This is a genomic window from Guyparkeria hydrothermalis (assembly GCF_023555375.1).
GTDB classification, from domain to species: domain Bacteria; phylum Pseudomonadota; class Gammaproteobacteria; order Halothiobacillales; family Halothiobacillaceae; genus Guyparkeria; species Guyparkeria hydrothermalis.
In genome coordinates, this window is record NZ_JAJSEE010000008.1 from 1 (window position 1) to 55178 (window position 55178).

59 protein-coding genes and 1 other RNA gene (1 of these 60 running past the window's edge) are annotated in these 55178 nt (G+C 67.4%); 26 read left to right on the forward strand and 34 right to left on the reverse strand.

Translation table 11 applies throughout. The features are described 5' to 3' along the window. The first annotated feature begins 259 nt into the window (after positions 1-259). Positions 260-550, forward strand: a complete 291-nt coding sequence (locus LV475_RS10205; protein WP_136868050.1) for a co-chaperone GroES — start codon at positions 260-262, stop codon at positions 548-550. A gap of 62 nt (positions 551-612) precedes the next feature. After that, complete coding sequence (gene groL, locus LV475_RS10210; protein WP_156227978.1) at positions 613-2256, forward strand: chaperonin GroEL; 1644 nt, start codon at positions 613-615, stop codon at positions 2254-2256. Positions 2257-2408: 152 nt separating this feature from the next. Here groL and LV475_RS10215 read toward each other — a convergent pair whose 3' ends face one another. From LV475_RS10215 to LV475_RS10225, 3 genes are all read right to left on the reverse strand, one after another. Then, the gene (locus tag LV475_RS10215) at positions 2409-2744 is read right to left on the reverse strand and encodes a hypothetical protein (RefSeq protein ID WP_250106250.1); all 336 of its coding nucleotides are present in this window, start codon (positions 2742-2744) and stop codon (positions 2409-2411) included. A gap of 75 nt (positions 2745-2819) precedes the next feature. Next, positions 2820-3569 (reverse strand): molybdopterin-dependent oxidoreductase, encoded by a 750-nt coding sequence (locus tag LV475_RS10220; protein WP_250106251.1) that lies wholly within the window; start codon positions 3567-3569, stop codon positions 2820-2822. A 13-nt stretch (positions 3570-3582) separates the two neighbouring features. Further along, positions 3583-4224, reverse strand: coding sequence for a cytochrome b/b6 domain-containing protein (locus LV475_RS10225; protein ID WP_250106252.1), 642 nt, complete (start codon positions 4222-4224; stop codon positions 3583-3585). Between the two features lie 205 nt (positions 4225-4429). Here LV475_RS10225 and LV475_RS10230 point away from each other — a divergent pair, with 205 nt between their 5' ends. The 3 genes from LV475_RS10230 to LV475_RS10240 all read left to right on the forward strand — a co-directional run bounded on the left by LV475_RS10230 (position 4430) and on the right by LV475_RS10240 (position 6156). Then, entirely contained in the window at positions 4430-4972 is a 543-nt protein-coding gene (locus tag LV475_RS10230; protein WP_250106253.1) for a sigma-70 family RNA polymerase sigma factor, read from the forward strand. After that, positions 4969-5613 carry an NrsF family protein gene (locus LV475_RS10235; RefSeq protein ID WP_250106254.1) on the forward strand — a complete coding sequence of 215 codons (645 nt, stop codon included), beginning with the start codon at positions 4969-4971 and terminating at the stop codon, positions 5611-5613. The genes LV475_RS10230 and LV475_RS10235 overlap by 4 nt, the downstream gene beginning before the upstream one ends. Positions 5614-5712: 99 nt before the next feature. Further along, the gene (locus tag LV475_RS10240; protein WP_250106255.1) at positions 5713-6156 is read left to right on the forward strand and encodes a nucleoside deaminase; all 444 of its coding nucleotides are present in this window, start codon (positions 5713-5715) and stop codon (positions 6154-6156) included. A 13-nt stretch (positions 6157-6169) separates the two neighbouring features. On the opposite strand, the gene LV475_RS10245 is transcribed toward LV475_RS10240, so the two are convergent. Both LV475_RS10245 and LV475_RS10250 read right to left on the reverse strand, forming a co-directional pair. Further along, on the reverse strand, positions 6170-6712 hold the full coding sequence (locus tag LV475_RS10245; protein WP_250106256.1) for a TIGR00645 family protein: 543 nt from the start codon (positions 6710-6712) through the stop codon (positions 6170-6172). A 79-nt stretch (positions 6713-6791) separates the two neighbouring features. After that, the gene (locus tag LV475_RS10250; RefSeq protein ID WP_250106257.1) at positions 6792-7802 is read right to left on the reverse strand and encodes a complex I NDUFA9 subunit family protein; all 1011 of its coding nucleotides are present in this window, start codon (positions 7800-7802) and stop codon (positions 6792-6794) included. 105 nt (positions 7803-7907) lie between these two features. Here LV475_RS10250 and hemG point away from each other — a divergent pair, with 105 nt between their 5' ends. Continuing rightward, positions 7908-9329: a protoporphyrinogen oxidase gene (hemG, locus tag LV475_RS10255; RefSeq protein ID WP_250106258.1), complete on the forward strand. Its 1422-nt coding sequence runs from the start codon at positions 7908-7910 to the stop codon at positions 9327-9329. A 15-nt stretch (positions 9330-9344) separates the two neighbouring features. Here hemG and LV475_RS10260 read toward each other — a convergent pair whose 3' ends face one another. Beyond that, positions 9345-9845: an FxsA family protein gene (locus tag LV475_RS10260; RefSeq protein ID WP_250106259.1), complete on the reverse strand. Its 501-nt coding sequence runs from the start codon at positions 9843-9845 to the stop codon at positions 9345-9347. Positions 9846-10144: 299 nt separating this feature from the next. Here LV475_RS10260 and cutA point away from each other — a divergent pair, with 299 nt between their 5' ends. The 6 genes from cutA (at position 10145) to prmA (ending at position 16257) form a co-directional block, all read left to right on the forward strand. After that, positions 10145-10480, forward strand: a complete 336-nt coding sequence (gene cutA / locus LV475_RS10265; RefSeq protein ID WP_136867581.1) for a divalent-cation tolerance protein CutA — start codon at positions 10145-10147, stop codon at positions 10478-10480. Next, complete coding sequence (locus LV475_RS10270; protein ID WP_250106260.1) at positions 10459-12822, forward strand: protein-disulfide reductase DsbD; 2364 nt, start codon at positions 10459-10461, stop codon at positions 12820-12822. The genes cutA and LV475_RS10270 overlap by 22 nt, the downstream gene beginning before the upstream one ends. 202 nt (positions 12823-13024) lie before the next feature. Further along, a complete protein-coding gene (gene aroQ, locus LV475_RS10275; protein WP_250106261.1) occupies positions 13025-13474 on the forward strand; it encodes a type II 3-dehydroquinate dehydratase in 450 nt (149 codons plus the stop codon). Between the two features lie 29 nt (positions 13475-13503). Next, positions 13504-13953 carry an acetyl-CoA carboxylase biotin carboxyl carrier protein gene (gene accB / locus LV475_RS10280; protein WP_250106262.1) on the forward strand — a complete coding sequence of 150 codons (450 nt, stop codon included), beginning with the start codon at positions 13504-13506 and terminating at the stop codon, positions 13951-13953. Positions 13954-14011: 58 nt separating this feature from the next. After that, a complete protein-coding gene (gene accC, locus LV475_RS10285) occupies positions 14012-15358 on the forward strand; it encodes an acetyl-CoA carboxylase biotin carboxylase subunit (protein WP_250106263.1) in 1347 nt (448 codons plus the stop codon). Next, positions 15358-16257 (forward strand): 50S ribosomal protein L11 methyltransferase, encoded by a 900-nt coding sequence (prmA, locus tag LV475_RS10290; protein WP_250106264.1) that lies wholly within the window; start codon positions 15358-15360, stop codon positions 16255-16257. The genes accC and prmA overlap by 1 nt, the downstream gene beginning before the upstream one ends. A 42-nt stretch (positions 16258-16299) precedes the next feature. Here the strand turns inward: prmA and LV475_RS11160 are convergent, their stop codons facing one another. Genes LV475_RS11160 through LV475_RS10315 form a run of 5 tightly spaced genes read right to left on the reverse strand, consistent with a single transcriptional unit; the run spans position 16300 to position 21552 of the window. Next, complete coding sequence (locus LV475_RS11160; protein WP_250106265.1) at positions 16300-17157, reverse strand: potassium channel family protein; 858 nt, start codon at positions 17155-17157, stop codon at positions 16300-16302. Between the two features lie 4 nt (positions 17158-17161). Continuing rightward, a complete protein-coding gene (locus LV475_RS10300; protein WP_250106266.1) occupies positions 17162-18373 on the reverse strand; it encodes an FAD-dependent oxidoreductase in 1212 nt (403 codons plus the stop codon). Beyond that, positions 18373-19596 (reverse strand): FAD-dependent monooxygenase, encoded by a 1224-nt coding sequence (locus tag LV475_RS10305; protein ID WP_250106267.1) that lies wholly within the window; start codon positions 19594-19596, stop codon positions 18373-18375. The genes LV475_RS10300 and LV475_RS10305 overlap by 1 nt, the downstream gene beginning before the upstream one ends. 18 nt (positions 19597-19614) lie before the next feature. Next, positions 19615-20967 (reverse strand): aminopeptidase P N-terminal domain-containing protein, encoded by a 1353-nt coding sequence (locus tag LV475_RS10310; protein ID WP_250106268.1) that lies wholly within the window; start codon positions 20965-20967, stop codon positions 19615-19617. Between the two features lie 36 nt (positions 20968-21003). Further along, positions 21004-21552, reverse strand: coding sequence for a UPF0149 family protein (locus tag LV475_RS10315; RefSeq protein WP_197039198.1), 549 nt, complete (start codon positions 21550-21552; stop codon positions 21004-21006). Between the two features lie 190 nt (positions 21553-21742). On the opposite strand from LV475_RS10315, the gene LV475_RS10320 reads away from it, so the two are divergent. The 5 genes from LV475_RS10320 (at position 21743) to LV475_RS10340 (ending at position 23699) form a co-directional block, all read left to right on the forward strand. Further along, positions 21743-21961: a hypothetical protein gene (locus tag LV475_RS10320; protein WP_197039197.1), complete on the forward strand. Its 219-nt coding sequence runs from the start codon at positions 21743-21745 to the stop codon at positions 21959-21961. Positions 21962-21964: 3 nt separating this feature from the next. Further along, entirely contained in the window at positions 21965-22261 is a 297-nt protein-coding gene (locus LV475_RS10325; RefSeq protein ID WP_156227946.1) for a cell division protein ZapA, read from the forward strand. Positions 22262-22331: 70 nt separating this feature from the next. Further along, positions 22332-22519, forward strand: a non-coding RNA gene (gene ssrS / locus LV475_RS10330) — 6S RNA. A gap of 100 nt (positions 22520-22619) precedes the next feature. Then, positions 22620-23213 (forward strand): 5-formyltetrahydrofolate cyclo-ligase, encoded by a 594-nt coding sequence (locus LV475_RS10335; protein ID WP_156227944.1) that lies wholly within the window; start codon positions 22620-22622, stop codon positions 23211-23213. 24 nt (positions 23214-23237) lie between these two features. Next, positions 23238-23699, forward strand: coding sequence for an EVE domain-containing protein (locus tag LV475_RS10340; RefSeq protein WP_250106269.1), 462 nt, complete (start codon positions 23238-23240; stop codon positions 23697-23699). Between the two features lie 71 nt (positions 23700-23770). On the opposite strand, the gene ilvA is transcribed toward LV475_RS10340, so the two are convergent. Further along, positions 23771-25330 carry a threonine ammonia-lyase, biosynthetic gene (gene ilvA, locus LV475_RS10345; protein ID WP_430886875.1) on the reverse strand — a complete coding sequence of 520 codons (1560 nt, stop codon included), beginning with the start codon at positions 25328-25330 and terminating at the stop codon, positions 23771-23773. A gap of 164 nt (positions 25331-25494) precedes the next feature. Here ilvA and rpiA point away from each other — a divergent pair, with 164 nt between their 5' ends. The 5 genes from rpiA to aroE all read left to right on the forward strand — a co-directional run bounded on the left by rpiA (position 25495) and on the right by aroE (position 30202). After that, positions 25495-26160: a ribose-5-phosphate isomerase RpiA gene (gene rpiA, locus LV475_RS10350; RefSeq protein ID WP_250106270.1), complete on the forward strand. Its 666-nt coding sequence runs from the start codon at positions 25495-25497 to the stop codon at positions 26158-26160. 6 nt (positions 26161-26166) lie between these two features. Next, positions 26167-26682, forward strand: coding sequence for an ATP-dependent zinc protease family protein (locus LV475_RS10355; RefSeq protein ID WP_250106271.1), 516 nt, complete (start codon positions 26167-26169; stop codon positions 26680-26682). Between the two features lie 81 nt (positions 26683-26763). Then, a complete protein-coding gene (locus LV475_RS10360) occupies positions 26764-28338 on the forward strand; it encodes an inactive transglutaminase family protein (RefSeq protein WP_250106272.1) in 1575 nt (524 codons plus the stop codon). After that, positions 28338-29318, forward strand: a complete 981-nt coding sequence (locus LV475_RS10365) for an alpha-L-glutamate ligase-like protein (RefSeq protein ID WP_231505806.1) — start codon at positions 28338-28340, stop codon at positions 29316-29318. The genes LV475_RS10360 and LV475_RS10365 overlap by 1 nt, the downstream gene beginning before the upstream one ends. Before the next feature lie 11 nt (positions 29319-29329). Next, positions 29330-30202: a shikimate dehydrogenase gene (aroE, locus tag LV475_RS10370; protein WP_136867563.1), complete on the forward strand. Its 873-nt coding sequence runs from the start codon at positions 29330-29332 to the stop codon at positions 30200-30202. 128 nt (positions 30203-30330) lie between these two features. Here aroE and LV475_RS10375 read toward each other — a convergent pair whose 3' ends face one another. The 22 genes from LV475_RS10375 to rsmI form a co-directional block, all read right to left on the reverse strand. Continuing rightward, complete coding sequence (locus LV475_RS10375) at positions 30331-30765, reverse strand: DUF2802 domain-containing protein (RefSeq protein ID WP_136867562.1); 435 nt, start codon at positions 30763-30765, stop codon at positions 30331-30333. Continuing rightward, positions 30762-31265: a chemotaxis protein CheW gene (locus tag LV475_RS10380; protein WP_231505805.1), complete on the reverse strand. Its 504-nt coding sequence runs from the start codon at positions 31263-31265 to the stop codon at positions 30762-30764. The genes LV475_RS10375 and LV475_RS10380 overlap by 4 nt, the downstream gene beginning before the upstream one ends. 28 nt (positions 31266-31293) lie before the next feature. Then, positions 31294-32175, reverse strand: a complete 882-nt coding sequence (locus LV475_RS10385; protein WP_136867561.1) for a chemotaxis protein CheW — start codon at positions 32173-32175, stop codon at positions 31294-31296. Beyond that, positions 32175-33011 (reverse strand): ParA family protein, encoded by an 837-nt coding sequence (locus LV475_RS10390; RefSeq protein ID WP_136867560.1) that lies wholly within the window; start codon positions 33009-33011, stop codon positions 32175-32177. Before LV475_RS10390 ends, LV475_RS10385 begins: the two co-directional genes overlap by 1 nt. Next, positions 33008-34090 carry a protein-glutamate methylesterase/protein-glutamine glutaminase gene (locus tag LV475_RS10395; protein ID WP_136867559.1) on the reverse strand — a complete coding sequence of 361 codons (1083 nt, stop codon included), beginning with the start codon at positions 34088-34090 and terminating at the stop codon, positions 33008-33010. The genes LV475_RS10390 and LV475_RS10395 overlap by 4 nt, the downstream gene beginning before the upstream one ends. A 3-nt stretch (positions 34091-34093) precedes the next feature. Continuing rightward, positions 34094-36211 (reverse strand): chemotaxis protein CheA, encoded by a 2118-nt coding sequence (locus LV475_RS10400; RefSeq protein ID WP_136867558.1) that lies wholly within the window; start codon positions 36209-36211, stop codon positions 34094-34096. A gap of 91 nt (positions 36212-36302) precedes the next feature. Continuing rightward, positions 36303-37073 (reverse strand): protein phosphatase CheZ, encoded by a 771-nt coding sequence (locus tag LV475_RS10405; RefSeq protein ID WP_250106273.1) that lies wholly within the window; start codon positions 37071-37073, stop codon positions 36303-36305. Positions 37074-37082: 9 nt separating this feature from the next. Then, complete coding sequence (gene cheY, locus LV475_RS10410; protein ID WP_136867556.1) at positions 37083-37469, reverse strand: chemotaxis response regulator CheY; 387 nt, start codon at positions 37467-37469, stop codon at positions 37083-37085. A 124-nt stretch (positions 37470-37593) separates the two neighbouring features. Continuing rightward, positions 37594-38301 (reverse strand): RNA polymerase sigma factor FliA, encoded by a 708-nt coding sequence (locus LV475_RS10415; RefSeq protein ID WP_247709529.1) that lies wholly within the window; start codon positions 38299-38301, stop codon positions 37594-37596. A gap of 11 nt (positions 38302-38312) precedes the next feature. Then, on the reverse strand, positions 38313-39203 hold the full coding sequence (locus LV475_RS10420) for a MinD/ParA family protein (protein WP_136867554.1): 891 nt from the start codon (positions 39201-39203) through the stop codon (positions 38313-38315). Beyond that, positions 39200-40732, reverse strand: a complete 1533-nt coding sequence (flhF, locus tag LV475_RS10425; RefSeq protein ID WP_250106274.1) for a flagellar biosynthesis GTPase FlhF — start codon at positions 40730-40732, stop codon at positions 39200-39202. The genes LV475_RS10420 and flhF overlap by 4 nt, the downstream gene beginning before the upstream one ends. A gap of 43 nt (positions 40733-40775) precedes the next feature. Then, positions 40776-42806 carry a flagellar biosynthesis protein FlhA gene (gene flhA, locus LV475_RS10430; RefSeq protein ID WP_250106302.1) on the reverse strand — a complete coding sequence of 677 codons (2031 nt, stop codon included), beginning with the start codon at positions 42804-42806 and terminating at the stop codon, positions 40776-40778. A gap of 165 nt (positions 42807-42971) precedes the next feature. Further along, on the reverse strand, positions 42972-44111 hold the full coding sequence (flhB, locus tag LV475_RS10435; RefSeq protein WP_136868008.1) for a flagellar biosynthesis protein FlhB: 1140 nt from the start codon (positions 44109-44111) through the stop codon (positions 42972-42974). Positions 44112-44115: 4 nt separating this feature from the next. Continuing rightward, entirely contained in the window at positions 44116-44886 is a 771-nt protein-coding gene (gene fliR / locus LV475_RS10440) for a flagellar biosynthetic protein FliR (protein ID WP_136868007.1), read from the reverse strand. A 10-nt stretch (positions 44887-44896) separates the two neighbouring features. Beyond that, on the reverse strand, positions 44897-45166 hold the full coding sequence (fliQ, locus tag LV475_RS10445; RefSeq protein ID WP_125198803.1) for a flagellar biosynthesis protein FliQ: 270 nt from the start codon (positions 45164-45166) through the stop codon (positions 44897-44899). Between the two features lie 147 nt (positions 45167-45313). Further along, a complete protein-coding gene (gene fliP, locus LV475_RS10450) occupies positions 45314-46090 on the reverse strand; it encodes a flagellar type III secretion system pore protein FliP (RefSeq protein WP_430886876.1) in 777 nt (258 codons plus the stop codon). A 253-nt stretch (positions 46091-46343) separates the two neighbouring features. Next, the gene (fliO, locus tag LV475_RS10455; protein ID WP_169303611.1) at positions 46344-46787 is read right to left on the reverse strand and encodes a flagellar biosynthetic protein FliO; all 444 of its coding nucleotides are present in this window, start codon (positions 46785-46787) and stop codon (positions 46344-46346) included. Between the two features lie 11 nt (positions 46788-46798). Then, positions 46799-47215, reverse strand: coding sequence for a flagellar motor switch protein FliN (gene fliN / locus LV475_RS10460; protein WP_250106275.1), 417 nt, complete (start codon positions 47213-47215; stop codon positions 46799-46801). Continuing rightward, entirely contained in the window at positions 47208-48260 is a 1053-nt protein-coding gene (fliM, locus tag LV475_RS10465; protein ID WP_250106276.1) for a flagellar motor switch protein FliM, read from the reverse strand. The genes fliN and fliM overlap by 8 nt, the downstream gene beginning before the upstream one ends. A 57-nt stretch (positions 48261-48317) precedes the next feature. After that, positions 48318-48836: a flagellar basal body-associated FliL family protein gene (locus LV475_RS10470; RefSeq protein ID WP_136867059.1), complete on the reverse strand. Its 519-nt coding sequence runs from the start codon at positions 48834-48836 to the stop codon at positions 48318-48320. A 148-nt stretch (positions 48837-48984) separates the two neighbouring features. Then, positions 48985-49962 (reverse strand): GGDEF domain-containing protein, encoded by a 978-nt coding sequence (locus LV475_RS10475; protein WP_136867060.1) that lies wholly within the window; start codon positions 49960-49962, stop codon positions 48985-48987. 149 nt (positions 49963-50111) lie between these two features. Further along, the gene (rsmI, locus tag LV475_RS10480; protein ID WP_136867061.1) at positions 50112-51011 is read right to left on the reverse strand and encodes a 16S rRNA (cytidine(1402)-2'-O)-methyltransferase; all 900 of its coding nucleotides are present in this window, start codon (positions 51009-51011) and stop codon (positions 50112-50114) included. Positions 51012-51190: 179 nt separating this feature from the next. Here rsmI and LV475_RS10485 point away from each other — a divergent pair, with 179 nt between their 5' ends. From LV475_RS10485 to LV475_RS10500, 4 genes are all read left to right on the forward strand, one after another. Then, entirely contained in the window at positions 51191-53137 is a 1947-nt protein-coding gene (locus tag LV475_RS10485; RefSeq protein ID WP_136867062.1) for a penicillin-binding protein activator, read from the forward strand. Between the two features lie 25 nt (positions 53138-53162). Beyond that, positions 53163-53588: a YraN family protein gene (locus LV475_RS10490; protein ID WP_231505803.1), complete on the forward strand. Its 426-nt coding sequence runs from the start codon at positions 53163-53165 to the stop codon at positions 53586-53588. A gap of 68 nt (positions 53589-53656) precedes the next feature. Then, positions 53657-54220 carry a phosphoheptose isomerase family protein gene (locus tag LV475_RS10495; protein ID WP_136867063.1) on the forward strand — a complete coding sequence of 188 codons (564 nt, stop codon included), beginning with the start codon at positions 53657-53659 and terminating at the stop codon, positions 54218-54220. Positions 54221-54225: 5 nt separating this feature from the next. Further along, positions 54226-55178, forward strand: partial view of an FAD-binding oxidoreductase gene (locus LV475_RS10500; protein WP_136867064.1) — the 5' portion only. It continues 451 nt past the right edge of the window; only the first 953 of its 1404 coding nucleotides appear in the window; the start codon lies at positions 54226-54228; its stop codon lies beyond the right edge, outside the window.

Consider the following 55178-nt stretch of genomic DNA (forward strand, 5'->3'; position numbering starts at 1 on the left):
TCCTCGACGGGCAATGAGCCCGCCTTCGGTCCGGCGCCTCGATTGCGGGCAAACCCGCGAGCCAGCGATGCCATCGAATCGTGCAGACCTTCCTTGGGTACCGGCGTACGGGCGGTGAAATTTTTTTCGTCCCCACCTCTTGAAATCACCCGGGCCGTTCCTAATATTGGCACTCGAGTCGGGCGAGTGCTAACAGCGTCCCGGCGCGCTCAAACATTGTTCGAACCCCTTTTCCTGTGTCAACGCATGGAGTAACCACATGAAAATCCGTCCTTTGCATGATCGTGTGCTGGTAAAGCGCGAAGAAGAAGAACGCAAGACCGCCGCTGGCATCGTTCTGCCGGACTCGGCTTCCGAGAAGCCGAACCGTGGCGAGATCATCGCCGCCGGTCCGGGCAAGTCGAACGACAAGGGTGAAGTCCGCGCCATTGGCGTGAAGGTGGGCGACAAGGTCCTGTTCAGCCAGTACGCCGGCACCAAGGTGAAGGTCGAAGACGACGAACTGCTGATGATGGGCGAAGACGACATCCTCGCCGTCATCGAAGACTAACCCTCTCGCGGCAGGGTCAACGCCCTACCCTGGAACCGAATCAATAAAGGAGCATATCGAGTATGTCTGCCAAAGAAGTTCGCTTTTCCACCAGCGCTCGCGACCGCATGCTGCGCGGTGTCAACACCCTGGCCGACGCGGTCAAGGTCACCCTGGGCCCGAAGGGTCGTAACGTCGTCATCGAGAAGAGCTTTGGCGCCCCGGCCGTGACCAAGGACGGCGTGTCCGTCGCCCGCGAGATCGAGCTTGAAGACAAGTTCGAGAACATGGGCGCGCAGATGGTCAAGGAAGTCTCTTCCCAGACCGCCGACGTCGCCGGTGACGGCACCACCACCGCGACCGTACTGGCCGCCGCCATCGTGCGCGAAGGCGTCAAGGCCGTTGCCGCGGGCATGAACCCGATGGACCTCAAGCGCGGTATCGACCGTGCCGTCGAGGCAGCCGTGACCGAGCTCAAGAGCCTGTCCAAGCCCTGCACCGACAACAAGGCGATCGCCCAGGTTGCCACCATCTCCGCGAACTCCGACAAGAAGGTCGGCGAGATCATCGCCGAGGCCATGGAGCGCGTGGGCAAGGATGGCGTCATCACCGTCGAGGAAGGCTCGGGCTTCGAGGACGAGCTGGACGTGGTCGAGGGCATGCAGTTCGACCGTGGCTACCTCTCGCCGTACTTCGTCAACAACCAGAAGCAGATGCTGGTCGAGCTGGAAGACCCGTACATCCTGCTGCACGACAAGAAGATCTCGAACATCCGTGACCTCCTGCCGGCACTGGAAGGCGCGTCCAAGGCGAACAAGCCGCTGCTGATCGTCGCCGAGGACATCGAGGGCGAGGCACTGGCCACGCTGGTCATCAACGCCATGCGCGGCATCGTCAAGGTCGCGGCCGTCAAGGCACCGGGCTTCGGCGACCGCCGCAAGGCCATGCTGCAGGATCTGGCCATCGTCACCGGCGGCCAGGTGATCTCCGACGAGGTCGGCCTGACCCTCGAGAAGGTCACCCTGGATGACCTGGGTACCGCCAAGCGCGTCGTGGTCTCCAAGGAGAACACCACCATCATCGACGGCTCGGGCACCAAGGACGACATCGAGACCCGCGTCGAGCAGATCCGCGCCCAGATCGAGAACACCTCCTCCGACTACGACAAGGAGAAGCTCCAGGAGCGCATCGCGAAGCTGGCCGGCGGCGTGGCCGTCATCAAGGTCGGTGCCGCGACCGAAGTCGAGATGAAGGAGAAGAAGGACCGTGTCGACGACGCGCTGCACGCCACCCGTGCCGCCGTCGAGGAAGGCATCGTTCCGGGCGGCGGTGTCGCGCTGATCCGCGCGCTCACCAGCCTGGGCGAGCTCAAGGGCGACAACGTCGACCAGCAGACCGGCATCTCCATCGCCCTGCGCGCCATGGAAGATCCGCTGCGCTTCATCGTTGCCAACTCCGGTGGCGAGCCGTCCGTGGTCGTCCAGGGCGTGCGTGAAGGCTCGGGCAACTACGGCTACAACGCCGCCAACGGCGAGTACGGCGACATGGTCGAGATGGGCATCCTGGACCCGACCAAGGTCACCCGCACCGCGCTGCAGAACGCCGCGTCGGTTGCCGGCCTGATGATCACCACCGAGTGCATGATCGCCGAGCTGCCGAGCAAGGACGACGGCGGCACCCCGCCGGCCGACATGAGCGGCATGGGCGGTATGCCCGGCATGATGTAAGAACGGACGATCCGGTCGCAGAGGCCGGACACCGCTTCGACCAAACCCCGCTTCGGCGGGGTTTTTTTGTGCCCGCGCGACCGGCACGCCACGAAAAAGCCCGCCGGGTCGCCAGGACCGCGGCGGGCTCGAATGGGTCGAGAGTGGCGAGCTTACTCGCCCATGCCACCGCCCATTTCGTCATCCATCTCGTCATCCGTGTCCATGCCGTCCCGGTCCATATCGCCGTGACCCATTTCGTTCTTTTCCATCGCGTCCTGACCCATTTCGTCCTGGCCCATTTCATCGCCGGACATCTCGTCCCCCATTTCCTCGCGGGACATCTCGCCGCTGCCCATCTCGTCATGGCCCATGGCATCCTTCTCCCCGTCCTCGTGGGACATGGCCAGGGTGGCGTAAACATCCTGCTGCATGGGCTCGGCCGCAATAGCGGCGGTGCCCATGGTCATCAGGCCGGCACAGATCATCGATACCGTCATTGTCTTCATGGGAATACCCTCTTGTCGTTGTGCTCAATGGTGCATGGCGGCAGTGCCATGCCTCAGCGCAGCCGAGCCTGATGCTCAGCTGCCGCCGAACCAGTTGTACCCGCGGTCTTCCCAGTAGCCACCGGGGTACGTGTTGGTGACGAACAGCGCCTCGACGTGCTTGGGATTCTTGTAACCAAGCTTAGTCGGCATGCGCAGCTTCAGCGGAAAGCCGTAGCGAGCGGGCAAGACCTGCCCGTCGAATGTCAGTGTCAGCAGCGTCTGCGGGTGCAGCGCGGTCGGCATGTCGATGCTGGTGTAGTAGCCATCGGCACAGCGAAAGCCGACGTATGGGGCCTCCAGATCGGCACCGATGCGCTCCAGGAAGTCCGAGAAGCGCACCCCGCCCCACTTGCCGATCGCGCTCCAGCCCTCGACGCAGATCAGGCGTGTCACCTGGTCGGTCTGAGGCAGGGCGCGCAGTTCGGCCAGTGACCAGGGACGCGGGTCGGCGACCCGGCCGCCGACCTGCAGGCGAAAACGCTCGCCGTCGACCGGCGGCACCTTGTTCAGAGGGTAGTAGGCGTTGAACGGGAATGGCCGGGTAATCATCGACTCGGGGTACGTCGGTGCCAGCTGCTCGGGATCGAACAGCCAAGCCTGCACGCGATCGTTGAATCGAGAGACCTGCAGCAACGCCTTCTCGACGATCGGCTCGTCGCTGATCGAACAGCCGCCCAGCAGCGGCAACGCGCCCAGCGCCAGCGAACCACGCAAAAAACGTCGCCGATCCGGTTGTTCCGGCCCGATGTCCATCTGCCGCATTCGCTTGTGTCGATCGTTCATGCCAACTCCTTGGTCATCGACCACGAATCATGTGCAGCAGCGAACGCGGCACCAGCAGCGCCATCGCCACGTGGATCACCACAAAACCGACCAGGGCGGCCATCGTGACGAAATGGACGTAGCGCGCCGCCTCGTATCCGCCCATCAGCTCGCGCAGCAGCGGGAACTGCACCGACTTCCACAGCACCAGACCCGAGAGCACGAGCAGCACCAGGTCGAGGATCACGAGCAGGTAGGCCGCCCGCTGCACGGTGTTGTATCGGCGCGGATCGGCATGGGAGAGCCGGCCATGAAAGGCGGCTTTGAGGTCGGCGACGAATCCGCGCGGCGAGAGCGGGAAGAAGCGGTGCCACAACCGGCCGCTGGCCGTGTTGATACTCAGGTAGATCAACCCGTTGACGACCAGCAGCCACATGGCAGCGAAGTGCCACAGGATCGCGCTGGCCAGCCAGCCACCCAAGGTGATCTCGTCGGGAAAGCGAAAATCGAACAGCGGCGAGGCGTTGTAGATCCGCCAACCGCTCATCACCATCAGCACTACCGCCAGGGCGTTGAGCCAGTGGGTCAGCCGCAGCCACAACGGATGAACCGGCGGCACATCTCCGGCGGCCTTGCCGGTTCGAACCGAACCGGCCGTGATGGGCTCTGCGTTCATGGGCGGTCTCCTGAAACGCGCTGTTGTCGAGCCAGCGGCCCGACCGTCGCGACGATGGACGTACCCTTTCATTCGCCGCTGGCCGGCAGTTGGTTACAGCCAGGGATCGATCGATGGCAAGGCGCGGCAAAAACCGGGGCGCCTACAATCGCGGATGTAACCAAACCCATGGTGTGGGCGAATGGAGAGGCATGGTGGGGAGAAGATGAGCGAGGAGGAGCTGCGGAGACGGTTGCTGAGTGGGCTGTCCGGGGACAATCGCGCCTATCACGCCTTCCTGGAGGCCACCGGCGACTTGCTGCGGCGCTACTTCCATCGCCGACTGGTCAGCCTGCCCGACGAGGTGGAAGACCTGGTCCAGGATTCGCTGCTGGCAATCCACGACAAGCGCAAGACCTATGACCCGGCCCTGCCGGTCACCGCCTGGCTCTACGCGATCGCCCGCTACAAGCGCGCCGACCTGCTGCGACGACGACAACGATGGGAACAGCGGACCGACTCACTGGACAAGGAAACGGCGCTGGAACCAAGCGCCCCCGAACACGACGAGATGGCGGGCCGAGATCTGGACCGGCTGCTCGCCCGATTGCCGGAACGCCAGCGCATGGCGATCCGGCACATGAAGCTGGAGGGACTGTCGGTCGCCGAGACCGCGCAGCGCACCGGCATGTCCGAATCGGCCGTCAAGGTCGGCGTCCATCGCGGCCTCAAGGCACTGTCCAAACTGATCCAGGGGCAAAACGCATGAAGACAGACGAACTGGTCTCCCTACTCGCCGCCGGCGAGGTAGCCGTGCCCCGACGCACGCTCCCGAGCCGACTGGCACTGGCCACCGCGGCTGGCCTGCTCGCAAGCACCGCCCTGATGCTGGGACTGCTCGGGATCCGATCCGACCTGCCGCAGGCGGCCATGGACCCGATGTTCTGGGTCAAGATCGGCTTTGCCGGCCTGCTGATCGTCGCCGGACTGGTCGCCACCTGGCGACTGGGCCGACCGGGGGTCAAGCTGGGCAGGCTGCCGCCGTCGACCACCGCCATGCCGGTACTGCTGCTATGGATGCTTGCCCTCGCCTCGCTCGGCCAGGCGACGCCGTCACAGCGCGTCACCCTGCTGCTGGGCGAGACCTGGAGCAGTTGCGCCTTCCTGATCGCCCTGCTGGCCGCCCCGCTGTTGGCAAGCACGCTGTGGGCGATGCGCGGCATGGCGCCGACCCGGCTGCGACTGGCCGGCGCGGCCGCCGGGCTATTCTCGGGGTCGCTTGCCGCGCTGGTCTACTCGCTGCACTGCCCGGAAATGACCGCCCCCTTCATCGCCCTGTGGTACCTGCTCGGGGTCGCGATCCCGACAACCCTGGGCACCTGGCTCGGGCCGCGCCTGCTGCGCTGGTAACACGGCCAGCGGATTCGTCGCCCTGACGAAAAAGCCCCGCCGGATGGCGGGGTTTTTTTGTATCTTGAAGATGCCAATTTTCCAGCGGAGGCCCGAACCATGAGCCACCACCCCTTTCTCGATGCGGCACTCGAAGAGGCTCGCACCGGCCGCGACGAGGGAGGCATCCCCATCGGCGCGGTGCTGGTGCACAACGACGAGATCGTCGGGAACGGCCACAACCGCCGGGTCCAGGAAGGCAGCGTCATCCGGCACGGAGAGATGGATGCACTGGAAAAGGCCGGTCGCCGGTCGGCTGACTTCTACCGGGGAAGCACGCTCTACACCACGCTCTCGCCCTGCCCGATGTGCGCCGGCGCGATCCTGCTCTACGGAATACCGCGCGTGGTCATCGGCGAGAACCAGACCTTCCTCGGCGAGGAAGGCTGGTTACGCGAACGCGGCGTGGCAGTAAGGGTGGTAAACGATCAACGCTGCATCGAGCTGATGCAGCGGTTCATCGAGAAGCATCCGAGCCTGTGGAACGAGGACATCGGGGAGTGACGAGATACGTGGATCAGTGCCCCTTGCCCTGCAAGCGGTCCATCACGGCGTAGAGCACGCCGGAAACGACGAAGGTGAGGTGGATACCCACCATCCAGGCCATCTCTCGGTCGCTCAGATTCTCGACGTTCATGAAGGACTTGAGCAATTCGATCCCCGAGATGGCGACGATCGAACCAATGACCTTGATCTTGAGATCGGTGAAGCTGATATGCCCCATCCACTCGGGGCGGTCATGGTGGCTATGCAGGTCATCCATCTTCGAGACGAAGTTCTCGTAACCCGAGAAGATGATGATGATCAGCAGGTTCATGATCAACGCCACGTCCACCAGCGTCAGCACGCCGATAATGATCTCGGACTCGCTCAGGGAAAAGGCGTGGCTGAGCAGATGCCAGAGCTCGGAGCCAAACTTAACCAGCAGGATCAGCATCGCGCCGACCAGCCCCAGGTAGACGGGGGCCAGGATCCAGCGGGCGCCGAACAGGAAGTGTTCAAAGTAGTGCTCGGCGTTACTCGAGCGACGCGGGGCGGGGGTGGGGTTTTCCGATTCCACGGCTGGGCCTCGATCAGTAGTCAAAAACGATGAAACGCCCCGGATAACCGGGGCGGAATGGGACTATCCTACCACCGGCTCAGCCGCGACGGGGCGCGCTCTTGCCGGGGCCGCCATTTCCCGGGGCAAGGTACCCCGGGGCGACGTCCTCGAGGCGGGTAGGCTCACGCGGGCACTCCGGCGAGCAGGTATTGTCCCGCTGCAAGGAATCGAGATTGTCGCGACTGAACGGCTTGCCCGGCAGCCACTCCATCACGCGTGCCTGGATGCGCGACAACCACATCGGCAAGCCGACCACCCAACGCGGGTGGCCACTGGTTTTGGCCGCGTAGCGCACCAGTTCGCCGAGCGAATAGTCGTGTGGACCGCAGAGATCGTAGCGGGCGCCGTTCGCCTGCGGGTCGTCGATCGATTCAACGAAGCGACGGACCACGTCACCGACGTACACGGGCGAGAAGCGAGCCCCCGCGCAGGCCAGCGGAAAGACGCCCGGCATCAGCTTGGCCAGGTCGGCAAAGCGGTTGAGGAACGAGTCACCCGGCCCGAAGATCACCGACGGGCGGAAACTGGTAACCGCGATATCGTGCTTGCGGCCGAAGCGATGCACCCAGTTCTCCGCCTTGCCCTTGCTGCGCTGGTAGTGACTGACGCCGTCGTCCTCGTCCGCCCCCAGCGCACTCATGTGCAGGTAGCGTGGTACGCCGGCATCGGCCGCAGCGCGCAGCGCGGCCTTGGTCAGCTTGATGTGCACCCGCTCGAAGCCCTTGCCGTTGTGGCGACGCTCGTTGAGGATGCCAACCAGGTTGACCAGCAGGTCCGCGCCCTCGAGCAACTCCGCCAGTTCCGGGGCACCGCGATGCGTGGCCAGGTCCGAGCGCGCCGGGGAATTCATGTCGACCAGCACCACGCTCGGCCAGAGGCCCATGTCGCGGTGGCGAGCGGCAAAGCGGCTCGGCACCACCACCTCCCAGCCCCGCCGGGAGAGTTCCCTCACCAGGTACCGGCCCACGAAACCGGTCCCGCCCAGTACCACGGCCCGGGGCAAGCCCTCGGGCTCATTGCTGCCGCCAACGGCGTGCGATTCGTCCATAACGTCCCTGACAGTGCATCTGCCGAAATTGATCGAACCGGTAGAGTACACTCGAGCCCCCGGACAGACATAGCAGCAACGACGACGGCCATGCCACGGAACGCCATGACAGCAAGCGATCACGACAACCCCGCGTCCACGCAATCGACCGACACGCTGATCATCGGCGCGGGCGCCAGCGGGCTGGCCGCCGGCTGGGCACTGGCGCGCGCCGGCCATCGGGTCACCGTGCTCGAGGCGGGCGACACGCCGGGCGGCAACATCCAGAGCCGCCGCGACGAGGAGTGGCAGGTCGAGATCGGGCCCAACACCCTGATGGTCAAACCGCCGCTCTATCACCTGCTCGAGGCGCTTGGCCTGACCGAGGAGGCGATCTTCGCCGGCGAGGCGGGCAAGAAGCGCTACATCGCCAAGGGCAAGCGAATGTTCGCCCTGCCCACCCATCCGCTCAAGGCCCCGTTCAACCCGCTGCTCGGCCCACGCAGCATCGGCCGGATACTGCGCGAGCCCTGGGTACGGCGCGGGTCGGGCGAGGAGACGCTGGCCCAGTTCGTCGAGCGCCGGCTGGGGCGACACATCCTCGACTATCTGGTCGACCCGTTCGTCTCCGGGGTCTACGCCGGTGACCCGGCCCGGCTCTCCGTGCAGGCCGCCATGCCGAGACTTGCCGCCCTGGAACAGGAGCACGGCTCGCTGATCCGTGGCGGGTTCGCGGCGATGAGACGGGCAAAACGGGAGCGCCGCGCGGGCAAGGAGGCGATGCCGCGCGAGTGGCGGGGCAAGCTGATCAGTTTTCCCGGCGGCATCCAGACGCTGACCGACCGGCTCGCCGCCGGAATCGACGCGACCGATGGCGGCACGATCGCCTGCGGTCGCCGCGTGGAAAGCCTGCGGTCGGTCGAGGGCGGCTGGCGCGCAGTCGATCAGGACGGCACCACCTGGCAGGCTCGCCGGTTGGTGCTGGCGACCCCGGCGCACGTCAGCGCCATGCTCCTGCGCCCGCTGGACCCCATGCTCGCCGAACCGCTCGACGAGATCGTCTACCCGCCGGTCGCCTCGGTGGCCCTGGGCTTCCCCTCGGGCGTGCTCGCCCACCCGCTCGACGGCTTCGGCGTGCTGATCCCGCGCCGCGAAGGCCGACGCACGCTGGGCGCGCTGTTCTCATCGACGCTGTTTCCCAACCGCGCACCGCACGGCCACAAGCTGATCACCGCCTTCATCGGCGGGCGTCAGGACCCGGAGGCATTGGGGATGAGCGACACCGAACTGGTCCGCCAGGTCGGCAAGGATCTGGGCGACCTACTCGGCATCGAGGGACAACCGGTCTGGCAGCGTGTCAGCCGCTGGGAACGGGCGATCCCGCAGTACGAGCTGGGTCACCTGGCCCGGATCGAACGCCTCGACCAGGCACTCGAACAGCACCCCGGCCTGTCGCTGATCGGCAATTGGCGCGGGGGCATCGCGGTGGGTGATTGCCTGGAAAACGGCCAGGCGCTGGCCAAGCGGATCCTCGACGGCGAAGGCTGACCGGGCGAAGGGTCGTTACCGATCGCGGTCCCGGTCGAGGCGGTGCGGGTCGCGCGGTTCGCCGCGTTGGATGTCGTCGGGGTCGGCGTCGTAGACATTGCCGTCACCCCCACCGAACGGACCGTTCGGACCGCCGCCGAACCCGCCTCGCTCGACCACCACCTGCTGCAACCGTCCGGCCAGCCAGGCACCGAAGGCCAGGCGGCGCAGGAACGGGGTGACCAGCACCAGTCCCAACAGGTCGGTCAACGGCCCCGGCAGCAGCAGCATCAAGCCGCCGAGGAAATTGGCGGCCACGCCCAGTCCGTCGATCTGCCCGCGCCCGGTGGCGTCGACCTCACGCTGCGCCCGCGCCATGGCGCTGGGTCCGGCGGTACGCATCAGCCACGCCCCCCACACGCCGGTGGCGACGATCCACAGCAGCGTGACGAGAAACCCCATGGCCGCCCCCATCGCGATCAGGAGCACCAGCTCCACGAGGGGCAGAAAGAGGATGAATCCGGACAGTTTTCGCATGACGTCTCAGGGGTGGAGTGGATTTGTTTGCCGTCTATCGATTGTGGCGCTAGGCTTCGGTTTCGGCACGCGCGAGGCTCTGCCGTGACGAATACACGGTCGAGCCGGCGCGTCGGCGATGCCCACCAGATCCCGTTACCGCCGGGGTTTCGGGTGTCGGCAGGGCGTCGTCGGTCCGAGCCGCTCGCCCTCGGCCCGAGAGCCGGCGCGTTCGAGCGGAACTTGACGCCCTGGCACGGGACCAACGGCGGGCCGCTCGACAAGGACAAGCGACCAAACCAGCCAACGCACAGACAGTAATGACGATCGAGCAAAGCACAATAGCACTGGTCATCACGACTCTCGACGACCCCAAGGCGGCCGACGAATTCAGCGCCCGCCTGCTCGCCGACGGGCTGATCGCCTGTGTCAACGTCGTCGGTCCGGTCCGCTCGGCCTACCACTGGGAAGGCGAGCTGTGCCGGGACGAGGAATACCAGCTTCACATGAAGACCAGCCTCGAGCGGATCGACGCCCTCAAGGACGCGATCGAGCACTATCACCCTTACGACTGCCCCGAGGTGGTCATCCTGCCGGCCGAAAGCAGCCAGTCTTACTCCGAATGGGTTCAGCAATGCGTTCAAATCACTCCGTGACCGCGCCCTGGGTGCGAATCGCCACCTTCCTGCTTGCCGCCGGCGCGCTTGCCTGGCAGCCGGCCGCGACCGCCCAGCCCGAACTGCTGGGCCCCGAGGAGGCCTTCGGTGTCGAGGCCAGCCATGACGACGGCGAGCTCAAGCTCGACTTCCGCGTCGTGGAGGGCTACCACCTCTACCAGGAAAAGCTCTCGATCCATGGCGACGACTCGGTCGAACTCGGCGAGCCGCAACTGCCCGAGGCGGTGATCGACGACGATCCGGTCTTCGGCGAGACGCCGGTCTACAAGGAAGACTTCACCGCGCGGGTGCCGATCGACTCGGCGCCGGGCGGCGAGGCGACCATCACGGTCGAGTACCAGGGCTGCTCGGATATCCACGGCGTCTGCTACCCGCCGGAAACCCACGAGCTCTCGGTCGACCTGCCCCGAATCGGTGCCGACATGGCCGCGGAGCAGGCACCGGCCTCCGGCGCGGACTCCCGCGACGGCGGCATCAGCCTCGGCGGCTTCGGGGGATCGAGCAACGAGCCGATGGACCCCGAAGAGGCCTTCGTGCCCGAGGTGATCGTCGACGGCGAGAGCGTGTTCGTCCGCTTCGACGTCGCCCCCGAGTACTACCTGTACCGCGATCGCACCAAGGCTGCCGTGGCGGGCGATGCCTCCATCCGCGCCGCCCACATCGGCGAGGGCGAGCGCAAGGACGACCCCAACTTCGGCACCGTCTGGGTCTTCCACGACCAACTGGAAACCGAGCTGGCCATCGACGCCGACTCGCCCTACACCCTGGTCGTCGGCTACCAGGGCTGTGCCGACATGGGCCTGTGCTACCCGCCGATGGAGAAGGCCTGGCGGATCGATCCGGCCGCGGGCGAGGCCGAGCGCCTCGACGAGGTACCGGATGACGCGGGCGAGCTGACCCCGCTCGAGGACATGCCGGCACTGGGCGATGAGCGCGGCGAGGCACCGGCCGGCACCGAGACGTCCGGCGGCACGTCGGCCGACACCGCCACCGAGGCCGCCACGCCGGCGGGCTCGGAGACCGACATGATCACCCAGCGCCTGATCGAGGGCACGCCCTGGGCGATCGTGCTCGGCTTTTTGATCTTCGGTCTGTTGCTGGCCTTCACGCCCTGTGTCTTCCCGATGATCCCGATCCTGTCCGGCATCATCGCCGGCCAGGGCGAGCACATCACCACGCGCAAGGCCTTCGTGCTCTCGCTGGTCTACGTGCTGGCGATGGCCGTTACCTACACGGTGGCCGGCGTGCTGGCCGGGCTGTTCGGCGCCAACCTGCAGGCGGCCTTCCAGAACCCCTGGGTCCTCTCCGTGTTCGCCGCGATCTTCGTGGCGCTCGCCTTCTCGATGTTCGGCTTCTTCGAGCTGCAGCTGCCCTCCTCGATCCAGTCGCGCATCATGCAGGCGCAGAACCGCCAGCAGGGCGGCACGCTCACCGGCGTCGCCGTGATGGGCTTCCTCTCGGCGCTGATCGTCGGCCCCTGCATGGCCCCGCCACTGGCCGGCGCGCTGATCTACATCGGCCAGACCGGCGATGCGGTGATCGGCGGCATGGCGCTGTTCGCGCTGTCGATCGGCATGGGCCTGCCGCTGATCCTGGTCGGCACGCTGGGCGGCAAGTACCTGCCCAAGGCCGGCGGCTGGATGGATGCGGTCAAGGCCGTGTTCGGCGTGCTGCTGCTGGGCGTGGCGATCTGGATGCTCGAGCGCTTCCTGCCGGCGGCCATCACCCAGCTGATGTGGGCGGTGCTGCTGATCGCCTCGGCGGTCTACATGGGCGCGACCGAGTCGCTGCGTGAAGCCGCCTCGGGCTGGCTGCGCCTGTGGAAGTCGCTCGGCCTGGTGCTGCTGCTGTGGGGCGCGCTGATGCTGATCGGCATCGCCGCCGGCGCGAAGGGCACGCCGTTCGCCCCGCTGTCCGGCATCTCGCTGGGCGGCGGTGGCGGCGAGGTCGCCGAGCTCGAGTTCCGCCTGGTCGACAACGAGGCCGAGCTCGACGAGGCACTCGAACAGGCGAAGAACGCCGGCCAGCCGGTGATGCTCGACTTCTACGCCGACTGGTGCATCTCCTGCAAGGAAATGGAGCACAACACCTTCAGCGATCCGCGCGTGATCGAGGCCCTGAGCGGCTTTCTGGTGTTGCAGGCCGACGTGACCGCCAACAACGCCGATCACAAGGCCCTGCTCAAGCGCTTCGACCTCTACGGCCCGCCGGGCATCATCTTCTGGGATGCCGAGGGCGAGCGGGTGCGCCAGCACTGGGTGGTGGGCTACCAGCCGCCCGACGAGTTCCTCGGCCACGTCACGGCCGTCTCGAACCGCTGACCGCTCGAGAGCCCCGCCTTACGCGGGGCTCTTCACTTATCCGGTGTATAACTTCGTGAAAAATCCGCCAATGGGTGGCGATTGACAAAAAACCGCCACCGAACGCGTGACTTCGCCACCCCCAACCGGCACAATGCGGGGCAAGCATTCACCGACCCGGCGGGGACGCGGTCATTCCGCCCGTCGACGAGAGCGAGTCTCCATGAAACGGATCCTGGTACTCAACGGCCCCAACCTCAATCGGCTCGGCACCCGCGAGCCCGAGCGCTACGGGCGCCTGACGCTGGCCGACATCGGCCAGCGCCTCGACCGGGCCGCCGACGGACAGGGCGCGGCGCTGGAGCACTTCCAGAGCAACCACGAGGGCGAGGCCATCGACCGGCTGCACCGCGCGGCCGACGAGGGGCTGGACGGGGTGCTGATCAACCCCGGCGCCTGGACCCACACCAGCGTGGCACTGCGCGATGCCCTGCTCGCCATCGACCGACCGTTTGTCGAGATCCACCTCTCCAACATTCACGCCCGCGAGTCGTTCCGACAGCACTCCTATTTCTCGGATGTCGCCGTCGGCAGCATCGTCGGGCTGGGGGCGCTGGGCTACGAACTGGCCCTGACCGCCCTGATCGCTCATCTGGACGCACCGTCCGCCTGATTCGAACGCACAACGCAAGAGAACCCGCCATGGATATCCGCAAGGTCAAGAAGCTGATCGAACTGCTCGAGGAGTCGGGCGTCGCCGAGATCGAGATCAAGGAAGGCGAGGAGTCGGTACGCATTTCGCGCCACTCCCAGCAGCCGGCCGTGATGCACGCCGCCCCGGCACCCGCCCCCCAGGCACAGGCGCCCGCCCCGGCGCCGTCCGGCGAACCGGCCGCCAGCGAGGCCCAGGAGGCCAGCGGCAAGACCATCAACTCGCCGATGGTCGGCACCTTCTACCGCGCCTCCTCGCCGGATGCCAGCCCGTTCGTCGAGGTGGGCACCAGCGTGAAGAAGGGCGACACCATCTGCATCATCGAGGCGATGAAGATGTTCAACCAGATCGAGGCCGAGGTCGACGGCACCATCAAGTCGATCCTGGTGGAAAATGGCCAGCCGGTGGAATACGACCAGCCGCTGTTCGTGATCGAGTAAGGCCCCGCCTGCCCGACCCGTATCCAGCCGCTTTCGTCTTCCCAGGAGTTTTTCCCAGATGTTGAACAAGGTCCTGATCGCCAACCGCGGCGAGATCGCACTGCGCATCCTGCGCGCCTGCCGCGAGCTCGACATCGGCACGGTGGCCGTCCATTCCACCGCCGACCGTGATCTCAAGCACGTCCGCCTGGCCGACGAGTCGGTCTGCATCGGTGGCGCCCGCTCCAACGAGTCCTACCTGAACGTGCCGGCCCTGATCGCCGCCGCCGAACTCACCGACTCCTCCGCCATCCACCCCGGCTACGGATTTCTTTCCGAGAACGCCGACTTCGCCGAGCGGGTCGAGGAATCCGGCTTCATCTTCATCGGCCCGACCGCCGAGTCCATCCGCATGATGGGCGACAAGGTCACCGCCAAGGAGACCATGCGCGCCGCCGGCGTGCCCTGCGTGCCCGGCTCGGAAGGCGCGCTGACCGACGACCCGGACGAGAACCATCGGCTGGCACGCGAGATCGGCTACCCGGTCATCATCAAGGCCGCCGGTGGCGGTGGCGGTCGCGGCATGCGCGTCGTGCACACCGAGGCGCACCTGCATCACGCCATCGAGATGACCAAGAGCGAAGCCGGGGCCGCCTTCGGCAACCCCGAGGTCTACATGGAGAAGTTCCTCGAGCACCCGCGCCACATCGAGGTGCAGATGCTCTCCGACGGCCAGGGCAACGCCATCCATCTCGGCGAACGCGACTGCTCGATGCAGCGCCGTCACCAGAAGGTGATCGAGGAGGCCCCGGCCCCGGGGATCACCGCCGAGCAGCGCGCCCAGATCGGCGCGGTCTGCGTCGAGGCCTGCAAGCGCATGAACTACCGCGGCGCCGGCACCTTCGAGTTCCTCTACGAGGATGGCGAGTTCTACTTCATCGAGATGAACACCCGCCTGCAGGTCGAGCATCCGGTGACCGAGATGATCACGGGCATCGACCTGGTCAAGGAACAGCTGGCGATCGCCGCGGGCATGCCGCTGCAACTGACGCAGGACGACGTCGAATTCCGCGGGCACGCCGTCGAGTGCCGCATCAACGCCGAGGACCCGGCCACCTTCGCGCCCAGCCCCGGCAAGATCACCAACCTGCACTTCCCGGGCGGGCTGGGCGTGCGGGTCGACTCGCACATCTACAACGGCTACTCGGTGCCGCCGTTCTACGACTCGATGATCGGCAAGTTGATCACCCACGCCGGCGACCGCGAGGCGGCCATCCGTCGCATGCACGGCGCGCTCGAGGAAATGCTGGTCGACGGCATCAAGACCAACATCCCGCTGCACCGCGAGCTGATGCTGGACGCGAACTTCATCGCCGGCGGGATGGACATCCACTTCCTGCACAAGCGGCTCGGGATCACGTCCTAATGGCCGACGAGTGGCAGCACCTCTGGCTCGAGGTGCCGCGCGACGACGTCGAGGCGGTCGAGGATGCCCTGCTGGCCGCCGGTGCGCTGTCGGTCACCCTGGAAGAACTCGGTGACGAGCCGGTGCTCGAACCGCAGCCGGGCGAATCGCCGTTGTGGGCCGAGACCCGCGTGGTGGGGCTGTTCACGGGCGATGTCTCGCCAGCACTGATCGTCGGTACTTTGCACGGGCTGCTGCGCCCCGCCCTGCTCGACCGGCTGGGCCACTCGGTGTTCGACGAGGACGACTGGGTGCGCCGCACGCAGGCCGACTTCTCGGCCATGCCGATCGGCGACCGGCTGGTGATCGAGCCGGCCTGGGAAGAGAGCACGGGCGCGGGCAACCGCCTGCCGATTCGCCTCGACCCGGGCTTGGCCTTCGGCACGGGCAAGCACGAAACCACGCGCCTATGCCTGGAGTGGCTGGAATCGCAGGAGATTGCCGGGCAGCACTGGCTGGATGCCGGCTGCGGCTCGGGGATTCTGGCGATTGCCGCGCTGCGCCTCGGTGCCGGCCAGGTCGACGGCACCGACATCGACCCGCAGGCGCTCACCGCCAGCCGCGGCAACGCCGAGCTCAACGACATCGAGCCGGCGCGCTTCTCGCTCTATCTCGCCCAAGACTACCCCGCCGACCGGCAGGTGGATGGGCTGCTGGCGAACATCCTCGCCCCGACCCTGATCGAACTCGCCCCGATGCTGAGCCAGCACCTCAAGCCGGGCGCCCGCTTTGCGCTCTCCGGCATCCTCACGCACCAGGCCGATGCCGTGGCCGCGGCCTGGACGGCGGCCGGCAACGAGGTGACCACCTTCCGCGAGCTGGGCGACTGGGCGCTGGTGGCAGGGCATCGCCCGGCCTGAGTCCAGGCCACGCGGACCGGCTGCCCTCCGACCGGTCACGCGCTATTTCTCGTCGCCCCGTTGACCCTCGCTCGGCCGGTCGTGCCGCATGTCCTCGAGCAGGGACTCGATCCGTTCGAGCCGCTCGATCATGTGGCGATCGACCTGTTCGTCTTCCTCGGCGTTCGCCTCCATGCGCAGGCCGACTAGGAAGGCGGCGATCGAGGCGCTGATCAGGCTCATCCAGATCACCGCGATGGCGACGAACCCGAGCCCGATCATCCGACCGGTGTCGCTCACCGGCACGTAGTCGCCGTAGCCGACCGTCGCCAGCGTCACGAGCGTCCACCAGACCCCGTCGCTGAACTCGGGAAAGGTCTCCGGCTCGACCATCGGCATCAATGCCCCGCCCAGCACAATCAGGAAGGCGGTCATCAGGCTGATGGCGAAGAATACGTGCCGGCCAAGCTCGCGGAAGTAGCGTCGACCCAGGCGCAGAGCGGTGATCACGACCAGCAGCCCGCGCAACAGGCGCAGACCGAGCAAGAACGCGACTGCCTCGAACAGGATCAGCGGCAGGCCGAGCAGCACCACCGCCACCATCAGCCAATTGGTCTTGAGATAGAAAGCACGATCACGAACGGTGGAGAGCAGGACCACCTGCTCGACGAGAAAGAACCCCCAGATCAGCTGGTCGATCCAGAATCCGTCGGTCGGGTCCATGTCCCCGGTGTGCACCAGGTACCACTGGAACGGGATCCAGAAGGTGATCAGCAGCAGCGGCATCTCCAGCCGCGTCCCCCAGCGGCGTGCGGTCTGACGCTCGAAATCCGCCACGCCGGCAATCCCGAGCACCCTAGTGAGCGCCAGCCCCCAATGGATGAGGGCCCGGGCGCTGCGCTTTTCGAGGCTTTCCCTCACCGCCTCACGACCCCAGTCGGCTGCCGCCGGCCATCCGCGTCATCCAGCGACGCAGCGGCGGCACGCCGGCGACCAGCTGGGTCGCGGCCGTGCGCGCGGCGACCGTCAACGGATCGACACGGCGGTACCCCCAGTCGAAACCATCCATCAATGACTGGACCAGCTGGTTGTCCGCGCGCCGGCGACGCTCGTAGGCGCGCGCCAGGCGCGCATCGCCGAGACCGCGATCGCCCATCTCCCGCACGACGTCGGCCAAGGCCTCGACGTCGGCAAAACCGAGGTTCGCTCCCTGCCCGGCCAGCGGGTGGATCGAGTGGGCGGCATCACCGACCAGCAGCACCCGATCGGCCCAGTAGCGATGCGCGTGCATCCGCCGGATCGGGAACCAGGCCTGGCCGGCCACCCGGGTGATCTCGCCGAGCTCGTCGGGAAACGCGACCATCGCCGCCTCGCCCAGGGCCTCGGGCGACAGGGCATGTCGGGCTCGAATCCGTTCGGGGGCGTCGTACCAGACCAGCGAGCCGCGGTGGCCGGCCAACGGCAGGAAGGCCTGCGGGCCGTCGGGGGTGAATCGCTGCCAGGTGATGTCCTGCTGCGGGTAGGCGGTCTCGACCGAGAGGATCTGGGCGGCGACCGGGTAATCGCGACTGGCCGCACCGATGCCCGCGGTCTCGCGCACCCAGGAACGCTGCCCGTCGGCCCCGATGACCAGATCGGCACGCAACTCGCGGCCGTCGGCAAGCGTCAGGGTGACGTCGCGCTCACCCACCTCGAGACGCTGGGGCTGGCTGCCCGTGAAGCACTCGACGTTGTCGAACTCGCGCAACTGTTCCCACAGGGCCAGCTGAACCCGCCGGTTCTCGACGATGTAACCCAGATAGGGGCGCCCCACCTCGGCGGCATCGAAGGTCAGGTCACCCGGCCCGGCGGCGTCGAAGACGCGCATGCGTCGATAGAGCGCGGCCCGCTCGGCGCGAATGCTCGGCCAGGCGCCCAGCCGGTCGAGCAGCGCGATGCTCGCCGGGGCCAGGGCCGAGACCCGCAAATCGAACGGATCATCCCCACCCAGCGGGGCCGGCGGCTCGCGCTCGATCAGGGCGACCTCCAGGTCCTCCTGCGCCAGCGCCACGGCCGTGGCGGCACCCACCATGCCGCCGCCGACCACGATCACGTCCGCGTGGTATCGACCCTGGTGTCGCCCGGTGGTCGCGGCCATCAGGCGATCCCCCGCGTGGCGCGCACCAGGCGGTTTTTCAACGGCAGCAGGCCGTCGAAGAACGACAGGGTCCCGCCGCGCAGGTGACCGAGACCGGGCAGGTCCAGCGAGAAGCCGCGTACCAGCCCGTCAGTCAGGCCGATGGTGCGTCGATAGTCGGCCGCGCGCAGCGAGCGGTAGCGCTCGAGCCGCGCCGGATCGCCCGGGTCGACCGGGGCACCGCGGTCGGCACGCAACACCCGGGCGAGATCGCGGATGTCTCGCAGGCAGAGATTGAACCCCTGGCCGGCCACCGGGTGCAGGGCGTGAGCGGCGTTGCCCAGCACCACCAGCCGATCGGCGACCGGCTCGTTCGCGGTCACCAGGGTGAGCGGGTACTGACCGCGCGGGGAAAGCCCCGAGAAGCCGCCCAGGCGATGGCCGAAGGCCTCGTCCACCGCCTCGCCAAAGGCCGCGTCATCGAGTCCGGCCAGCCGTTCGGCCTCGGCGCGGCGGGCCACCCAGACCAGCGACACCCGGCCGCCGGCCGCGGGCAGCACCGCCAGCGGTCCGCCGGTGGTAAAGCACTCGTAGGCCACCCCGTCGTGGGCACGCGCGGGCATGGCCGTGGCCACCGTGGCGACCTGGTCGTATTCGCGACGCGTGACAGCCATGTCCGCCCGTTCGCGCACCGCCGACTCCGCGCCGTCGGCGGCCACCACCAGGCGCGCGCGCCGGGTGAGCGTTCCGTCATCGTCGTGGTGAATCTCGACGCTCACGCCGTCGGCATCGGTTGCGTGACGTCGATATCGCGCCGGGCGATGGTACCGAACGCTGCCCTCGCCCACCGGCGGCCCGTCAAGCAGGGATTCGAGCCGCTCGCCCAGCGCCCGGTTGGGCATGACGTAGCCCAGCGCCTCGACGCCGGCCGACCGGGCGGTGATCCGGGTCAGACCGAAGTGACCGCGGTCGAACACCCGCACCTCGCGGATGCGCTCGGCGGCCGCCGCCAGCGGCGCATCGACCAGTCCGAGCGTGTCGAGATACTGCCAGCCGGCATCGGCCACCGCGGTCAGGCGGCGGTCGAAGCTGGCCGACTCGTCGGGACGGCGCGGCTCGACCACCTCCACCGACCAACCGTCGGCGGCCAGGGCTCGGGCCAGCACACCGCCGACCATGCCGCCACCGACGATCATCACGTCGGCATCGAACTCCTGGGGGCGGTCGGCCACGTCGCGGGTCATGCTCGGATCACTCCCGTTCTACTCGATGGGCTCGCTGACCGGGTCGCGGCGCCCGGCGAACAGGGCCTCGATCGCGTCGATTTCCTTGGGCACCCCGCGGGTGAGCACCTCAAAGCCGTCCTCGGTCACCAGCACGTCGTCCTCGATGCGGATGCCGATGCCGCGGTATTCCTCGGGCGCCTCCGACTGCGGATCGACGTAGATGCCCGGCTCGACGGTCATCACCATGCCCGGCTCGAGCTCGCGCCAGTCGCCATCGACGCGATAGCCGCCCACGTCGTGGACGTCCGAGCCCAGCCAATGGCCGGTGCGGTGCATGAAGTAGGCGCGATAGCGACCGGCCTCGATCGCCTCGTCGACCGGCCCCTCGATCAGCCCGAGATCGATCAGTCCTTCCGTGATCACGCGCACGGCGGCCTGATGGGGGGCATCGAAGGACACGCCGGGACCGATCGCCTCGATCGCGGCGAGTTGCGCGTCGAGTACCAGTTGATAGAGGGCGCGCTGCGGCTTGCTGAAGGTGCCACTGACCGGCCAGGTGCGGGTGATGTCGCCGGCGTAGTAGTCGACCTCGGCGCCGGCATCGATCAGCACCAGTTCGCCGTCCTTGAGCTCGGCGGCGTTGGCCCGGTAATGGAGCACGCAAGCATTCGACCCACCGGCGACGATCGGCGCGAACGACGGTTCGCCGTGCGCGCTGGCGAACACCTTCTGCAGGATCGCGGCGATCTCGTATTCGAATAGCCCGGCATGCACGCCGCGCACGGCGGCCAGGTGCGCCTCGACCGACACGGCGCACGCCCGACGCAGCCGGTCGATCTCCTGCGCGGACTTGATCAGGCGCTGCTCGTGGATCGGACCGGCGACGTCCTTGAGGGTCTGCGGCGGCTGCACGCCCGCCCGCGCACCGCGGCGCAGCTCGTCGAACCAGCCCAGCGCGCGGACCACCCAGTCGTGCTCGTCGAACGGCAGGTAGAGCTTGGTGTAGCCCTTGAGCAGCTCGGGCAGCCGCTCGTCGATCGACTCGATGTCGAAGGCCTGGTCGATACCCAGCACCGCCGGCGCCCGCTCGGTACCCAGCTGCGGGCCTTCCCAGCGTTCGCGCTCGGGGTCGCGTGACTGGACGAAGGCGATCACCTCGCCCTCGGGACGCTTGGGGCAGATCAGCAACAGGGCATCGGGCTCGGCCAGGCCGGTGAGGTAGTAGAAATCACTCGACTGGCGAAACGGCCACGGGTTGTCGTGGTTGCGCTGCTGTTCCACCGCCGCCGGCACGATGGCGGCACTGCGCTTGCCGATCGCCTTGCTCAGGCGCTTGCGGCGGCGCTGGTATTCACGGCGCTCGGTCGGGGAAGGGCCGATCAATTGCATGGGGTCGCTCGTCGTCGGGAATGATGGATCGTCGGACTACTGCAGGCGCTGCGAGCCGGCGGTCTCGGGGACCGGCGGGTGCAGCTGCAGGTACATCACCAGCAACGCGGAGCTCAGGTACTCCTCGATCTGGTGGATATCGAAGGCATCGTTCTCGGTCTTGACCGACTCGGGATCGAGCTGGGCGATATCGCCGAGGTCGTCGAAGACCTCACGGGCCTCGTCGCCCAGCGCCCGGCGGGCCGGACCGTTCTCGATCGCGTAACCGTAAAGCACGCCCTGGGCGAAATCGATCAAGCCCTCGACCTGCGTCTTGAGGCTGGCCTCCTCGTCGGGCAGCACCAGGTCGAGGCCGAGGTTGTCGGCGGTGGTGACCTGCTCGACCAGGCGCTGGTAGAGCCCGGACAGGTCATCCGGCACGGTCTGCGGCGGCTGATCTTCCTCGACCAGTTCGGCCAGCCAGCGCGACTGCTCGGCTGGCCCACCGCCGATCCACATGCCGATCAGCACCCCGTGCGCCTCGGCCGGATTCGCCAGCGCGCCAATGGAGTCGAGTGCCTGCTGGAGTCGTTGATATTCGGTCATTACGCGTCCCGTTGCCTGTTCGCCGGTTCGTGTGAGGTCGTCGCGGCCGGAGCCCGTGAATCCGCACATTGTCACCGCTACGCTGTCCAAATGATAGACTTTCGCCGGACTTCGGGGCTCTCGCCCACTCGTCATCCCGCCCGGCATCCCGACGGATGCACAGGGGCGTTTCACGCGGAGATTCGACATCATGGCCGAAGGGCTTGCCGACAAGATCGAACGACTGCTCGCCGCCGCGGAGCGAGCCCATGCCGAGCGCGGCGAACTGCGCGCGCAGGCGGCATCACTGGCCGAGGAAAACCGCGAGCTGCGCCGGCTGATCGAGCACAGCCACGACCGGATCGAGGAACTGGCAGGCCAGTTGCGGCGTCTTGAGAACGAGGCCGCCGAGACCCAACGCGAGGATTGACCCATGAGCCAGCCGAACCGCCCCGTCACCGTCCGCGTGATGGAAAAGGACTACCGCATCGTCTGTCCGCCGGAAGAACAGGGCATGCTGCTGCGCACGGCCGAGTATCTCAACGACGAGATGGCCGAGATCCGCAAGACCAGCAAGGTGCTGAGCACCGAGCGAATCGCGGTACTCGCCGCACTGAACATCACCCGCCAGTTGCTCGAGGGACGCGAACTCGAGCTGCCGGCCGATCTCGACAACGGCGAACTGGCCGGCCGCATCGACCGCCTGCTCGAGGCCATGGAACAGCACTGAGCCGGCGAACGGATTGCCTGGCGACACAACAGTCCTTGAAAGCTTGGGGCTCCAGCCCTAGCATGAAGGCAGTCTTCTGGGACGTTCGCCAGGTGGCGCTCAATCCCTTGAGCCTTAAATTGCGACACAGGGGGCGACAAAACGGTTCTGTGCGCACGTCCGCGCCTCGCGCGGAAAGCCTAATGAGCCGCGCGGAGCCCCCGACTTGAACCTTCCGGTTCAAGGTCGTAGCGCCGCCAGCGGCGCCCTGGAAGACACCTCACACCGACAGGTCTGCACGAGTACGATTCCGCTGTTCACGCAAGGCTCGACGAGCCGGGATGGCATCGAGTTCGTGCGGGCCTTTTTTGCCTGAATCATGCTGAAACCCGAGAAAGCCGCCCTGAGAAAAGCCCTGCGCTCGCGCCGAAAGGCGCTGGGCGGTTTTCCCCGATTCCAGGCCACCCGCCGACTGGAAGACCGACTCGAACGTCTGACCCGCGGGCTTTCCATCACGTCGGTCGCCGCCTACTGCGCCTTCGATGGCGAGCCCGAACTCGATGGCTGGCTCAAGCGCCACCGGGGCCAGATCTGGCTGCCGCGGGTGTTGCCGGACCATCGACTCGCCTTCCATCACGCCGATCCCAAGTCCGCCTGCTCGCGCCGACGCCTGCCGCGCACCAACCGCTTCGGCATCATCGAGTCCGCGGATCCGCGCCAGCGGGGCCTCAACAGTCTCGACGCGCTGTTGATCCCGCTGGTCGGCTTCGATGCCCACGGCAATCGCCTCGGGATGGGCGCGGGTTTCTACGACCGGGCCCTGGCCCAACGTCACGGCCGTCGACCGCTGGCGATCGGCGTGGCCTTCGCCTGCCAGGAGGTCGACTCCTTGCCGGTCGACCCCTGGGACCAGCCGCTCGATTACGTGGTCACCGACACCGGCGTGATCGACGCCCGTCGATCGCCCGACTGACACCCGAATAGGAGACGTAATCCCATGGCCTACTGGCTGATGAAATCCGAGCCCGACGCCTTTTCCATCGACGATCTCAAGCGCGTCGGCACCGAACCCTGGGACGGCATCCGCAACTACCAGGTGCGCAACATGATCCGCGACGAGATGAAGCCGGGCGACCGGGCCTTCTTCTATCATTCGAACACCAAGATACCGGGCATCGTCGGCATCATGGACATCGTCAGCGAGGCGCGCCCGGACTCCACCGCCTTCGACCCCGACGAGAAGTACTACGACCCCAAGTCGGACCCGGACAAGCCGCGCTGGCTGCTGGTCGACGTCAAGTACGTTCGCCACACCCAGCGGGTGATCCCGCTGACCGAACTGAAGGCCGACCCGGCCCTGGAGGAGATGCCGCTGGTGCGCCGCGGCAACCGCCTGTCGATCATGCCGGTGACCGAGGACCAGTGGGAGCACATCCTGTCCCTCGAGCACCAGGGCTGACACGCCCCGCTCCACGGAAACGAAAAAACCGCGCCTCGGCGCGGTTTCTTTTTGCCCCTGTCGGCCCCGGCCTACGCCAGGAACAGCGGGTAGACCGGGTTGTCGCTCTCCGCCCAATAGGGATAGCGCAGTTGCTCGAGGTAGGTGGTCAACTCGTCGACCTCGGCCTCGGGCACCTGGATGCCCACCAGCACCCGGCCATAGTCGGCACCGTGGTTGCGGTAGTGGAACAGGCTGATGTTCCAGCGCGCCCCCAGGTGGGAGAGGAACTTCAAGAGGGCCCCCGGACGCTCGGGAAACTCGAAGCGGAACAGGCGCTCGTCGCGGATATCGCCCGCGTGCCCGCCGACCATGTGCCGCCCGTGCAGCTTGGCCATCTCGTTGTCGGTGAGATCGATCACGGGGTAGTCGGCCGCGCAAAGCTGCTCGTAGACACGCTGGCGGTCGGCCTGTTCGGCGAGCTTGATGCCGACGAAAATATGCGCCCGGTCGGCATCGGCGTAACGGTAGTTGAACTCCGTGATCTGGCGCCGCCCCAGCAGCTCGCAGAAGGCGAGGAACGCGCCCGGCCGCTCGGGGATCGTGACCGCGTACAGCGCCTCGCGGTGCTCGCCGATCTCGGCGCGTTCGGCGACGAAACGCAGCCGGTCGAAGTTCATGTTCGCCCCGGAGGCGATCGCGACCAGGGTCTCGCCGGTCAGGCCCCGCTCGCGGGCGTAGCGCTTGAGCCCGGCGGTGGCGAGCGCCCCGGCCGCCTCGTTGATGCTGCGGGTGTCGTCGAAGATGTCCTTGATCGCCGCGGCCATCTCGTCCGTATCCACGGTGATGACCTCGTCGACCGCCTCGCGCGCCACCTCGAAGGGGTACTCGCCGATCTGGCGCACGGCCACGCCATCGGCGAACAAGCCGACCTGCTCGAGGATCACCCGCTCGTCGGCCGCCATCGCCGCGGCGAGACAGGCGGCATCCTCGGGCTCGACGCCGATCACGCGGATCTCCGGGCGGAGGGCCTTCACGTAGGCCGCCACGCCGGCAATCAACCCGCCACCGCCGACCGGCACGAAGATCGCGTGGATCGGATCGGGGTGGTGGCGCAGGATTTCCGCGCCCACGGTGCCCTGCCCGGCGATGATGTCGGGGTCGTCGTAGGGCGGGATGTAGGTAAGCCCCTCGGACTCGATCAGCGTCTTGGCGTGGGCGAAGGCATCGTCGAAGGCATCGCCCACCAGCACCGCCTCGGCACCGCGGCGACGCACGGCATCGACCTTGATCGCCGGGGTGGTCTCGGGCATGACGATCACCGCGCGCAGCCCGAGGGTCTGGGCTGCCAGCGCCACGCCCTGGGCGTGGTTGCCGGCCGAGGCGGCAATCACACCGCCACCGAGGCGACCCTCGCGCCAGAGCTTGTGGATCTTGTGGTAGGCGCCACGCAGCTTGAAGGAGAACACCGGCTGCATGTCCTCGCGCTTCAAGAGCACCCGGTTGCCGATGCGTTCGGAAAGCTGGATGGCCGGTTCAAGCGGCGACTCGATCGCCACGTCGTAGACCCGGGCCTTGAGGATCGCCTCGAGATAGTCGCGCAACAGGGGCGTCAAGTCCGCACCTCGTGATGGGTGATTGGGCGCCGACATCGGGGCTGTTGCCCGCCAAACGGCGCGAGTGATATAGGATAAGAGGTTATCAGAAACCCGGAAAACCCTGGGGTAATCCCAGGGGCAATGCCCGGAACAAACCTTTGGGGACCCGCGGCGTCGAGCCGCCCCGTTGGCCCCATCCCGACTAGAGTGACTTTGGAATGAGCAACACCGAGCAAGGCAAGAAGCTGGCCGCCCAGGCCGCCATCGAGTACGTACCGGCAGGCAGCATCGTCGGCGTGGGCACCGGCTCGACGGTCAACTACTTCATCGACGAGCTGGCCAAGATCAAGAACCGCATCGAGGGCGCGGTCTCGAGCTCCGAGGCCAGCACCAAGCGTCTCAAGGAGCACGGCATCGAGGTGTTCGACCTCAACAGCGTCGACTCCGTGCCGGTCTACATCGACGGCGCCGACGAGTCGAACGAAAACCTGCAGCTGATCAAGGGCGGCGGCGGTGCGCTGACCCGCGAGAAGATCATCGCGCAGATGGCCAAGAAGTTCGTCTGCATCGCCGACGAGACCAAGCTCGTCGACGTACTGGGCGCCTTCCCGCTGCCGGTCGAGGTCATCCCGATGGCGCGCAGCATGATCGCCCGCGAACTGGTCAAGCGCGGCGGCCAGCCGGTCTACCGCGACGGCTTCGTCACCGATAACGGCAACCAGATCCTCGACGTGCACAACCTGCGCATCATGGAGCCGGCCAAGCTCGAGACGGAACTCAACGACCTGCCCGGCGTCGTAACCGTCGGCATTTTCGCGCTGCGCCCGGCCGACGTGCTGATCCTCGGCACGGCGGACGGCGACATTCGCAAGATCGACGGGTAATCGCTGATGAATCGCTATCGAATCACAGGTACCGGGACGATCGGCGCGGCCATGCTGGCCTGCCTGCTGGCCGTCCCGGTCCAGGCAGACGACGACACGCACAAGCAGATCTTCGGTTACATCGAGGACGTGCGCGTGATGGAACTCGAGCGCAACATGCGCGGCAAACTCGACACCGGCGCGACCACCTCGTCGATCGATGCGCGCGAGATCGAGAAGTTCGAGAAGGACGGCGAGGACTGGGTGCGCTTCACGGTGGTCAACCGTGACACCGAGGAAGATCAGCAGCTCGAGGAGCCCGTGACCCGCATCGTGCACATCAAGCGCCACGGCAAGGACTCGCAGGAGCGCTACGTGGTCGAGCTCGACCTCTGCATCGGCGATCGCCTGATCAGCGAGGAAGTCAGCCTGACCAACCGCGAAAAATGGAACTACCCACTGCTGGTCGGCCGCAACCACCTGGCCGGTCACGTGCTGGTGGACTCGGCGGTCAAGGACACCCGTGAGCCAAGCTGCGAGTGACCCGGACGGCGGCGGGCCCCGTCCGTCACCCGTCCACCGCTTGAACCAAGCTAACCCGCCGTCGGAGCCCTGCCCGCGATCATGAGACGCCTTCACCTACTGTTCGTCGTCCTTTTGCTGACCGCTGTCGGCCTCTCGGTCGCCTGGTACAAGTACGACACGCTGGGCTTTCCCCTGACGCCGGACCGCGAGACGGAGACCTGGACGGTCGAGGCACAGATCGCGGTGGACCCGGGCACGGCCCCGGCCTCGGTCCGCTTCGCCCTGCCCAGCGACCCGCCTCACTACACCCTGCTCGACGAGGGTTTCGTCTCGCGCGGCTGGGGTCTGACCACCCAGTCGAGCGACCGGCAACGCGAGGCGGTCTGGACCAAGCGCAACCCCGAGGGCAACCAGACCCTGTACTACCAGGCAACGGTCTACCGCGACCAGGAAGAGATCCAGCCCTCGCCCTACCCCGGACCGGCCGCGCCGCCCAAGCTCGAGGAGCCCCTCAAGTCGGCCGCGGAATCCTTTGTCGAGGACATCCGTGCCGGCTCGGCGGACATCCAGACCTTCGCCACCCTGCTGGTCAAGGAGGTCAACGCCAGTCGCCCGGACGAGAACATCGCCGCGTTCCTCAAGCCGGACGCCACCGAGACCGAACGCACCCGGCTCGCGATCCGCCTGCTCGCCATCGCGCGCATCCCGGCGCGCATGTCCCATGGGGTCATGCTGACCGACGAGGGCCGCAATCTCACGCCGACGACCTGGCTCGAAGTCCACAACTCGCGTCGCTGGGTACCGATCGACCCGCGCACCGGCACCGTCGGCTACCCACGCCAGTTCCTGGTCTGGTGGCACGGCGACCAGCCGGCGTTGACCACCTCGGGACTCGAGGACGTGGAGCTCACCTTCGCGACCACGCGCAACCTGCGTGACGCCGTGGAGACCGCCCAGCTGCAATCGACCATTGCCGAGTCCCGGCTGATGGATTTCTCGCTGCTCGACCTGCCGATCGACGCGCAGAACACCTACCGGATCCTGCTGCTGGTACCGCTCGGCGCCCTAATTATCGTGCTGTTGCGCAACGTGATCGGCATCCGCACCTTCGGCACGTTCATGCCGGTGCTGATCGCGCTGTCCTTCCGGGAGACGCAGCTGGTCGGCGGCGTGGTGCTGTTCACGCTGATCGTCGCCCTGGGCCTGGCGATCCGTTTCTACCTCGAGCGACTCAAGCTGCTGCTGGTGCCGCGACTGGCCGCGGTGGTGATCGTGGTGATCCTGCTGATGGCGCTGATCAGCATCGTCTCGCATCGCCTGGGCCTGGACATCGGCCTGTCGGTCGGGCTGTTCCCGATGGTGATCCTGGCGATGACCATCGAGCGGGTCTCGATCGTCTGGGAGGAACACGGCCCCGGTGACGCGTTGGCGCAGGCAACCGGTTCCCTGGTGGTCGCGGCACTGGCCTACCTGGTCATGGTCAACGCCTATGTCACCCATCTGTTCTTCGTCTTCCCCGAGCTGCTGCTGGTGGTGCTCGCCTTCACCCTGCTGATCGGTCGCTACACCGGCTACCGACTCACCGAGCTGTTCCGCTTCCGCGCCTTCAAGACGCTCGCGCAGGCACGCCGCCCCGAGCCGACCGGAAACGATCGGCCGGGGGAGCCACGCTGATGGCGATCGACTGGCCGATTTCCCCGCGCCGGCTCAGGGAGCTGGGGGTATTGGGCATGAACCAGCGCAACGGCGAGTTCATCGCCCAGATGAACGAGCGCCGCTACTACCCGCTGGTCGACGACAAGCTGTTGACCAAGGAGCTGGCCGAGGAATCCGGCCTCCGGGTCCCGGCCCTCTACGGGGTGATCCGCAGCACCCACGAGATCAAGCAGCTGGCCAAGTGGGTAGGCGAGCACGAGGAGTTCGTGATCAAGCCGGCCAACGGCGCCGGCGGTGACGGCATCCTGGTGATCGACGGCAAGCAGTCGGACAAGCCGCTGGTCTACCGCAAGAGCTCGGGGCGGGCGATCGGCATCGACGCGATCGGCCTGCACATCTCCAACATCCTGGCCGGGGCCTACAGCCTCGGCGGGCGGCCCGATGTCGCGATGATCGAGTACCGGGTCAAGTTCTCGCCGCTGTTCGAGAAGATCAGCTTCCAGGGCGTGCCGGACATCCGCACCATCGTCTACCGGGGCTACCCGCTGATGGCGATGGTGCGGCTGCCCACCACTCAGTCCGACGGCAAGGCCAACCTGCACCAGGGGGCGATCGGCGCCGGGGTGGACATGGCCGGTGGCCACACCCTCGACGGCGTTGCCCACAACCGGCGCGTCACCCACCACCCGGACACCCGCGAACCAATCAGCGGCGTGGCGATTCCCGAGTGGCAGTCACTGCTGGAAATGGCCGCCAAATGCAGTGACATGACGGGGCTTGGCTACCTGGGCGTGGACGTGGTCCTCGACCGCGAGCTGGGGCCGTTGATCCTCGAGCTAAACGCCCGTCCGGGGCTCTCCATCCAGGTTGCAAACGGCGAGGGATTGCGTCACCGTATCGAGCGCGTCGACCAGCACGTCGACCACCTCTCGCGCGATGAAACGGCGGCCGAACGGGCCGCCTGGTCGCGCGAGCACCTCGCCCCCATGAACCTGTGACCCGGACCCCAATGGCCACCAACACGCCAGCGCTGTACGCCGTGATCGGCAACCCGATCGAGCATTCGCGATCCCCGCTGATCCACCGCGCCTTCGCCCGTCAGGTTGGCATCGAGCTGACCTACGAGAAGATCTGGGCGCCGATCGACGGCTTCGAGGAGGCCGTGGCCGCCTTCATCGAGCGCGGCGGTCGCGGCATGAACGTGACCGTGCCGTTCAAGCTGGAGGCCTTCGACCTGGCAACGACACACAGCGAGCGCGCCCAGCGGGCCCTGGCGGCCAACACGCTGGTTTTCCCGGAGTCCGGCGACGAGCCGATCTACGCCGACAACACCGATGGCGTCGGCCTGGTCAACGATCTCGCCTTCCATGGGGTCGAGATCACCCGCCGTCGCCTGCTGATCCTGGGCGCCGGTGGGGCGACGCGCGGAGTGCTTGCCCCCCTCCTGCAACAAGCGCCCCAGGAGCTGGTGGTCGCCAACCGCAACCCCGAACGGGCCTACGGCCTGGTCGAGGAATTCAGCGACGCCGCCGGCGACTGCCTGCTCTCCGGCTGTCCGCTGGCGGGCATCGAGGAATCCCGCTTCGACCTGATCATCAATGCCACACCGGCCAGCCTGACGGCGCAGCTTCCCCCGCTGCCGGACGCCCTGGTCGGCTCGGGCACCGTGACCTACGACATGGCCTACGGCGCCAAGCCGACGGTGTTCATGGAATGGGGCGCATCGCGCGGGGGGCGTGCCCTGGACGGACTGGGCATGCTCGTCGAGCAGGCGGCCGAGAGTTTCACCCTCTGGCACGGCAAGCGCCCGGACACGGCCCCGGTGCGCGAGTTGCTGCGCGAGGCGATCCGCGCGGCCGCCGAGCGCGAGGCCGAGGACTGACGGACACACCATCCCAGGAAACCCCGCCGGGTTTCCCTGACCCCAACGAAAGAAGGCCCGCCAGATTGGCGGGCCTTCTTTCGTCTGTTGCCTGTCATCCGCCGACGAGCGGAGCGACGGAGCCCGCATCACGGCGAAAAGCGGCGATCCTCTTCCGGCCGATTGACCTGCATCAGCAGCCGCGCTTCGCTCTCCGACAGGCCGAAGTCCTCGATCAGCTCGTCGACGCTTACCCGTCCCTGCGAGGCCAGTCGCAGCGCATGACCGAAGCCCGGCTGATCGTCGTCGGCCGCCACCGCATCGATGCGCGCGTTGAGCTGGGTAATCCGTTCGCCGAGTGTCTCGACGCGCTCGTCGATCTGATCGATGTGCCGACCGAAACCGGCCAGTGCCGACTCGAGACCGCGATGTTCCCGTTCGAGGCGCTCCAGCTGGGTCTGGAACCACCGCTCTCGGGTCAGCTGCGCCCGCTTGACCCCGCGATGCAGGGACAGGGTGACCAACAGGACGATCAGGCCGAGGACCAGGGCGGCGGCTGCAAGCCAGAGGGGCGGCAGGGTCATGGGGTCGAGATTTCGGAGAGACTCTTCATGTCGACAAGGATAATCAATTTCTCGTCCTGCGGCACGATGCCCAGGATATGTCGCGCCCGGTCATCGGCGACCGCCATCATGGCCTGATCGACCACCGTCTGCGGCAGCGCGATTACCTCGGCGACACTGTCGACCACCAGGCCGACGATCTCGCCCGAGGCCACCTCGATGACCATGATCCGGCTGTTCTCGTCCCAGGCCTTTTCCTCGAGGCCGAAGAAGGTGCGGGCGTCCACCACGGTCACCACGTTGCCGCGCAGGTTGATGATGCCAATGATGGCGTCCGGGGCCCCGGGAATCGGGGTGATCTCCGCGTCGCGCAACACCTCCTGGACGTCCAGCACGTTCAGGGCGTAGGTCTCGTCATCGACGGTGAAGTTGACCCAGCGCGACAAGGGCCCCTGGTCCTGCGCCTCGAGTTCCTCGTCGTACTCTTCCGCGGTCCGGGTCTTTTCCATCGCTTGATTCATCTTGTGTTCACCTCTTGGGTCACCTGGATCACCGAGACGCTCGCAGCGCCGCGCGTAGGCCGGTTTCGTCGAGCACGGCCACACCCATCGCCGACGCCGTGCCCGAAAGCCACGGACGGCGACCCGCTTTCTGTGACTCGCTGCGCCACTCGACGGCCTCGTCGTCCAATGCGGGCGGCTGATCGACACGTTCACCGACCACGCCCCACAAGCCGCCCTTGCCGAGCAGGAAGACCTCGCGCGCGGCATTGTCTCGCTCGCGCAGACCGGTAAGCGTCGCCAACGACAGGATCAGGCGCGGACGCCCGTCGACGTTCAGCGCACCGGCCACGTGGGCCGGCGCGCCCGGGACCGGATCCAGCACGGGGTCCGCGTGCCGCGAGGCCACGGCACCGGCCGGGACGGCCATGGTCATGCCACCGACGCGCAGCCAGGCCCAGCGGTCGTCCTGCACCGGCTCGGCCGGGACAGCCGTGGCTTCCGGCTCATGATCGGCGGTCGCGGGCTCGCTCGTCGTCTCCGCGGCAGCCGATTCGACGGGCGCGGACGCCTCGTCCATCGTCTCCACGGACGACTCGGCCTCCATCGGACGAGATTCGGCACCGGCGGCCTCCAGGAGGTCGGATTCGGCAACGTCGTCGAACTCGGCAGTCACGTCGCTGGCCGCGCCGGTCTCCCCCTCGTCGGCCGGCTGCTCGACGGGGGCGGCGGGCGCCGGGGTGGCGTCGGCGGCGACCGGGGCTTCCTCCGGCACGTTGATCACCTTGAGCCCGGGCGCACGACGGGGTGCGCTGGCCTCGGGCTGGCCATCGGCCTCGGGGTCACGCAGCAGCCCGTCGAGGTAGGCCGTGATCGCGGCGTCCTGATCGACGATCGACTGCCGGCTGTCATGCTGCTTTTCGGCGGCCATCAGCGGGACTCCTGCAGACGGGCACCGCTGGCACCCAGCTCGGCGGCGGGCGCCATCGCCTGCCCCCCGACGTGGGTTTCCAGCCAGTGGAGAAACTGCTTGTACGCCTCGCTGCCGCGGGCGTCCGGTTGGATCATCGGCAAGGGCTTGCCCTGGCGACTCGCCTCGCGGAACTGGGTGTCGATCGGGATGACGTCGGTCCAGACGTCGTCGTGATAGCGATCGTGCAGGATGCGCAGCGTGTCGTGGGAGGCCCGCGTACGACGGTCGAACATGGTCGGCAGGATCACGTACTCGAGTCGCTGCCGGCGCGAGCGCTGCACCATCGCCAAGGTCCGCAGCATCCGCTCGAGGCCCTTGAGCGCGAGGAATTCGGTCTGCACCGGCACGATCAGGAACTCGGCCAGCGCCAGGGCATTGACCATGGTCACGCCCAGGATCGGCGGGCAGTCGATCAGGACGTAGTCATAGTCGTCGCGGATGCGGTCGATCGAGCGCTTGAGCACCAGCCCCATGCCGTCACGCATGCCGAGCTGACGGTCGAGCGTGGCGAGCGCCGTGGAGGCCGGCATCAGGCTGATGCCGTCGAACGCGGTGGGGTGCACCACGCGGGCCGGGTCGAGCGGCTGGCCCTCGGCGGCCGACTTGAACAGCGAGTAGACACTCGCGCCCGGGGCCTCGGGTTCCATGCCGAAGTAGACGGTCATGGAACCGTGCGGGTCGAGGTCGACCAGCAGCACCCGCTTGCCTTCGCGGGCGAGATGCCCGGCCAGGCTGACGCTGGTGGTGGTCTTGCCCACCCCGCCCTTCTGATTCGCTACGGCCCAGATCTTCATCGCAATGCCCCTCCGATCGCCGCGCCGATCTGCCCCAGGGGCAGGATCGACTCGGCCAGGTTTGCCTTGGCCACGGCCGCCGGCATCCCGTAGATGACGCTGGTCGCCTGATCCTGCGCCCAGACATGACCGCGCGCCGCAGTGACCTGACGCGCCCCTTCGGCGCCGTCGTCCCCCATGCCGGTCAGCACCACCGCCAGCAGGTCGTCCCCGGCCACGCGCGCGGCCGAGGAAAACGCCAGGCTGACGCTCGGCCGGTAGTGTTCATCGGCAACCGGGGCGCGCAGGTTGAGCTTGTAGGCACCGTGCCGTCCGGCGAGCTCGCCGTGCTTGCCACCCGGGATGACGTAGGCGGTGCCCGGGCGGAGCACCTCGCCGTCGGAGGCCTCGATCACGCGGATCGGCATGGAGTCGTTCAGCCGCTGGGCGAACGGGCCGGTGAAGGCGCCGGGCATGTGCTGGGCGATCACGATCGGCACCGGAAAGTCCGTGGGCAGCTTGCCGAGCACGGCCGGCACGGCGGCCGGGCCACCGGTCGATGCACCGATCACGACCAGGCCCTGGCGGCTGAGAAAGCCGCTGGGCGCACTTCGCCCGCCGCGTTGTCGCGGTTCGGAAGCCGCCGGAGGGGTCTCCGAACGTGCCCCGGCACCAGCCCCCCCGGAGCCGGACTCGCGCTGCGAGCGCAGCGCCAGCATACGTACCCGCGAGCACAGCCGCCGCCCGGAGCGGGCCAGCGTATCCTCCGGGTCGTCGCCGTTCTTGGGAAAAAAGTCGACCGCGCCGGCATCCAGCGCATCGAGCGTGGCCTCGGCCCCGGCCTTGGTCAGGGCCGAGAGCATCAGGATGGGGGTCGGGCAACGATCCGTGATCCGTCGCACCGCCGAGATGCCGTCCATGATCGGCATCTCGACGTCCATGGTGATGATGTCGGGCTTGAGTTCGCAGGCCTTGAGCACGGCCTGACGGCCGTTTGACGCCTCGCCCACCACTTCCAGGCGCGGGTCGCTGGAGAAGACCTCACGCAGCGCACGGCGAAAGAACAGCGAGTCGTCGACGATCAGAAGGCGGATCGGCATCGGTCAGGCCACCGAACGCAGGCGTTGACGACCACGGCCGGTGTTGCGGCGCACCATGCCCGGCAGGTCGAGGATCAGGGCGATGTGTCCGTCGCCGGTGATGGTCGCGCCGGCAAACCCGTCGACCACCCGCAGGAGCTCGCCCAAGGGCTTGATCACCACTTCTTCCTGGCCGATGACCGAGTCGACCACCAGGGCCATCAATTGCGCGCCATGCTGGACCATGACCACCTGGTCGGTCTCGCAGCGCGTGCCCGGCTTTTCGCCACGCAGGGCCAGCCAGTCGGTCATGCGGAACAGCGGCACGGCGCGGTCGCGCACCGTGATGGTCGACTGGCCGTCGACCACGTTCACTTCCTTGTCGGCCATCTCGAAGATCTCGTTGACCACCGACAGCGGGATGGCGTACTTGCGACCGGAGACGATCACCATCAGCGTCGGCAGGATCGCCAGCGTCAGCGGTACCTTGATGTTGATCTGGGTACCCTCGCCCTGCACCGAGTCGATGCTGATGGTGCCCGAGAGCTTGGTGATCGCGGTCTTGACCACGTCCATGCCCACGCCACGACCGGAAATGTCGGAAATCTGGTCTTTGGTGGAAAAGCCCGGGTGCAGGATCAGCTCGAAGCATTCCTGGTCGGTGAGGCGCTCGGCGGTGTCGGGATCGACCACCCCCTTCTCCACGCCCTTGCGACGCAACACCTCGGCGTCCATCCCGGAGCCGTCATCCTGGATGGACAGGCGAATGTGATCGCCCTCCTGCGCGGCCGAGAGCAGCACGGTACCCGCGCGATCCTTGCCGTTCGCCTCGCGGTCGTCCGGCATCTCGATGCCGTGGTCGACCGCGTTGCGTACCAGGTGGATCAGCGGGTCGGCCAGGGCCTCGACCAGGTTCTTGTCGAGGTCGGTGTCCTCGCCCTCGAGCTCGAGGTTGACCTCCTTGCCCAGCGTGCGCGCGGTATCGCGCACCACCCGCGGGAAGCGGCCGAACACCTTCTTGACCGGCTGCATGCGGGTCTTCATCACCGCGCCCTGCAGGTCGGAGGTGACCATGTCGAGCGTGGCGATGACCGAGGCGATCTCCTCGTTCTCGAAGGTCGACTTGAGCGTGTTCATGCGGTTGCGCACCAGCACCAGCTCGCCCACCAGGTTCATGATGCTGTCGAGCCGTTCGGTATCGACACGCACGGTGGTTTCCACCGGGGCCTTGTGGGCGTCGGCGCCCTTGGCCTTGGCCTCCGGCTTGGTGGACTCGGCAGGCTTTGCCGCCGGCTTGGGCGGTTCGCTCTTGGCGGCGGCCGGCTGCGGCGACGGCGCGGGGGCAGCCGCCTCGGCCGGCTCATCGGCCTTGGGGGCCGCGGCCGTCGGCCCCTTGCCCTTGCCGTAGAGCCCGTCGAGCACCGCCTCGAATTCCTCGTCGGTGATCTCGTCGGAATCCGCGGCGCTGCTCGCCTCCTCGGCGTTGTCGGCATCCGCCTCCGGCGTCGGCGCCTGGAACTTGCCCTTGCCGTGGAGTTCGTCGAGCAGGCTCTCGAACTCCTCGTCGCTGATCAGGTCGTCGGCGCCGCCGCTTGCCGACGGGGATTCCGACTCGGCAGCATCCAGGTCGGCGAGCATGCGATCGAAGGCGTCGTCCTCGTCGGCCATGGGCTCGGTGGCCGGGGTGGGTTCGGCGCGCGCGGAGGCCTCGCTCGGGGCGGGCTCGGCCGGGGCGGCGGGCGCGGGGGCGTCGTCCTGGTGGGCCAGCCCCTCGATTTCCTTGAGGAAGGCCTTGGAGACGTCTTCCGGGTACTGGCCGCCACGCAGGGCGTCGAACATGTCGTTGAGCACGTCGATCACCTGCAGCATCACGTCCATGATGCGGCTGTTCATGGTGATCTCGTGGTTGCGCAGCAGGTTGAAGATGTCCTCGGCGCGGTGGCAGACCTCCACCAGCGGGTGCACCTCGAGGAAGCCGGCCCCGCCCTTGATGGTATGGAAGGCGCGGAACACCGAATTGAGCCGGTCGGCGTCATCGGGCGACTGCTCCAGCTCGATCAGCTGCTGATCCAGCCCGTTGAGCAGCTCACCGGCCTCGATCAGGAAGTCCTGCAACAGCTCGTTGTCGGGTTCGAATGCCATGCTTGCCTCTCATTCGCTCGGTGGCGTTTCCCTGTGGGCGCCACGTTCCTGCCCGGCCGTGCCGGACGGGCAATTTTCTCGACCGGCCGGGTCAGAACCCCAGGCTGGCGAGTAGGTCGTCGACGTCGTCCTGGTTCTTGACCACGTTGTCCCCGGCGTTGGGCAACTGCGGCCCGACGCCGTCCTCGGCCCGCTCGACCGGGGCGGACCTGCCGTCCTCTCCCTTGGCGCCGCGTACCGGGGCGGTAATCTGCAACAGCCCGACCAGCTTTTCCTCGAGCTGCTCGAGCAGGTCGATCACCCGCATCAGGAGCTGGCCGGACAGGTCCTGGAATTCCTGGGCCATCATGATCTCGGTGAGCTGCCCCTTGAGGCGCTCGGCGCAATTCGTGGTCGAGTCGAGGTAACGCGTCATCGAGTCGACCACGCCGCCCAGGCGAGCGTTATCGGCCTCGCTCGCGGCGACTTTAGCCAGCTCGCCCTTGAGTCGCTGCGAGCGATCGACGATCTGCTCGGCAGTGGGCGTGGCTTCCTCGGTGATGGTCAGGGTGCGCGTGGCCGCCTGCTCGGTCAGGGTGATCACGTAGCGAAGGCGGTCGCGCGCGTCCGGCATCTCGTCCTCGGCCAACGCGCCCAGGCGCTCGTCCTCGGCGAAGCTCTTCAAGGTGTCGTGCACCTCGCGGGTCATCCGCCCGACCTCGTCGAAGATGTTGCCCGAGTAGGCAGCCGTGAGCTCGCCGATCAGTTGCGCCTCACCGGCCGAATCCTCGTTCTCGATCGCTTCCACCAGCGCGCGGGCATCGGCCAGACGCTTCTCGCGACCGACCACGGGCTGGAAATCCTGCTCTTCTGTTTGAGTCATCCCGCGCCCCTACGATTCGACGCGTTCGAAGATCTTGTCGATCTTCTCCTTGAGGGTGGCCCCGTTGAACGGCTTGACGATATAGCCGTTCACGCCCTCCTGGGCGGCGAGCACGATCTGCTCGCGCTTGGCCTCGGCGGTCACCATCAGCACCGGCAGACTGGCGAGGTTCGCATCGGCACGGACCGCCCGCAGCAGGTCGATGCCGGTCATGCCGGGCATGTTCCAGTCGGTGACGAGAAAATCGAAATTGCCCTGCTTAAGCAGCGGCAATGCCGTCTGGCCATCATCGGCCTCCTCAATGTTCGTGAAGCCAAGCTCCTTGAGGAGGTTCTTGATGATCCGGCGCATCGTGGAGAAATCGTCCACCACGAGGATCTTCATGTTTCGGTCCATTTTCGCCCCTGGGATCGTTTGTCAGTACCAGGCAGGTTGCCTTGTTCGGGTTGCTTGATAGGGTCTATCGGCGCCGACCGGAAATAATTGAGCCCGTCGCTGCAACGGGCGCGGTATCGGTCGGCTATTTCCAGGCGTTCATCGCGGTCTTCAACCGCATGATCGCCTTGTTGTGGATCTGGCAGACGCGCGACTCGCTGACGCCGAGCACCGCGCCGATCTCTTTCTGGTTGAGTTCCTCGACATAGTACAGGGACATCACCAGTCTTTCCCGTTCGGGGAGCTCGTCGATGCAGTCGGCGAGATCGCGCTGGAAGTGATCCTCGGCCAGCGCCTCGTCGGGTTGCCGGCTGTTGGGATCGGCGATGTCGAAGGTCTCGTTTTCCGATTCGCCGCCGTGATCGAGCGAGCCCACGTGCACCGAGGAGGAATCGGTGAGTGCGGCGTGGTACTCGTCGAGGGTGATGCCCATGCGCTCGCAGACCTCGGCATCACGCGCCTCGCGCCCGGTCTCGGACTCGATCTCCGCCACGGTCTGGGCGATCTCGCGCTGGCGCCGGTAGACCGAGCGCGGCGCCCAGTCGTTGCGACGCACCTCGTCGAGCATCGCGCCACGGATGCGCAGCCCGGCGTAGGTCTCGAACGACGCGCCCTTGTCGCCATCGAACAGGCGCGCGGCATCCAGGAGCCCGACCATGCCGGCCTGGATCAGGTCCTCGGCCTGGACGTGCGAAGGCAACCGGCCGAGCAGGTGGAAGGCGACCCGCTTGACGAGATCGGCGTGCTTGGCGACCAGTGCTTCGGTCGATCCGGCCTGAACGTTCTGATACATGGCGCGTGCATTCATAGCAGGTTCTCGGGGTCCAGCTCGGCGTTGTTCACCAGTCGCTCGACGAAAAACTGCAACTGCCCCTGCGGCCCGCGCGGCACTGGCCACTGGTTGACCTTGTCCGCCATCGCCGTGAACGCCCGCGTCGACTTCGCCCCGCCGTAAAGCTGCACGACGGTCTTCTGACGCTGCACCGCCCGACGCAGGTAATCGTCGAACGGCACCGATCCCATGTGGGTGAGCGTCACGTCGAGAAACCGCTTGGCCGCCACCGAGAGCTTCTCGAACAGCCGCCGCCCCTCGGCGGCATCGCGCACCATGTTCGCGACCACGTGGAAGCGGGTGACGTCGTGCTCGCGCGATAGCACCTTGATGACCGCGTAGGCATCGGTGATCGAGGCGGGTTCGTCACAGACCACCACGACCACCTCGCTGGCCGCCTCGGCGAAGCGCACCACCGAGTCGGCGATGCCCGCGGCCGAATCGACCACCAGGGTGTCGACCGGCCAACGCATGCCGGAGAAGGCCGAGATCAACCCGGCGTTCTCGGCGGGCGTCAGCCCGGCCATGCTGGCCACCCCGCTGGCCGCCGGCAGGATGCCGATGCCCTCGGGGCCTTCGAGCATGATCTCGTCGAGGGTCGCCTGCCCGGCGAGCACGTGGGACAGATTGCCCCGGGACTGTAGACCAAGCAGGACGTCGACGTTGCCGAGCCCCAGGTCGGCATCCATCAATACCACCCGGTCGCCGCTGCGCGCGAGTGCCACGGAAAGGTTGACCGAGACGTTGGTCTTGCCCACGCCGCCCTTGCCGCTGGTCACGGCGATCACCCGCACCGGGCGATTGGCGTTGGCGTGGCGCGCCCCGTCGGCCTGGTCGTGGCCGCTGACGGGTTGGGTTGTCATCCGGCTTGATTGAGCATCCACAGCGGATCATCCCGGTCGGTGTGTTCGAGTTGTGACTGCCCCATTTCCAGGGCCTGCTTGATCAGGTCGGCGGCCTTCGGGAACCAGAGGTCCTCCGGCACGCGCTGACCGACGCCGGCGCAGACCAGCGGCAGCCGGTGCGGCTCGCCGTCGGCCCCGGCCAGCGGGCGGACCAGGGCGGCGAGCCCGCCGCCGAGCAGGACGGTCTCGTCGAGCTTGGTCAGCACGGTGCCGTGCAGCGGCAGGCCGGCAAAGCGTTTCTTGACGTCCTCGAGCGCCGGGTACTGGGCGTTGGCGGACAGCACCAGCAGGAGCTTGACCGCCTCGCCCGCGCCCATCAGGGCCTCGAGCTTCTGCATCATGCGGAAGTCGCGCTGCGACATCCCGGAGGTGTCGATCAGCACCAGGTGCTTATCGGAAACGGCCTCGAGCAGCTGCGCCAGGTGCGTCTCGTCCCGGGCGATGTGCAACGGCACATTAAGGATACGGGCGTAGTTGCGCAACTGCTCCTGGGCGCCGATGCGGAAGCGGTCGGTGCTGATCAGCGCCACCGAGTCGCGGCCGCGATGCAGGACCGAGCGCGCGGCCAGCTTGGCAAGCGTGGTGGTCTTGCCCACGCCGGTCGGGCCGACGAAGGCATACACGCCGCCGGCCTCGACCGGGTCTTCGGCCCGGTGCTCGAGCTGCTCGCCGAGCATCTTGAGCGCCTCGACAAAGGCGCGCTCCGGCTGGGCCCGTGCCGCGGCGCGACCCAGTTCGCGTGCCAGGCCGGTCGGCAGGCCGATGTCCTGCAGGCGCTGGACGGTGGACACCTCGGCCGGATGCGCCTGGCTGAAACGGTGCCATTCCATCACGGAAAGCTGGCGCTCGAACAGGTCGCGCAGCTGGGCGACCTCCTCGGTCAGCGTCGACAGGCGGCCCTCGGCCTCGCCCTGCTCCTCGACCAGCCAGTCCCAGTGCGAGGGCGTGCGCTTGGTCGAGCGCGCGGCCGGCTCGTCGGCCGCGTCGGGCTCGGCCGACGAGGGGGCCAGCTGCTCGCTCCAGGCGGCCAGTGCCTCGGAGAAGGCGGCCCGATCGGCATCCGACTCGCCGCCGGCCGAGGCGTCTGCCCCCTCGTCGGCCGCGGCCGACTCGGTCGCCCGATCGGCAACCTGGTCGGCCTCCGCCTTGCGGCTGCGCTCGGCGAGCATCTCGGCGGTGGTCTTCGGGGCGGTGTCGGCGGCCTCCGCCGGCTCGGGCTCGGTCGGTCGGGCCGGGCGCGGCGCGTGCTCCGGCCGGGCACGTTCGGTCCGTGCCGCCGGGCGCTCCGAGGCGCCAGCAATCCGGCTGGCCGACTGCTGCGCGGCCGCCAGCTGGATCGCCTTCTCGTCGAAGTCCATCGCGGCAATCACCTCCACGCCGCCGGAGACCGGCTTGTTGGAGAGGATGACGGCCTCGTCACCGAACACGCGCCGTACCTGACGCATGGCCTCGCGCATGTCACTGGCGATGATTCGCTTGATTTTCATGTATCCACCAGACCCTTAGCGGTTGGGTTGTCCGGGCGAGTCGTCAGCCATCGTTCTGGTTGCCGACGCTCGCCACCACGCGTATTTCTTTGTTGTCCGGTATCTCGTGATAACTCAGCACGCTGAGCGTCGGGATCGAGTGCCGGACCATGCGCGAGAGCCAGCTGCGAATCTGCGGCGCCACCAGGAGAATGGCCGGCTTGCCACTCTGCTCCTGACGCTCGGCCGCGTCCTTGAGCGACTTGTGCAGCCGCTCGGCCAGGCCGGGCTCGATTCCGGGGGCCTGATTCCCGCGCTGGGTACTATTAAGCAAGAGCTGTTCCAACTGCGGATCCAGCGTGATGACCGGCACGGTCGGCGCCAAGCCGTTGATGTGCTGGACGATCATCCGGCCCAAGGCCATGCGCACGCTCTCCGTCAATTCCCCGACGTCCTGGGTGCGCTGCCCCTGGATCGTCAAGGTTTCGGCAATCGTGCGAATGTCGCGGATCGGAATCCGCTCGGCCAGCAGCTGCCCCAGCACCTCGACGATGGTGGTCATCGGCAGGGTCTTGGGCACCAGGTCCTCGACCAGCTTCGGACTGCTTTGCTTGAGCGTGTCGAGCAGCTGCTGCGCCTGCTCGTAGCCGAACAGGTCGGCGGCGTTGTCACCCAGGATCTGCGACAGGTGGGTGGCGACCACGGTGGCCGGGTCGACCACGGTGTAACCGAGCGCCTGGGCCTCTTCCTTCTGGCCGCGATCGATCCAGTAGGCCTTGAGACCGAAGGCCGGATCGGTGGTCTGGATGCCCTTGATGTCGCCGGAGACCTGGCCCGGATTGATGGCCATGTCGCGGTCGGGGAATATCTCGGCGGTGCCGATCGGCACGCCGTTCAAGCTGATGCGGTACTCGTTGGGCTTCAAGTCCAGGTTGTCGCGGATGTGGACCGTCGAGATCAGAAAGCCCAGGTCCTGCGAGAGCTTCTTGCGCACGCCCTTGATGCGCGGCATCAACTGGCCGCCCTGGTTGCGGTCGACCAGCGGGATCAGGCCGTAACCGACCTCCAGGCCGATCAGGTCGACCGGGGGCACGTCGTCCCAGGTCAACTCCTTGACCTCGGGCTTGGCCTGCGCCGGGGCGGCCTCCGCGGCCGCCTTCTCGGCCGCCTCGGTCGCCTTGCGACGCGACACCAGCCAGGCACCGCCACCGGCCAGCGCGGCCAGGAACAGGAAGGCGGCGTTGGGCATGCCCGGCACCAGGCCGAGGCCGGCCATCAGGCCCGCGGCCACGCCCAGCACGCGCGGGTCGGAGAACATCTGGTTCTGGACCTGCTTGCCCATGTCCTCCTTCGAGGCGGTCACCCGCGTGACGATGATGGCAGTCGCCGTCGAGATCAAAAGCGACGGGATGGTGGCGACCAGGCCGTCACCGATGGTCAGCAGGACGTAGGTCTCGGCCGCGCTGCCAAACGGCATGCCGTGCTGCGCGACACCGATCAGCAGGCCGCCGATCACGTTGATGAACACGATCAGGATGCCGGCGATCGCATCACCGCGGACGAACTTGGAGGCACCGTCCATCGAGCCGTAGAAGTCGGCCTCGGAGGCGATTTCCTCGCGCCGGGCGCGGGCCTGTTCCTGGTTGAGGATGCCGGCGTTGAGATCGGCGTCGATCGCCATCTGCTTGCCGGGCAGCGAGTCGAGGGTGAAGCGCGCGGAGACCTCGGAAACCCGCCCGGCGCCCTTCGTGATGACCACGAAGTTGATCACCATCAGGATGATGAACACCACCAGGCCGACGGCGTAGTTGCCGCCGATGACGAAGTTGCCGAAGGCCTCGATCACGTTGCCGGCCGCCCCGGGACCCTCGTGGCCGTTGAGCAGCACCACCCGCGTGGAGGCCACGTTGAGTGCCAGTCGCAGCAGGGTCGCGATCAGGATCACCGTCGGGAAGATTGCGAAATCCAGCGGCTTGCCCACGTAGAGCACCACCATCAGGATGATCAGCGACAGGGTGATATTGAAGGTGAACAGGGCGTCCAGGCCCAGCGGCGGCAACGGCACGATCACCATCGCCAGCAGCATGATGATCATCACCGGCGGCCCGATGCCCTGCCCCCGGTACTGGCGCAGGCTGTTGCCGAGGCGGGCGAAATTGAAGTTGGTCAGGCTGGGTTTCATCTAGGCGCGTTCTTCTTGGCTGCGGTGGCGTTATGACATCGGTCGTTGCGGGTCGGGCGTTTCACCTGGCTGCCGCCGTCACTCGGCGGCCGGCACGTCGAAACCCTCGGGCACCTCGGGATCCGGGCGCCCCGGCGTCTGGCCGGCGCCGCGGGCGGCCTCCTTGAGCTGGTAGACGTAGGCCAGCACCTGGGCCACCGCGGTGTAGAGCGCGGCGGGAATCACCTCGTCGATCTCGACATGCGTATACAAGGCCCGTGCCAACGGCGGGGCCTCGAAGATCTCGACCCCGTGCGAGGCGGCGATCTTGCGCAGGTTGAGCGCCATCTCGTCGACGCCCTTGGCCACCACCATCGGCGCGCCCACGCCCTCGGCGTCGTACTTGAGCGCGACGGCGTAGTGGGTCGGGTTGGTGACCACCACGTCGGCCTCGGGCACCGCCTCCATCATGCGCCGCTGCGACATCTGCATCTGCGTCTGGCGGATGCGCTGCTTGATCTCCGGCCGGCCCTCGGTGTCCTTGTGCTCGTCCTTGACCTCCTGGAGGGTCATGCGCTGCTGCTTGTGGTGCTGCCAGATCTGGAACGGCACGTCGACCAGCGCCACCAGCAGCAGGCCCAGGGATACGGCCAGGAATCCCCAGGCGATCAACCAGCCGGCGTGCACCAGGGCGGCGTCGAACGGCTGCAGCCCGAGACTGAGAAATTCGGGTTCGAAGGCAAAGAACACCGCCACGCCAATGGCGGTGATCAGCGTGAACTTGGCGAAGGTCTTGCCGAGTTCCATCAGGGCCTGGACGCCGAAGATGCGCTTGAACCCGGAGATCGGGTTCATCTTGGAGAGTTTCGGCGCCATCGCCTGGGTGGAGAAGTTCCAGCCGCCCACTGCCATGGTGGCCGCGATGGCCAGCACGATGGTGGCGAAGAACAGCGGGACGAAGGAAAGAAAGCCGTCGACAAAGGCATTCGCCAGCCGCGAGAACATGGCCGCCTGGTCGAAGACGTCCGCGCGCTCGATGATGAACGAGTTGCGCACGACCTCGGCCAGCCCGAGCATCATCTGGCCGCCGAACACCAGGAACACCGCGGCCGAACCGACGGTAAGCAGGAAGGAGTTCAGCTCCCGGGAACGCGCCACCTGGCCCTTTTCGCGGGCCTCGCGTAGTCGTTTCGCGGTGGGTTCTTCGGTTTTCTCCTGGCCGTTCTCGTTCTCCGCCACCAACTCACCTCAGGATTTCCGTGATCAGCACGAACGACTGATGCACGAACTGTTCCACGTTCGGGAACCAGAGGGGGGCGGCGAGGAAGAGCAGGAAGAAGCCGATCATCAAGGTGGCGGGGAAACCCACCGAGAAGATGTTCATCTGCGGCGCGGCGCGCGTGATCACGCCCATGGCGAGGTTCACCATCAACAGCGTGGTCACCACCGGCAGCGCGACCAGTACCGCGTTGATGTACATCTGCTGGCCGAACCAGGCGATCGCGCGGAAGTCCTCGGCGGTCAGCCCCACCGGCGAGACCGGGAGGATGATGAACGAGTCCGCCAGCATCTTGACGATCATCGCCGGCACGTTGAGCGCCACCATCAGCAGGGTGACCACGATGGTCAGAAACTGCGAGATCAGCGGCACGCTGACGCCGTTCTGCGGGTCGACCGTCTGGGCAAAACCCAGGCCCATGCTCATGGCGATCGACTCGCCAGCGACCACGAAGGCCGAGATCACCAGGTTGAGGATGAAGCCCATCGCCACGCCGATCAGGATCTGCTGGACGATCATGGTGACCCCGGCGATCGAGAGCGGATCGACCGGCGGTATCTCCGGCACCATCGGCGTGATCACCAGGGAAACCGCCAGGGCGATCAACAGACGAATGCGCACCGGCAGGGACTGCGAGCCGAAGATCGGGGCGACCATCAGCATCGCCCCGACCCGCACCAGCACCCACAGGTAACTGGCGGTCCAGCCGAGGATCTGCTCGATCGCCAGCTCCAAGGCGCGCGCCTCAGGCGATCAGCGAGGGGATGTTGTGAAACAGCCGCTCGGTGAAGTCGACGATCACCTGCAGCATCCACGGCGCGGCCAGCAGGATGGCGACCACCACCGCGATCATCTTGGGGATGAAGCTCAACGTCATCTCGTTGATCTGAGTGGCCGCCTGGAACATGCCGATCAACAAACCGACCGCGAGCGCGGTGAGCAGGATCGGCATCGACAGGTACAGGATGACCGTGAGCGCCTGGCGGGTAAGATCGATAACGGTATCCGGACTCATAGGTACCTCGCAAAACCTGCTACGCCGCCCGATTGCGGTGTCACGTGCTCGCTCACTCCTCGCCTATCGGTTCGATATGTCTCGTCGCTCACTACGCGGTTCCTTGCACTCGGGCGGCTCGCGACGGTTTTTCGAGGCACCTGCATGTCAGCCCCCCATGTAGAAACTGGACGCGAGCGTACCCATCAGGAGCGCCCAGCCGTCGACCAGCACGAACAGCATGATCTTGAACGGCAACGAGACGATCATCGGCGAGAGCATCATCATGCCCATCGACATCAGCACCGAGGCGACCACGAGATCGATGATCAAAAACGGGATGAAGATCAGGAAACCGATCTGGAACGCCGTCTTGAGCTCTGAGGTGACGAAGGCGGCCATCAACACGGTCAACGGCACGTCCTCGGGCGTCTCGAAGTCCGGGTAGTCGCCGATCTCCTGGTAGAGCGCGATGTCGCTTTCGCGCGTCTGGTTGAGCATGAAGGTGCGCAGCGGCTGCGAGGCCCGGTCGATCGCCTCCATCGCGCCGATCTCCTCGGCCATGTACGGCCCGATGCCCTCGTCGTAGGCGGCCTGGAACACCGGCGCCATGATGAACAAGGTCAGGAACAGCGCCAGGCCCAGCAGGATCTGGTTCGAGGGTGTCTGCACGGTGCCCAGCGCCTGGCGCAGCAAGGCCAGCACGATGATGATGCGCGTGAACGAGGTCATCATCAGCAGCAACGACGGCAGCAGGGTGAGCACCGTCATCAGGGCGAGGATCTGCAGCGTCAGGCTGTACTGCGTCTCGCCGTTCTCGCCCTCGGTCAGGGTGACCGCCGGCAGGCCCGGCTCGGCCAGCACCGGCGCACTCGCGCCGAACAGGCCGAGGGCCAGCAACACCAGCAGGAAAAGCCGACCGAGCACGCTAGGGAAACTCTGCACGAATGCCATACCGCTCTGCGCGTCTTGAGCCGGGCAGGTGCAAGGCGTCCGTCCGCCGCGGAAGGGTGACTCCCTTTCCAAGGACGGCAACGCAGCAGATGCCCGGCTCAAGGCGCGCCCTGCGGGGCCTGGCGAGCCGCCTGTGCTCCGCGTTGCGTCGTCTTGACGTGGCCACCGGCACGCCGGCGACGACGCGCCTTGATCACGAACGGCTCGACAGGCCAGAGTGGCATGGCATTCGTGCAGAGTTTCCCTAGCCATCGTTCGAGTTCCCCTTGCTACCTTGGCCACCCTTGCCGAAGCGGGCGGCCAGCTGCGCCTGGAAGGCGTCGCCGAAGCTCGGGTTCTCGCCGTCGCGGCGACGCGGCTCGAGCGGCGGGTCGAGCCAGCCCAGCGACTCGATCGCCCCCTGGCTCACGCCCACCAGCATCTGCCGATCGCCCACGGCCACCAGCAGGATGCGTTCGCGGGGGCCGATCGACATCTGCGTGAGCACCTGCATGGGGTAGTTGCCGGCGCGCGCGTCCAGCCGGCCGACGCGCTTGACCACCCAGACCAGGGCGAACATCAGTACCAGCACCAGGATCAGGCTGATCACCAGCTTGACGAGATAGCTCGGCGCGAGCGGATCGATGGCCTCGGCGGCCCTGGCGGGGCCGGCCAGCAGGAGCAGCATCAGGAACGGAATGACTCGCATGACCATCCCGATCAGCGCAGCTTGCGCAGGCGCTCGGCCGGGCTGATGACGTCGGTCAGGCGGATGCCGAATTTCTCGTTGATCACCACCACCTCGCCGCGGGCGATCAGCGTGCCGTTGACCAGCACGTCCAGCGGCTCGCCGGCCAGCCGGTCGAGCTCGACGATCGAGCCCTGGTTCAGCTGCAGCAGGTTGCGGATATTGATCGCGGTGCGGCCGATCTCCATCGAGATGTTGACCGGCACGTCCATGATCACGTCGAAGTTGACCGGGTTCTCGTCATCGTCGGGATGGGCGCCGTCGGCAAACTGCTCCATGCCGACCGGCTCGGCCTGATCGGCCTCACCCTGGCCGCCTTCCGAGTCGGCCTGTTCGGCCATGGCCGCCGCCCAGTCGTCCTCGGTGGACTTGTCGGATTCTTCAGCCATCGTCTTTGTCTCCTGATTGATTCAACCCGGGGATCTGCGCCCGCAGGATCTCGTTGGGGTGCGTGGCCCGCTCGAGCCGTTCGGGCACCGGCTCCTCGACGCGGATCGCCTTGTTGCCCTTGAACACGCCCATCTTGCCGCGGTAGAGCGGCAAGCCATCGCAGGCCAGCGTGGAGTATTCCGGCATCTCGAAGGGGATCACCTGGCCCACCTCCATGTGCGCCACGTCCTTCAGCGACATGCGCACGTCGGCCAGATGCGCGGTCATCTCGATCTCGGCAAAACCCAGTTCGCGCTTGAGTGCCTTGGTCCAGCGCTCATCGACCTCGAGGCGATCGCCCTGCATGCCGCCGTCGAGCAGGTCGCGGATCGGCTCGATCATCGAGTAGGGCACGACGAAGTCGAACTTGCCCGAACCGCCCTCGACCTCGATGCGGAAGCTCGAGACCACCACCACCTCGGTCGCCGAGACGATGTTCGCCAGCTGCGGGTTCATCTCGTGGCTGACGGTCTCGAACATGATCGGGTAGATGCCCGCCCAGGCGTTCTGCATCTCCTCGGTCGCCTGCTCGAGTACCCGTTTGATCACGCGCAGCTCGGTGGGCGTGAAGTCGCGTCCCTCGATCTTGGCGTGCATGCCGAAGCCGCCGAAGAAGTTGTCGACCAGCGAGAACACCAGTCGCGACTCCATCATGAACATCCCCAGCCCCTTGAGCGGACGCACGTGCATCAGCGTCATCGAGGTGGGCACGAACAGGGTGTGGATGTACTCGGAGAACTTGGTCATCTCCACGCCCTCGATCGAGATCTCGACCGAGCGGCGCAGCATGGAAACCAGGCGAATCCGCAGGCTGCGTGCGAAACGCTCGTTGAGCATCTCGAGCGTCGGCAGCCGACCCCGGACGATGCGCTCCTGGGTGGTGAGGTCGTAGGACTTGGCCTGGGTCGGGTCGCCGACCCCCTGCTCGGTCTCGACGTCGCCCTCGTCGACGCCGTTCAACAGCGCGTCGATCTCGTCCTGGGAGAGGATGTCGGCTTCAGACATAAGCGCCTCGCGCCTGTTGGCCCCGTGGCTCCAACCCCGGGGGCATCACCCAACGCATCACTGCATCAGGAGCTTGGTGAAATACACGTTCTCGACCGGCTGCTCGAGCTCGCTGCCGTCCTCGAGGATCCGGTTGATCTCCTCGGTCAGCGACGCCTGCAGCGCCTCCTTGCCCGCCCGCGTGCGCAGTTCGGCCGAATCGACGTCGCTCAGCACCAGCATCACGTCGTTGACGATCCGCGAGCGCTGGGTCTTGATCAACTCCTCGACCTTCGGGTCGCGGGTGACCAGATCGAGCTGCACCTGCAGCACGTTGGCGTCATTGGGCTTGCTCAGGTTGACCGTGATCGGATCGCCCAGCGAGACGGTGATCGGTGGCCCCTTGGGCTCCTCGGCCTCCTCGCTCTGCTCGGCGGTCTCCTCGCCCTCGCCTGCCGGCTTGTCGTCGCCGGTGAGCAACAGCGTCGTCACCACGGCACCGATCGCCAGGATCACGACAATCAACACCGCGAGCAGGATCACGATCAGCTTGTTGCTACCTTTCTTTTCCGCGGTTGCCTCGTCGCCTTCGGCCATCTCTCGTTCCTCGTCACGTGTTTCGGAGTCGGCCCCGTTGTCGGGGCCGGCAGTCACAATCGGTTTAACAAACGTCCGCGATTCTCACGTGTTTGGCCTTGATTTGCCACTCCCTCACCCGAACCCGCCGCCGGGGGTGGCAGGCGTCTTATGCCAGACGACCCAGGCGGCGACCCGCGCCGTTCGGCTCGGGGTTGCCGTACAGGGCCTGGTCGGCCCGACGGAACCAGCCGTCCGCGTCGTCGCCTTCGCGAAACTGGGCCATCCCGATCCGTGCCCTGAGCGGCACCCGCTCGCCGCCGGGCTCGCGCAGCGGGTGATCGCGGAACCAGTCGAGCAACCGCGCGCCCAGGCGACGCGCCCCCTGGTACGGGGTTTCGGGCAGGATCACCACGAACTCGTCCCCGCCGAGGCGGTAGGCGCTGTCGGTCTCGCGCAGGCAGCGATCCAGGCCCTCGGCCACGCGAGCCAGCGCCCGATCGCCAACGTCGTGGCCGTAGGTGTCGTTGATCGCCTTGAAGCGGGTCATGTCGAGGATCAGCAGGCTTGCCTGGCCACCGTAACGCGCCACGCGGGCATGCACGGCCTTGAGTTCGAGGTCGAAGGCGCGCCGGTTCTTGAGACCAGTCAACGCGTCGTGTTCGGCAGCGATCAGGGCGTGCTCGAGCATGCGCAGGTTGCGCAGCGGGTAGGCCACCACGGCGAGCATCTCGCGCAGTGCGGCCAGTTCGGCCTCGCCCACCGGACGGCGACTGTGCAGGCGCAACCGGCCAAAGGGGCGATCGTCCAGCGACAGGGCGACCGGGATGGTGTGCTCGGACGGCTCGCAGACCGTGCCGCAGTAGCGCTCGTCATCCACCTGCCAGGAAATTGACGTCACGGCCAGCAACCCCTCGACGTGCGACCGGATCGTGTCCAGCGCCGAGCCGACGTTGACGCAACGCAGCAGCGAGGCGAGCAGTGCCTCTGCGCGCGCAGCGGGCGTCTCGATCGCCGCGTGGCGCTCGAGCGGCGCGCGATAGGCGCCGGCGAGGCGAGACGGCGCCTGCCCGCAAAGTGATTCGTCGCTGGTGAGGTAGTAGGCCATGCGGTTAAACCCCTGATGTACGACCACTAAGGTGGTCATCGGTTTGGGTCGTCACGGCGGCGTCCAGGCGCGCACCGTGTCGATGCCCAGGGGCTTATGCAGCATGTATGCCAATCAGGATATGTGGTCGGTCTCAACGCACGACTCGCTGCCCTGCCAGGCGCTCCACTCGCGCCCCGCCGTCCGGCTCAGGACTCCTTGCGCCGCGCCAGTACCTCCGCGTAGACCGCGTTGCGCGACAGCGAGGTGGTCCGGGAGACCACGCGAGCGATGGTCTTGGGCGCCACGCCCTCCTCGATCAGCGCCGAGATCAGCGCCTCGGCCTCGGCCGCCGGCGCCTCCGCCCGGGCGTCGGCCGGCGCCACCATGAACACGAACTCGCCCCGGGCGGGAACGTCGCCGTCGGCCAGCTCCCCGACCAAGGCCTCGAGCGAGCCGTGGGCGAATTGCTCGAAACGCTTGGTCAGCTCGCGAGCGAGCACGGCACGTCGATCACCACCCAGGCGTTCGGCGGCCGCGGCCACGCATTTGACGATCCGGTGGGGCGCCTCGTAGAAGACCAGGGTGGCCTCGACGTCGGCCAGGCGGTCGAGCCGGTCGCGACGCGCCTTGTCCTGCGCCGGCAGAAATCCTTCGAACCAGAAGGGACGGGCCGGCAGGCCCGAGGCCGACAAGGCCGCGATCACGGCCGAGGCACCGGGCACCGGCACCACGGGCAGGCCGGCATCGACCAGCACCCGGACCAGCACCTCGCCCGGGTCGCTGATTGCCGGCGTGCCGGCATCGCTGATCAGCGCCGCCGACTGCCCGTCGGCCAACCGGCGGGCGATGGACTCGCTGGCGCCCCGCTCGTTGTGCTCGTGCAGGGCGACCAGTTCCCGGCGCACCCCGAGGTGATCCAGCAGGACGCGCGCGTGCCGTGTGTCCTCGCAGGCGATGAAGTCCACGCCCTTGAGCACCGAGACCGCGCGCTCGCTGATGTCGGCAAGGTTGCCGATCGGCGTGGCCACCACGTAGAGGTGGCCGGGCTCGACCCAGCGACCACCGGTTTCGCCCGCGGGGCGCGACCCCGCATTCGGACTGGACATTTGGTTATACTCACTCACGATTTTTCAGTGTTTCCGGATCCGTTCGAGCGAACGAGCCATCCTCCCGGTGGTCCACCTCGACCGGAGACCACAACCGAACAGCCGGCGATCAGCCGGACGCGACCCCGTCGTCTCCGGCCGCCAGCACGCAAACCGACACGTTACCGGAGACGGATCGCATGCCGACACGCCCTCGCCCGCTCGCCCACCCTGTCACCCGGCGGGCCCTGATGGCCAGCCTGCTGACCCTGGGCCTCGCTTTGGGCGGCTGTGCCCAGATGGCCACCTCGCCGCAGGATGACCAGCGCAAGGCGGCGCAGACGCAGGTCGACCAGGCCATCAGCGCCGAGGACCCGGCCGCCTTGGCCCGCGCCCGCATGGCGCTCTCTCAGACGCTTTCCGGCGCGGCCCGCGCCGAACAGCAGCTGGGCGCACTGGAAACCGCGATCGATGCCCACGAACTGGCGCTGGCCCGCGAACTCTACCAGCAGGCGGATACCGAGGGGCGCTGGCAGGCGATCAATGCCCGCCGCGCAGCCATTGCCCGCGGTGTGGGCGAATGGAGTGCCGGCAATCCGGATCAGGCCCGGCAAACCATCCATCGCATTCCCCTGCCGCTGGATGCCGACAGCGAGCGCCGACGCCTGATCCTGCTCGGCGCGCTCGAGGCCGAGCTGGGCAATCCCCTGGCCGCGGCACGCTACTACGCCGCGGTCGACGATCGGCTCGCCGACGATCAACGCCAGGAAAACCACGCCCGCCTGTGGAACCGGCTTACCGAGGTGCCGACCGACCGCCTGCGTCGTGCCGCCGAGGACACCACCGACCGCCAGTTTGCCGGCTGGGTGCAACTGGCCCTGACCTACCGCGAACAACCGGGTCAGATCGACCGCTGGATGGCCGATCACCGCAGCCACCCGGCGATCGACAGCGGGTTTATCGAGATGCTCGGCGCCGCCGCCCCGGTGGGCCAGCTGACCGCACCGGCCGCAACCGGCCCGGTCGCCGTCCTGCTGCCGGAAGGCGAGCGCTATGCCGGCATCACCCGCGAGATCCGCGCCGGCATCGAGTACGCCCGCGACAATGGTGCGCTGGGTAGCCGGGAGCTGCTGTTCTTCGACTCGGGCAGCGACCGGATCGGCGCCAACGCCGCGATCGAGCAGGCTCAACGGGCGGGCGCGGCCCTGATCATCGGCCCGTTGCTCAAGGATCAGCTGGGTGCGCTGGCCGCCCTACCGGCCGATGGGCCGCTGGCCATCGCGCTGAATACGCCCCCGTCGGGCGAAAGCCTGCCCGTTGGCGTGGTCAGCTTCTCGCTGTCGCCGGAACAGGACGCCGCGGCGGTCGCCCGGCGCATGTGGACCGACGGCCACCGCCGGGCCGCGATCTTCTCGGCCGACCACCGACTGGGCGAACGCACCCGCGAGGCCTTCGCCAACGAGTTCGAACTGCTGGGTGGCGAGGTCGTCGACCGCGCCCGTTTCGCCTCCGGCCAGACGGATTTCTCCAGCGAACTGCGCGACCTGCTGCGGGTACGCACCAAGTCCGACGACGGCCCATTCCAACCCATCATCCGCGACGACCTCGATGCGATCTTTCTGGCCGCCAGCGGCGACGAGCTGACGCTGGTGGTTCCGCAACTCGACTATTTCGGTGCCGAGGACCTGCCGCGCTACGGCCTGGGACTGGCCTACAACGGCAACCGCGATCCGCGCGGCGATGCCGACAAGGACGGCGTGATCATCCCGATCGCCCCCCTGCTGCTCGCCGGCACGGCCGGCCCGGAACACCCGCTGCGCATCACCTACGAGCAGGCCCAGCTGGCCGGCTCGCTGCCCCGCCTGTTCGCCTTCGGCGCCGATGCCGCGGCACTGGCCGGGCGCATGGACACCCTGTTGCAAGGCGGGACCCTGGACGGGCTGACCGGCGAGCTGTCGGTCACCGCCACCGGCGTGGTCGAGCGCCAGCCGCGCTGGGGGCAGTTCCGGGACGGCCTGATCCGGCCGGTCGACCCGACCCCGGGCGCCGCCCTGCCGGATTCGATCACCAGCCCGACCCGGCTACCGGGCACCACCTCGCCCGACGCGACCATGGGCGGCGCCGACCAACCGACCTTGACGCCCTGACCGGCCGCAAGGCAGTCGATCGAGCATGACACGCCGCGGCATGGACGCCCTACGGCACTGGTGGCGCCGCCACGAGGCTGCTGACGATGGACCGCAGGCCCATCGACGCCGCTTCGGCCAGGAGGCCGAGGCGTTGGCCCTGGCCCACCTCGAGCGGGCCGGCCTCACGCCGTTGCGGCGCAACGCCCGCGCCGGACGCGGCGAGATCGACCTGATCCTGCGCGACGGCGACACCCTGGTGTTCGTCGAGGTGCGCGCCCGCGGTGGCGGGGCCCTGGTGAGTGCCGCGGAAAGCCTGTCGCCGCGCAAGTGCGCCAAGGTGCGCGAAACCGCCGAGCGCCTGATCGCGGCCCAGCCGGCCTGGCAAGGACTCTACTGCCGTTTCGACGTGGTGGCGGTCACGGCGCGCGGCGACCACAATCACATCGACTGGCTGGCCGACGCCTTTTAGGGAAGGTCGGCACGACTCACCATGACGGCACGCAACCACTTCGCCACGACTGCACGGACCCGACACGCATGAGCGACATTCTCGACGGCCTGAAACAACGCTTCGACAAGGATCTCGCCGAGATCGGCCAGTTGCTGGACGCCGGTGCGCCACAGGCGCTCGAGGCCGCGGGCGTCATCCTGACCGCCGTACTGAACGGCCAGCGCGTCTACGCCTGCGGCTCGCGCGAGCGCAGCGACATGGCGCACTACTTCGCCCGACTGATGACCGGGCAACTGGAGCACCCGCGGCCGGGCCTGCCCGTCATGGCCCTGTCCGAATACCCGGGCGGCAAGGAGCCGTTCGTCCGTTCCATTCGCGCACTGGGCGCCCAGAGCGACGTGCTGTTCGCCATCAGCTGCAACGCGGTCGACGGCATCCTGCCAGCGCTGCGCGCGGCCCACGAGCGCGACATGCAGGTGGTCCTGCTCTCGGCGGGTTCCGAAGAGGTGATCGCCCCGCACCTGCACAGCCAGGATCGACTGATCTGCATCCCGACCGAGCGCCCCGGCATCGCCTACGAGACGCAGATCAAGTGCATCCACGCCCTGGTCGACCTGGTCGACCGTCAACTGCTCGGCCTGACCGACTGACTCCCATGAGCGCACTCGACGCCTTCCTCGACCAGCTTGCCCACGTCCTGCCGGCCGAACGCATCCTCCGGGATGCCGGCTCGACCTGGGCCTACGGCATGGACAACAGCCGGGTTCATCACGCCCCGGCGGTGGTGGTCTTCCCGGAAGATCACGACGAGGTGGCCGAGATCATGCGCCTGGCCTACGCCCACCGCGTGCCGGTGACCACGCGCGGACGCGGCACGGGCACGGCCGGCGGCTCGGTGCCGGTACGCGGCGGGGTGGTGCTGGTCACCGATCGCATGACCCGGGTGCTCGACTTTCGCCCCGAGGACCGCCTGATCGTGGTCCAGACCGGGATGATCAACGCCGACCTGCAACGGATCGTCGGCGAACGGGGCTTTTTCTGGCCACCCGACCCGACCAGCAATGCCCTGTGCACCATCGGCGGCAACCTCGGCTGCAACGCCGCCGGTCCGCACGCGGTCAAATACGGCACCACGCGGGAGAACGTGTTGGGCCTCAAGGCCGTCGACGGCCGGGGCCGGACCATCAAGGCCGGCTCGCAGACCACCAAGGGCGTGGTCGGGCATGACCTGACCCGGCTGCTGATCGGCTGCGAGGGCACGCTGGGCGTGATCACCGAAGCAACGCTCAAGCTCACGCCGCTGCCCGAGACCCGGCGCCTGCTGCGCGCCTTCTACCCGGACATGCATGCCGCCTCGGCGGCGGTCTCGCGCGTGATGGCCCAGCCGGCCACCCCGGCGGCGATCGAGTTCATCGACGGCAATGCCCTCGACCTGCTGCGCAAGAACTCGGCGGTCGAGATCCCATCATCCGCGGGGGCCATGCTGATGATCGAGGTCGACGGCGACGAGAGCGGTATCGACGCGACGGTCGAACGGGTGGTCGCGGCGGCGCGCTCGCCGGAGGCCGACATCGCCGTCGCGCAGACCGCCGAGGAACAGGCGCGGCT

Bases quoted from the DNA above. Each gene is read 5' to 3' on its own strand.
- LV475_RS10205 (WP_136868050.1), top strand. From the start codon at position 260: ATGAAAATCCGTCCTTTGCATGATCGTGTGCTGGTAAAGCGCGAAGAA.
- groL (WP_156227978.1), top strand. From the start codon at position 613: ATGTCTGCCAAAGAAGTTCGCTTTTCCACCAGCGCTCGCGACCGCATG.
- LV475_RS10215 (WP_250106250.1), bottom strand. From the start codon at position 2,744: ATGAAGACAATGACGGTATCGATGATCTGTGCCGGCCTGATGACCATG.
- LV475_RS10220 (WP_250106251.1), bottom strand. From the start codon at position 3,569: ATGAACGATCGACACAAGCGAATGCGGCAGATGGACATCGGGCCGGAA.
- LV475_RS10225 (WP_250106252.1), bottom strand. From the start codon at position 4,224: ATGAACGCAGAGCCCATCACGGCCGGTTCGGTTCGAACCGGCAAGGCC.
- LV475_RS10230 (WP_250106253.1), top strand. From the start codon at position 4,430: ATGAGCGAGGAGGAGCTGCGGAGACGGTTGCTGAGTGGGCTGTCCGGG.
- LV475_RS10235 (WP_250106254.1), top strand. From the start codon at position 4,969: ATGAAGACAGACGAACTGGTCTCCCTACTCGCCGCCGGCGAGGTAGCC.
- LV475_RS10240 (WP_250106255.1), top strand. From the start codon at position 5,713: ATGAGCCACCACCCCTTTCTCGATGCGGCACTCGAAGAGGCTCGCACC.
- LV475_RS10250 (WP_250106257.1), bottom strand. From the start codon at position 7,802: ATGGACGAATCGCACGCCGTTGGCGGCAGCAATGAGCCCGAGGGCTTG.
- hemG (WP_250106258.1), top strand. From the start codon at position 7,908: ATGACAGCAAGCGATCACGACAACCCCGCGTCCACGCAATCGACCGAC.
- LV475_RS10260 (WP_250106259.1), bottom strand. From the start codon at position 9,845: ATGCGAAAACTGTCCGGATTCATCCTCTTTCTGCCCCTCGTGGAGCTG.
- cutA (WP_136867581.1), top strand. From the start codon at position 10,145: ATGACGATCGAGCAAAGCACAATAGCACTGGTCATCACGACTCTCGAC.
- LV475_RS10270 (WP_250106260.1), top strand. From the start codon at position 10,459: ATGCGTTCAAATCACTCCGTGACCGCGCCCTGGGTGCGAATCGCCACC.
- aroQ (WP_250106261.1), top strand. From the start codon at position 13,025: ATGAAACGGATCCTGGTACTCAACGGCCCCAACCTCAATCGGCTCGGC.
- accB (WP_250106262.1), top strand. From the start codon at position 13,504: ATGGATATCCGCAAGGTCAAGAAGCTGATCGAACTGCTCGAGGAGTCG.
- accC (WP_250106263.1), top strand. From the start codon at position 14,012: ATGTTGAACAAGGTCCTGATCGCCAACCGCGGCGAGATCGCACTGCGC.
- prmA (WP_250106264.1), top strand. From the start codon at position 15,358: ATGGCCGACGAGTGGCAGCACCTCTGGCTCGAGGTGCCGCGCGACGAC.
- LV475_RS10300 (WP_250106266.1), bottom strand. From the start codon at position 18,373: ATGGCCGCGACCACCGGGCGACACCAGGGTCGATACCACGCGGACGTG.
- LV475_RS10305 (WP_250106267.1), bottom strand. From the start codon at position 19,596: ATGACCCGCGACGTGGCCGACCGCCCCCAGGAGTTCGATGCCGACGTG.
- LV475_RS10310 (WP_250106268.1), bottom strand. From the start codon at position 20,967: ATGCAATTGATCGGCCCTTCCCCGACCGAGCGCCGTGAATACCAGCGC.
- LV475_RS10315 (WP_197039198.1), bottom strand. From the start codon at position 21,552: ATGACCGAATATCAACGACTCCAGCAGGCACTCGACTCCATTGGCGCG.
- LV475_RS10320 (WP_197039197.1), top strand. From the start codon at position 21,743: ATGGCCGAAGGGCTTGCCGACAAGATCGAACGACTGCTCGCCGCCGCG.
- LV475_RS10325 (WP_156227946.1), top strand. From the start codon at position 21,965: ATGAGCCAGCCGAACCGCCCCGTCACCGTCCGCGTGATGGAAAAGGAC.
- LV475_RS10335 (WP_156227944.1), top strand. From the start codon at position 22,620: ATGCTGAAACCCGAGAAAGCCGCCCTGAGAAAAGCCCTGCGCTCGCGC.
- LV475_RS10340 (WP_250106269.1), top strand. From the start codon at position 23,238: ATGGCCTACTGGCTGATGAAATCCGAGCCCGACGCCTTTTCCATCGAC.
- ilvA (WP_430886875.1), bottom strand. From the start codon at position 25,330: ATGTCGGCGCCCAATCACCCATCACGAGGTGCGGACTTGACGCCCCTG.
- rpiA (WP_250106270.1), top strand. From the start codon at position 25,495: ATGAGCAACACCGAGCAAGGCAAGAAGCTGGCCGCCCAGGCCGCCATC.
- LV475_RS10355 (WP_250106271.1), top strand. From the start codon at position 26,167: ATGAATCGCTATCGAATCACAGGTACCGGGACGATCGGCGCGGCCATG.
- LV475_RS10360 (WP_250106272.1), top strand. From the start codon at position 26,764: ATGAGACGCCTTCACCTACTGTTCGTCGTCCTTTTGCTGACCGCTGTC.
- LV475_RS10365 (WP_231505806.1), top strand. From the start codon at position 28,338: ATGGCGATCGACTGGCCGATTTCCCCGCGCCGGCTCAGGGAGCTGGGG.
- aroE (WP_136867563.1), top strand. From the start codon at position 29,330: ATGGCCACCAACACGCCAGCGCTGTACGCCGTGATCGGCAACCCGATC.
- LV475_RS10375 (WP_136867562.1), bottom strand. From the start codon at position 30,765: ATGACCCTGCCGCCCCTCTGGCTTGCAGCCGCCGCCCTGGTCCTCGGC.
- LV475_RS10380 (WP_231505805.1), bottom strand. From the start codon at position 31,265: ATGAATCAAGCGATGGAAAAGACCCGGACCGCGGAAGAGTACGACGAG.
- LV475_RS10385 (WP_136867561.1), bottom strand. From the start codon at position 32,175: ATGGCCGCCGAAAAGCAGCATGACAGCCGGCAGTCGATCGTCGATCAG.
- LV475_RS10390 (WP_136867560.1), bottom strand. From the start codon at position 33,011: ATGAAGATCTGGGCCGTAGCGAATCAGAAGGGCGGGGTGGGCAAGACC.
- LV475_RS10395 (WP_136867559.1), bottom strand. From the start codon at position 34,090: ATGCCGATCCGCCTTCTGATCGTCGACGACTCGCTGTTCTTTCGCCGT.
- LV475_RS10400 (WP_136867558.1), bottom strand. From the start codon at position 36,211: ATGGCATTCGAACCCGACAACGAGCTGTTGCAGGACTTCCTGATCGAG.
- LV475_RS10405 (WP_250106273.1), bottom strand. From the start codon at position 37,073: ATGACTCAAACAGAAGAGCAGGATTTCCAGCCCGTGGTCGGTCGCGAG.
- cheY (WP_136867556.1), bottom strand. From the start codon at position 37,469: ATGGACCGAAACATGAAGATCCTCGTGGTGGACGATTTCTCCACGATG.
- LV475_RS10415 (WP_247709529.1), bottom strand. From the start codon at position 38,301: ATGTATCAGAACGTTCAGGCCGGATCGACCGAAGCACTGGTCGCCAAG.
- LV475_RS10420 (WP_136867554.1), bottom strand. From the start codon at position 39,203: ATGACAACCCAACCCGTCAGCGGCCACGACCAGGCCGACGGGGCGCGC.
- flhF (WP_250106274.1), bottom strand. From the start codon at position 40,732: ATGAAAATCAAGCGAATCATCGCCAGTGACATGCGCGAGGCCATGCGT.
- flhA (WP_250106302.1), bottom strand. From the start codon at position 42,806: ATGATCATCATGCTGCTGGCGATGGTGATCGTGCCGTTGCCGCCGCTG.
- fliQ (WP_125198803.1), bottom strand. From the start codon at position 45,166: ATGAGTCCGGATACCGTTATCGATCTTACCCGCCAGGCGCTCACGGTC.
- fliO (WP_169303611.1), bottom strand. From the start codon at position 46,787: ATGCGAGTCATTCCGTTCCTGATGCTGCTCCTGCTGGCCGGCCCCGCC.
- fliN (WP_250106275.1), bottom strand. From the start codon at position 47,215: ATGGCTGAAGAATCCGACAAGTCCACCGAGGACGACTGGGCGGCGGCC.
- fliM (WP_250106276.1), bottom strand. From the start codon at position 48,260: ATGTCTGAAGCCGACATCCTCTCCCAGGACGAGATCGACGCGCTGTTG.
- LV475_RS10470 (WP_136867059.1), bottom strand. From the start codon at position 48,836: ATGGCCGAAGGCGACGAGGCAACCGCGGAAAAGAAAGGTAGCAACAAG.
- LV475_RS10475 (WP_136867060.1), bottom strand. From the start codon at position 49,962: ATGACCACCTTAGTGGTCGTACATCAGGGGTTTAACCGCATGGCCTAC.
- rsmI (WP_136867061.1), bottom strand. From the start codon at position 51,011: ATGTCCAGTCCGAATGCGGGGTCGCGCCCCGCGGGCGAAACCGGTGGT.
- LV475_RS10485 (WP_136867062.1), top strand. From the start codon at position 51,191: ATGCCGACACGCCCTCGCCCGCTCGCCCACCCTGTCACCCGGCGGGCC.
- LV475_RS10490 (WP_231505803.1), top strand. From the start codon at position 53,163: ATGACACGCCGCGGCATGGACGCCCTACGGCACTGGTGGCGCCGCCAC.
- LV475_RS10495 (WP_136867063.1), top strand. From the start codon at position 53,657: ATGAGCGACATTCTCGACGGCCTGAAACAACGCTTCGACAAGGATCTC.